The sequence below is a fragment of the Corynebacterium sp. LK33 genome (genome assembly GCF_014334955.1).
Taxonomy (GTDB): domain Bacteria; phylum Actinomycetota; class Actinomycetes; order Mycobacteriales; family Mycobacteriaceae; genus Corynebacterium; species Corynebacterium jeikeium_D.
The window spans coordinates 115343-173013 of the sequence record NZ_PDGU01000026.1 but is presented as its reverse complement, the minus strand read 5'-3'; the positions used below and the strand labels follow the sequence as shown (position 1 = coordinate 173013).

Below are 57671 nucleotides of genomic sequence, written 5' to 3'. Positions count from 1 at the left end.
TGCCCTTTTTGGGTAGGGGTTAGCCTGCCCCTTAAACTGGAGCACAACTGGGTTTAGATTGAGGAGGCGGGTTAGGGCTATGTCCATGGAAAACCACCCCTCTCTGGGCGGCGGAAACGAAGAAGAGAAGCAGGAGAATTCTCACCCGTCGAACGACCCTGCAGCGACTCCGAAGCGTTCGACGCGCTGGGATACGTCCCGCCCGACCACCGCTCCGGACTTTTTGCTCTCCCGGGCACACGGCTCCATCCGCACGCAAGGTATTGAAGAGCAGCTTTCCGACCCCTGGCTCGCGGCCGAGGGACTGCACTCGGGCATTCACAAGATGGTGGTCGGCGCATTGCCCTTCGACTTGGACAAGCCCGCCGCCCTGACCGTTCCCCGGGAAGTCATCCGCTCCTCGCAGCCGCTGGAGCCACCCGCGCACTACCGTTGGAACGCACCGAAGCCCCACGCCAACATCGTCGCTTACGATCCCCCGCTCGACGAGCACGCTGAGCGCATCGCCGCAGCCATCCGCACAATCGAGTACTCGGCGCTGGAAAAGGTCGTGCTCGCGCGCGCTGTGGAACTCGAAATCGATCCCCCGATTGACCCGCTCCTACTCGCATCGCGGCTTATCGACGGATCCCCCAACCGCGATGGCTTTGTCGTGGATCTCTCCCCCGCCGGTTCCGATTATGAGGGCAAGTTGCTCATCGGTTCGTCCCCGGAGATGCTGGTCCGCCGTACGGGCGACATCGTTGAGGCGTTTCCCTTGGCCGGGTCGCTGCCGAGGTCCCGGAATGAAGAGGTGGACCGGGCGTCGGCCCGTCGTTTAGCGGACTCGCGCAAGAACCTAGACGAGCATGCCTTCGTCGTCGACGACATCGCCGACAACTTGGCGCCACTGTGCAGTTCGCTGGATGTTCCGGACAGCCCCGAGCTGATGAGCACCGCCGAGATGTGGCACTTGGCCACGCATATCCGCGGTCGATTGAAGGATCCGTCGCTGTCCGCGCTGGATTTGGCGCTGGTGGTGCACCCGACACCAGCCATTTGTGGCACGCCGACGGAATCCGCCTTCGGCGTTATTCAGGCCGTAGAGACCAACCGCGGCTTCTACTCGGGCGCTGTCGGCTGGTGCGATGAGAATGGTGACGGCGAGTTCGTGGTCTCCATTCGCTGTGCCGAGATCGACACTGAGGGGTCCGTGGCACGACTATGGGCCGGAGGCGGCATTGTGTCGCACTCCGACCCAGAAGAAGAAGTCACGGAGACCAGTGCCAAGATGGGCACTGTGCTCCGCGCTTTTGGAGTTAAGGGCGCTTAAGCCCGCTCCACCGGGTTGGCCAGCTTGCCGATGCCCGGAATCTCAATCTCGATGCGGTCACCCGGGAACATCGCAGCGGTACCGGCCGGGGAGCCGGTGCAGATGACATCACCCGGCAGCAGCGTAATCGAGGCAGTGATGAACTCGATGATCTCCGGGATGGACATAATCATCTGGTTGGAGTTGGAATCCTGCTTGGTCTCGGTAACACCCTCGTGAGTCAGGTGTGCCTTGATTGGCAGCTCGTTGTAGTCCAGCTCCGTCTGGATCCACGGACCAAGCGGGCAGAAAGTATCGATGCCCTTTGCACGCGCCCACTGACCATCGGCAAACTGCAGGTCACGGGAAGAAACATCATTGACGATGGTGTATCCGAAGATCACATCGTGAGCGTTTTCCTTCTTGACGTTCTTGCACGGCTTACCAATAACCAGTGCCAGCTCGCCCTCGAACTCGACGTTGGTGGCGAAATCCGGAATGCGAATCGGCGCTTCCGGGCCAATGACGGCCGTCGGCGGCTTAATGAACATCGTCGGCGGCAGCGATTCTGCCGACTTCTTGAACACCTCGGCGACGTGGTCAGCGTAGTTACGACCAATAGCGATGACCTTCGACGGCAGCATTGGGGCGAGCAGACGTACGTCGGCAAGCGGCCAGGAACGGCCAGTCTTATTCAGCTGACCGAAAGGGTGCCCTTCGATTTCGTGCAAAGTAACTTCATTGCCTTCGCCCTCAACGAGCGCGAAGCACATGCCCTCTGGGTGGGCGATTCGAGCAATACGCATAAAAATAGGGTACACGTCACATTGCGATAATTATGCAACGACCCCCACTCTCTAAACTCTGCGCTCTAAACTCCGCGGGATTCCTGCGCAAGCCACACCAGCGCACAGGCCAACGCATCGTTGAACGCGTGATGGGCCTTAAAACGGGGAATGCCGTACTTGTCGCACAGTGACCACAACCGCAGCTCATCACGGACCGGCTCGCGGTTGGCTCGCAGAATCGCGTCATACTCGCGTGTCATTGTGTCCGCCACCGGAACATCAAAGCGCGCATCGAAGTACTTCCGGCACAACGGATCCAGGAAACCAACTTCCATCCGCGCGTAGTGCGCCAGCAGCTTCCGTCCCCGTAGAGCTTCTAACAGCTTGCCGACGGCCACCTCTGCCTCTACCCCGGTTGCGACCATGTCGTCGGTAAGCCCATGCACCGTCGCCGACTCGCCGACGCTCACCTCCTCGCGCTCTGGGCGAATGAGAAGGTGACCCGACTCTTCCAGCACGATGTCGCGGCCTTCCACCGCAACCCAACCGATGGAAAGCAGCTGATCTTTGGAGGGATCCAGACCGGTGGTTTCCACATCAACCGCGAGCCAAGCTTTGTCTCGGATAGGTGCGTCCAAGAGTTTCTTGCGGGGTTTGAAAAACTTCAACATTGCGCGCTCACGACATCGCCCGGATGGGATACTTCGCCCCGAGACTCTGCTGCAACTTGCGGATAACACCAAACGCATCACGCAGGTGTTCTCGTTCCAAGCTGGAAAGGCGCTTCGGGTAGATGTGGTTATTCGGCTGCTCGCCAGCGTTGAACTGGGCCTGCTGGTGATGAAGCTGCACCGTGCACAGGAACTCGAACGCATCCGCCAGGTCCTGAGCACCCTGGCGGCTCACACTTCCGGCACCCGCACTCGCCGCCAAGCGTTCACGCGTCGACAGCTGTGGCAGGCCAGCTGCCACAGTAAATAGACGCGCCATCTGCACCACAGCAGCAGTGCCACCCTTCTTGATATCCAGGGTTTCCGCGTGCTCGCCGCCCTTTTCCAGCACCAGGCCACGGAAGAAGCCGAGCGGCGGCTCCCGCCAGGCCGAGAGCTTGGCCAAGTGCGCGTGCAGGCGCTGCGACCCCTGAGCCAGCGGCAGGTAGGCCGCACGAAGGCTCTCTACCAGTTGCACTTCGCCCGCTACCCCACGCATGTCGAAGAAGGTCTGTGCATGTAACAGGGCCTCTGCCTCCGGTGCCGTAATCCACCCGTGGAACGTGCGCAGCCACTGCGACTTGGTCATCCTCCACGCAGGATTGCTGGCCATCATGTCCCCTGGACAGAGCGGATAACCGACTCGGTCGAGGTTGGTGCAAATCTCGTCGCTAAGCGCGGCGAAATAGTCAGCATGAGCGTCGGCGTCGTAGTCGTCGGCGAGAACAAGCGCATTGTCCTGATCGGACGCGAGCCCCATCTCCCCGCGCCCATGCGAACCCAGTACCGCAAAGGCGTAGCTGACTGGTGGCGGCCCAAGCTTTTCCTCCGCCAGCGCAACCAGGCGTCGGGTGACAGCATCGGCCACGGCGGTCAGCAGCTTGGCGACCTCCTCCCCCGAATCACCTCGGTCAATGAAGCGGCCGACGATTCGCCGTGCGTTCTGAGCAATCTCCGCAATCTCGGAGATATCGCTCTTTCGCGCTAACGTCGCCGTCGCGTACACGGGATCGGTGTGCAGACTGCGCAGGAGGTCACCAATGACAATCATGCCGACCACCCGCGTCCCATCGTGCACCGGCAGATGATGGTAACCGCGCTCGGCCATCAGCAGCATGGCCTCGAAGACCAGCAGGTCGGGACTGATGGTTTCCGGGTTCCTGGTCATCACTTCGCTTACGAGACTCTCCGCCGGCTTGGCTTCTGCCAGCACTCGACGACGGAGGTCACGGTCAGTGATGATGCCGACGAGCGAGCTCTGGTTGGCGCCTGCAGACTCCATCACGAGCAGACTGGAGACATTCCGCTCCGTCATAATCTGCGCCGCCTCTTGTACTGTCGCATCAGCACTGCAGGTCACCAGCGATGTTTCCATCAGGTCCGCAACCCGTGTGCGCAACGACTCCGATGCCGCAGTACTCCGCAGCTTCGATGCCACTGCGCGAATGCGCGCGTTTTCACCGCCGTAATAGCGCCGGACCTCTACGAACTGGTCATTGAGCTGGTCAAAGACCTCCTTGGAGATCACCAGGAATACGCAGTCCTCCACTGCCGTCATCGTGTACAGCGAGGGGTCACTGCTCAGCAGCGTCGAATAGCCGAAATGATCTCCCACATCTCGCCTGTCCAACAGCGTGCCAGCTGGGTCAAAGAGATCCACCATGCCGGAGCGAATAATGAAACAGCTGTTGTTATCCGCACCCGCCCGGATAATCTCCGTTCCACGACGGGCATAGCGCATGGTCAAAAGCGGTGGGATAGTCGCGCGCTCTTCATCGTTGAGGTCCGAAAAGGGGCGAGTATGGCTGAGGAAGTCTGCGATTTCCGCAAGCTCGACGGTCATGGGGTCAATTATCCCCTATTTTTGCTCCCAATAGGACTGATTTGCGGGAATACTCGACCTTATGACCAATTCCACACACAGCGCTTCAATAAATCCCGAATGGCCGCTCGACGCCCACATCCTCGGCAGGATGGACAAGCTCGCGGCACTCGTCGCCACGCTTGACGACGACACCTTCAATGCAACCCTTCCCATCCCAGCCATTAACTCCCTGGCCGTGCTGCTACGACATGTGACTGGATCCGCGAGGTACTGGCTCGAGCGCGTCTGCCTTGGGCGTGATTATGTCCGTGATCGCGATGGGGAGTTTTCTGCTCATTGCAGCGTTTCGGAAGGGCTGGAGATTTACCACCGTGACCGCGCGGCCATTGAATCCGCGCTAGTGGAGTTGCAAGGCGTAGACCGCGCTGCTGCTCCTGCTGTGATTCCTACCGATAAGGACCGTTGGTGGTGCGGCAGCATCGAAGGCGTGATCGTGCATGTCTTCCACGAGGCGGCTCAGCACCTGGGACATGCGGAGATTACGAGGGATGCGCTGGTAGCAGGGCTGGGAGGGGAAGGTTCCGGTGACGGCGCAGGAAGCTCATCCCCATACCCCCTTGACACCATCATCGATGTACTTCGCCAGGTCGGACATGCGTCGGACTTCATCGAGCACACCGCCGACGGTAAGACTCACATCACTACCGTCGATGGCAAAACTGTGATTGCCTAGCCTTCCCCCCCCCCCTATTTTTACTGCGCTACTTCAAAGCAGCAGCAATGCGGTCGCCAACTTCAGTGGTCATGATTGGGCCACTACCGCGAGTAGCCATGTCAGCTTCCACAGCAGCTTCGATGCGCTGGGCGTCTTCCTCACGACCCAGGTGGCGCAGCATCATGGCACCCGACAGAATGGCTGCCGTCGGGTCCGCGATCCCCTTGCCAGCAATGTCAGGCGCGGAGCCGTGAACGGGCTCGAACATGGACGGGTTGGCATTGGAGGCGTCAATGTTGCCGGACGCCGCCAGGCCGATACCGCCCGACACTGCACCAGCCTCATCAGTAATGATGTCGCCGAAGAGGTTGTCGGTGACGATGACGTCGAAACGCGAAGGATTAGTGACGAGGTAGATTGTCGCAGCGTCGATGTGCGAGTAATCGACATCTACCTCTGGGTATTCCTTAGCGACCTCATCGACCGTGCGCTGCCACATACCGCCGCCGTGCACCAGCACATTGGTCTTGTGGACAAGGGTCAACTTCTTACGACGGGTCATAGCCAGCTCGAAGGCATAGCGGACGACGCGCTCAGCACCGAAGCGGGTATTGACGGAGGTCTCGTTGGCAACCTCGTGTGGCGTGCCGACGCGAATCGCACCGCCGTTACCAGTGTAGGCACCTTCGGTTCCCTCGCGGACGACCACGAAATCAATGTCGCCCGGGTTCTTCAGCGGTGACTCGACACCCGGGAAGAGCTTGGAAGGACGCAGGTTGACATGGTGATCCAGCGCGAAGCGCATCTTCAACAGCAGGCCGCGCTCGAGAACGCCCGGAGGTACGTTCGCCGGGTCACCGATGGCACCGAGCAGAATAGCGTCGTGCTCGCGCAGGGAGTCAAGGTCAGCGTCGGTAAGCAGTTCGCCATTGCGCAAGTACCGACGCGAGCCGAGGTCGTACTCGGTAGTGTCGAACTCGCCGATAGCAGCCTTGAGCACCTTCAGCGCCTCTGCCGTAACTTCCGTGCCGATGCCATCACCCGGGATGACGGCGATCTTCAGCTTTCCTACCTCAGTCATTTTTGAGATACCCTTCTCACTATATGGACACAAATGAGTGTAGCAGAACCTAGCGCTCACTCCCCGTCACTGTCTGCGCGATTTTTACCATCTCCATCGTTTTCACAATCCACCCCGCCTACTGCTCTCTCCTTTTCCATATCCCGCCGCACCTTATCCACTAGGCCGCGGAGACTGTCATGCAATTTGCGACGTTTCTCATTGTGCTCAGCCAGCGCAGCGGTCTTCTTTTCAGTCTGCGAGGCAAAGGTGTAACGACCATGCCCGGTGTGCTCTTTTTCCGACTGCGCAAACGGCCCTTCATCACAAGAGAGGAACGTCCAAGCTTCGATCCCATCATCACCTCGAACAACTCGCCACATACCGGCAGTTTTGAGGTTGTGGTGCCTTCGACAGAGACAATGGAGATTATCTGTGTGCGTGACCCCTTCCTTTGGCCGCTCACCACCGGAAAGGCTGTGATCAAATTCCACAATATGGTCGATATCGCACTTTTCTGCGGGGACATCGCATCCAGGAAAACTACACACACCGTCACGGGCACGCACGAATGCACGCTGAGACTCAGAGGGCCGATACCCCTCAACCGCACTATCCCCCAGCACCCGCAATGCCGATACCCGCTTCAGCCAAGACTCGGCCACCAGCGAAGAAAGCCAACCAGCCCCAGCGAGCCACACTGGAGTGTTTTCCGGTTCGCCATCCTCCCCGGGAGAGAACACTCGGAAGAGTTCCAGATTCACCTCCACCTCACAAGTACCGCGTAACGCATGCATGAAAGCTGCCGCGCGACTCACTTTCATCTTCTTAGCCACTGCGTCGATAATTGCAAGGGCTTCCACTGCATGATGCCGCTCGAGGACAGTAGTCAGTGTCGTAACTCCAGCGTCACCATGTTCATCAACTGCGATAAACTCCCTAGCCGTCATACGATCGCCAAAGTAGTCGAGAGCCGCAGCTTGAACCTCCCGTACCTCCTCCGACTCCACGGGATTATCCGCCGACTCTCCATCCACCTCGACCTGGTATGCCGCCGCATCAATTGCAGCATCTACGGTCGCCTCCACATTCCGGGCCAGGACCCTATCAGCCTGCAACCCAGCGACATCCACATCACGTGGCCGCACTTCCGGAGCACACTCACCAATCACTCGCTGCACCCGCGTTGCCATCGCACGCACGCCACGGAGTGCCTCCCCGTCGCGCCTAGGCTTAACGACGTCCACGAGACCCGACTCCACTGCGTCAACCTTGTCATCGGCTACAGGTCGGGTATGTTTACCAAGCATTGCTAAATGCCTCATCGACAAATGCCCGCGCTCCTGACACATTTCCGCTAGTTGCGGCATACGTCCAAGCATGTAGCCAATTTCCATATATTTGTTCACTTCGGCGCGTGAGATTCCAAGCACCACCGACCAATAAGCCAAATGAGCTTCGACATCGCCATCATCTGGTGGTGCGACCCGCTGAGCGATAACCATCTGCAGACGATTAATCTCGCGCATCACTTCAGCGAGCGAATGAGCCCTCACCTCATGGCTGAACCGAAATTCCCCACACGATTCCAACTCTGACATTGCACTGTCCCCTCCCTAACGAGGTCCCCTAACGAACAGTTCTTTATCAATTCGCCCACACCATATCCCCCACCCCGGATTCAAACCGCTGCGCACCCCAAAAATCTCCACATTATTCGAACACTATTTCGAACTAAAGCCGAAAGAAAATCCCGCCCTACGACGCAAACTTCGTCGTAAAGCGGGAACCGCACTAGAAACCTAGCCGACCGGCTTCATGGAACCGTTTTCGAGGAAACGACGGTGGAAGTCATAAGAAGTACCCAGGTCATGCGGAGTATGCAGGTACGGGGTGGCCCTCTCAGCACGCTCAACGTATTCGAGCAGCGCCTCCTTGTACATCGGGTGCGCACACTTCTCAATGACAACACGGGAACGCTGACGCGGCGCCAGCCCACGGAGGTCAGCCAGACCCTGCTCAGTGATGATGACCATCACGTCATGCTCAGTGTGGTCAACGTGAGAGACCATCGGCACGATTGCGGAAATATCGCCATTCTTCGCCAGCGACGGCGACACGAACGTAGAGATATAGGCGTTACGGGTGAAGTCACCGGAACCACCAATGCCGTTCATCATGCGCGAACCAGCTACGTGGGTGGAGTTGACGTTGCCGTAGATGTCAGCCTCAATCATGCCGTTGGTGGTAATCAGCCCCATGCGGCGGACCAGACCCGGGTTATTGGAGATGTCCTGCGGACGCAGAACGATCTTCTCGCGGTAGTCAGCGGCATTCTCGTTCATACGAGCTGCGTACTCCGGGGACAGCGAGAATGCGGTACCGGAAGCCACGGTCAGCTTGCCAGCATCCATCAGGTCGACCATGCCGTCCTGGATAACCTCAGTGAAGGAGGTCAGGTTCTCATACTTGGAGTCGAGCAGGCCTGCGAGCACAGCGTTCGGAATGTTACCGACACCCGACTGCATCGGCAGCAGGTTCTCCGGCAGACGACCGGCCTTGACCTCCCCATCGAGGAAGTCGAGCAGGTAGCCGGCAATGGCCTTAGAGTCATCGTCCAGCGGCTTGAACGGCGAGTTACGGTCCTCGGCGTTCGTCTCGACGACAGCGACAACCTTATCGACATCGATCTGAACATCCGGAGTACCGATGCGATCCCCCGGGTTCACAATCGGAATCTCCTTACGGTTCGGAGGCAGCCCAACACTGTAGATGTCGTGCATACCCTCGAGATCCTCGGACTGCCAGGAGTTGACCTCAATAATGATCTTCTCTGCAGCATTCAAGTAAGAAATGCTGTTACCAACCGAAGAGGAAAGAATCAGGGAGCCATCGGCCTTAATGCGAACAGCTTCGACCACGGCAACATTGACCGGACCAAAGAAGCCCTGCTCAGTCATCGGGCCAGAGTGCGACAGGTGAATATCACTATAGAAGGCATCGCCTGCATTAATACGGTTACGCATTCCCGGGTCGGACTGGTACGGCATACGCCACTCAACACCATTGGCCTTCGCCAGCGCACCATCAAGTTCCGGAGCGGTAGACGCGCCGGTCAAGACCTTAATCTTAAACTCGTCGCCACGCTCGTGAGCGGCCTCCATGCGCTCAGCGAGAGCCGGCGGGACAACCTTCGGGTAGCCAGCACCGGTAAATCCGGCAAAGCCCACCATGTCTCCGTGGTTGATGAACTGCGCCGCCTCCTGCGCGGTCATCACCTTGGATTTGAGACCAGCATGGGCAATACGATCTGACATGAATTCACCTTTCTATATCCCCCAACACGACTATCGGGGGTAGTGCTTCGAACACCAAAGCACACCCCCAACCCTATCAACGAAGCGGTTAGCGACATTCATTCAGATGCCCGAAAGCGCTCCCATTTTAGGCACACCTCACGCGACACTAAAACCGACTACAACACCGTTTTATGGCCTACGTCACAACTGGTCGACAATCAGCCATGCGACACATTTACAACCCCTTGCCTAGCCCAATTCACACAGCAGTTATTGATAATCATTTTCAGTACGTTAATCTTGTCGGGTGACTTCTACCGAATTTTCTGATAGCACCACCGAGACCACTCCCGTCACCGTCCTGTCCGGATTCCTGGGCGCCGGCAAGACCACCCTCCTGAACAACCTCCTGGCAAACTCACAGGGGCGCAAAATCGCGGTCATCGTCAACGACTTCTCGGAAGTCAACGTCGACGCCGCCCTCATCGAGCAGGGCACATATCTCGAGCGCGGCGAGGACCGTTTCATCGAAATGTCCAACGGCTGCATCTGCTGCACGCTGCGAGATGACCTCGTTGAAAACGTCGGCAAGCTCGCGCGCAGCGGCAAGTTCGAGCACATCGTCATCGAATCCACCGGCATCTCCGAGCCCATGCCAGTCGCCGCTACCTTCGAGTGGGAATTCGACGACGGCCGTCGCCTCGCCGACATCGCCCCCATCGACACGATGGTCACGCTCGTCGACGCCTCTACATTCCTCGACAGTCTCCGCCAGGGACGCGCACTGCCTGACGACGAACGCACGGTCGCCGACCTCCTCGTCGACCAGGTGGAATTCGCCGATCTCATCCTCATCACCAAATCCGACCTCGCCGGCGAAAAGCTCACCGGCGGTACCGAGGAAACGATCCGCGCAATGAACCCCCGCGCACGCATCGTCCGCGTGACTAACGGCGAAATCGCCACCTCTGCCATTCTCGACGCATCGCTTTACGACGAAGGTACCGCGGCCACTTTCCACGGATATGCAGAAGAACTTGCGAATCCCCACACGCCGGAGACTGAAGAATACGGCATTTCTTCGGTTGTTTTCCGAGGCAATCGACCCTTCGACCGCGAACGACTAATCAAGGCTCTCCGCGGCACAAAGGGGCTCGTACGATCCAAGGGGCACTGCTGGATTTCCGACCGCCTCGAAGTCGCCCACGTGTGGAGTCAGGCGGGGCCGAACCTGAAAATCACCCCTGCCGTCATGTGGGCGCAGACCGATGTCCCACCATCCAATGAGGTCGTACTCATCGGTGTGAAATTTAACCCAGAGGCCACACTGCAAGCGTTCGAGGATGCCATGCTGACCGACGAAGAAGTGCGGGAATTGCTGTAACAAAGCCCCTGGAAGAGCGCCGATAAACGACCCGCTGAAGCGATCAGAGTGTCATAAATCACTTCTCAACCTGCGGGTGTGGCAACACACTGTTAGCGCATGCTAGGTTAGGCGACAAAACTAAAGTCGAACAGTCTATCTAGGAGATGACATGTCTGATCGCATCGCACATGCCGGTTTGCGCGGCAAGGTAATGACCGCCGACGAGGCTGCACAGTTTATCAATCATGGTGATGCCCTCGGCATCTCTGGCTTCACCGGTGCTGGCTACCCGAAGGCCCTGCCGACTGCGCTGGCAAACCGCGGCAAGGAACTCCACGCCAAGGGTGAAGAGTTCGCTGTCGACATCTACACTGGCGCTTCCACTGCCCCGGACTGTGACGGCGTGATGGCAGAAGCTGACATCATCCGCTACCGCATGCCGTACCAGGGCGATCCGGCACTGCGTAAGTCCATCAACTCGGGCAAGGCGAAGTACCAGGACATCCATCTCTCCCACTCCGCGCTGTACATCGAGCAGGGCTTCCTGCCGATTGACGCCGCAATTGTTGAGGTCACTCGTATTACGGAAGATGGACACCTCGTTCCGTCGTCAAGCGTTGGCAACAACGTCGAGTGGATGGACAACGCTGACAAGATCATCATTGAGGTCAACTCGTGGCAGTCCGAGGAACTCGAGGGCATGCACGACATCTACCGCATTCAGCACCTGCCTAACCGCACGCCGGTGCCGATCAACGCTCCGGGTGACCGCATTGGCACCCCTTACATCGACATCAACCTGGACAAGGTTGTCGCAGTTGTCGAGACCAACGCGCCGGACCGCAACTCCCCGTTCAAGCCGTTGGATGAGACCTCGAAGGCCATTGCCGGCCACTTCCTCGACTTCCTCGAGGGCGAAGTTCGCGCGGGTCGCCTGGCTTACGACCAGTACATCATGCAGTCGGGCGTCGGTAACGTTCCGAACGCCGTGATGGCGGGTCTGTTGGACTCCAAGTTTGAGAACATCAAGGCCTACACCGAGGTTATTCAGGACGGCATGATTGACCTGATTGACGCAGGTAAGATGACCGTCGCTTCGGCTACCTCCTTCTCCCTGTCTCCGGAAGCTGCCGAGCGTATGAACAACGAGGCTGCTCGCTACCGCGAGAACATCATTCTGCGCCCGCAGCAGATTTCTAACCACCCGGAGGTTGTCCGTCGCGTCGGCCTGATCGCCACCAACGGCATGATTGAGGCCGACATCTACGGCAACGTCAACTCCACCCACATCAACGGCTCCCGAATGATGAACGGCATCGGTGGTTCCGGTGACTTCACCCGTAACGCCTTCGTTTCTTCGTTCATCTCGCCGTCGCTGGCGAAGGACGGTGCGATTTCGACTATCGTTCCGTTCGCTTCGCACATTGACCACACCGAGCACGACGCCATGGTCATCATCACCGAGCGTGGATTCGCTGACCTGCGTGGCCTGGCACCACGTGACCGCGTGGCGAAGTTGATTTCCGTTGCACACCCGGAGTACCAGCCACTGCTGGAGGAGTACTACGAGCGCGCGCTGAAGACCGCTCCGGGCATGTCTACCCCGCACGATCTGCGTACTGCTTTCGACTTCCACGTCAACATGATTGAGAAGGGCTCGATGAAGGGCTAGGCAGTAGGGCTACGGCTGCATAGATCAGCTGGGAAACAAAAATCCCCTCCATGCGGAGGGGATTTTTCATGCAGTAGAAGCTGCGCTAGAGACTAGCTCTAAAACGTCTAGGCGCTCAGAACTAGTCCAGCTCAAGCTGCAGAGCGTGGGTAGCGGAGATCTCCTCGGTAATCTTTTCGACGAGCTCCTCCGGAACCTCCTTGGAAACGCGCAGCACCAGGATGGCAGTCTGATCTGCTTCCTGCGGAGACAGAGCAGCAGCCTCGATGTTGATGCCGGACTCACCCAGGGTGGTAGCAACGCAACCCAGAGCGCCCGGAACGTCCTTGTACAGCAGGAAGAGGTTACGGCCCTGAGCACGCATGTCGATGCCGCGGCCATTGATACGGACAATCTTCTCGACGCGGTTCAGGCCAGTGAGAGCACCAACGACGGTAGCGGTGGAGCCATCAGCACCGATGACCTTGACTTCGAGAACGGAGCGGTGGGAGACGGACTCCGGCTCGGTCTCGACAGTGAAGGTCACACCACGCTCTTCTGCGATACGCGGAGCGTTGACGAAAGTGACCGGCTCTTCCACCATGAGGGAGAACAGTCCACGGATTGCTGCCATACCCAGAACGTTAACGTCCTCAGTGTGCAGCTCACCGCGAGCGGTGACCTCAACAGCGGCCGGAGCGCCCTCGAGCAGACCGCCAGCAACCAGCCCCAGCTCACGAGCCAGCTCGAGCCACAGGGCCACCTCTTCACCGACAGCGCCACCGGAAACGTTGACAGCATCCGGGACGAACTCGCCAGCCAGTGCCAGCAGCACGGACTTAGCGACATCGGTACCCGCACGGTCCTGAGCCTCAACGGTGGAGGCACCCAGGTGCGGAGCACAAACAGTTTCCGGCAGACCAAACAGCGGGGAATCCGTGCACGGCTCGGTCGCGTATACGTCGAAGCCAGCACCGCGGATGTTGCCTGCCTTGATCGCGTCGGCAAGCGCCTGCTCGTCGACGAGACCGCCGCGGGCAGCGTTGATGATGATCTGGCCCTTCTTGGCCTTGCCCAGGAGCTCAGCATCGAACATGCCAGCGGTTTCCTTGGTCTTCGGCAGGTGGATGGTCACGAAATCAGCGCGAGCCATCAGGTCTTCCAGCTCAACCAGCTCAACACCGAGCTGAGCAGCACGAGCCGGGTTCGCGTACGGATCGTACGCAATGATGTTGGTCTCGAAAGCAGCGAGACGCTGCGCAAACAGCTGGCCGATGTGACCGAAACCGACGATACCGACGGTCTTGCCGAAGATTTCGACACCCTTAAAGGAAGAGCGCTTCCACTCCCCCTCACGCAGGGACGCGTCCGCAGCCGGCAGCTGGCGAGCGGTGGCCAGCAGCAGTGCGATTGCGTGCTCACATGCAGAGTGAATATTAGAGGTCGGAGCGTTGACAACCATGACGCCGCGCTTGGTAGCGGTATCGATGTCGACGTTATCCAGGCCAACGCCGGCGCGACCGACAATCTTCAGATTCGGAGCAGCCTCGAGGACTTCCTGATCCACGGTGGTAGCGGAGCGGACGAGAAGTGCGTCAGCATCACCAACCGCAGCCAGGAGCTCAGCGCGGTTCGGGCCATCTACCCAACGGACCTCAACAGAATCCCCCAATGCGTCCACAGTGGACTGTGCCAGCTTGTCGGCGATGAGGACAACGGGGCGAGCGTTCTGGCTCACAAGCATCTCCTGGTTTGTCTCGAAAAGTTTATGCAGTATGTGCGGTGTCACTTAAGAAAACTACTAAAGCGTGCACGCGCATTACGTCTCATCATAAACTCTGGGGGTGAGACACGGGGGGACTTACCTAAGCAAAACGGCGCTTACTACCCTTTGTTTAGGGAGTAAGCGCCGTTGCCCCCGACATTCAAGTCGGCAAATATTTGGCGTTATATTTTTATTTCTGCTGGTCTATAACCTACTGGTACGTAACCAACCACGGACGCGGCTCGATGTTCATGGTCTCCTCAGGAGTAAACATCGGCTGATCCTCGTCGATGAAGTTCTTCCACGCCTCGAAAATCTCCGGCTGCAAATCCTGCAGCATAACGTTCCAGGTCTCAAACTTCTCCTGCGCGGTGCCATGGCCGTCGGCATGCAGAACGAATGCGAGCTCCGGGTGCGACAGATCCAGCGTCTCGCGGTCGCGAATCATCTGTAGCTGGAACTGGTGCAGCATCAGCATCTTCTGCGGAAGGTTGTTCTTACGAGTCAGCTCAGCCAGCCAATCAGCAACGCGGTTGACTTCTTCAGCCTTAACGTGACCAACCTGGGTCGCCGGAACCTGCCCCGGTTCCATCTTCCACTCCGGGTCCAGCGCCAGACCGACGTTTGGCATCTTCAGCAGTTCTTCGTAGAACTTGGCCTGGTCCAGGAAGTCTGCACTACCCGGCTGCAGGTCGATGATGACGTAGCCGCCGGCCTTGGTCATGGCCTCGACGTACGGCTTCAGAGTCTCAACCGGAGCTGGCTCGGAGTAGTCACCGCGTGGACCCGGGTCAGCCTGCGCGACCGAAGCGATAATCTCGAAGGCCGGCAGTACCGGGTCATCAGCGAACTTCTCGTACTGCTTGACGTAGTCCTTCGCACGTGCGACGGCATCCTCCGGATCATCCTCGCCCATCACGCCCAATGGAGCGACACCTGGGTGACCATACGTTGCAATCAGATGACGACCGGGGAACAGCAGTGTGCCTCCACCTGGCAGCTCCTTAACCTTGTCATCTTTGGCAAGCTCGATGGACTGATCAAACTTGTCCTTATCGCCGAAAACCTTACCCAGAGCAATCAGGGACTCGCCGTCGCGAGCAGCGGAAATCGACTCAGAGGTAGCACGCGCGTCGCCCACCGGCAACCAACTGACCTTCAGGCCAGCGGCACGGGCCGTAGCAATGGAGGCCAAACCGGTACCCGGTGCGGCCAGTGCCAATGTGTCCTTGACCTCCTTCGGAGATCCCTTCGGCAGGGTGACGCTCTCCTGTCCCTTGTCGTCCTGCCCATCGCTGGCGCGATCCTGAGCCTCTTGGTTGGCTGCCCCATCCTTCGTTGCATCGCCCTCGACGACAGTTGGCTTCTCCGGATCCATCTCAACGACAGCGCGAGTCGGCTTCGACTCCGTCTCCTTGAGAACCTTAAACTCGGTACCGACGAGCTCCTTAAGGCCATCGGTCGTACCCGGATCCGCAATGATCTGACGGCCCTCTTCGCCAGTCAGGTCAACTGCCCCCACAGTAAGGACTGTCTTTGCGCCCAGGCGGTCAATCTCTTTTTCCACATCGGCGATATCGGCGCCAGTATCACGGCCACGAGCATCCTTCTTCGGGCTCTTGGCAGTAGTGTCATCTTCCGCATCTTCGGCAGAACCAGCCACTAGCATCGGCAGACCAGCAGCAACCGCGATGCCTGCCGCCCTACGCTGCTCAGCAGAGCCAGCCGAGGAAACGACAACCGCTTCCGAACTGTCGATCAGACTTTCCGACGCTGCGATGTCGTCGCTAAGCACCGTCGATTCAGCGTCCACCTTCTTCGTGGAAACAGCGCTGTCGGAATTTCCACACGCGACCAAGGCGCTTGACCCCAACGCCAGGCTGACCGTCAGGGCAACGGTTGCCGTCACGCGCCGCGTCATTGCGGATACTCGCACATTTACCTCCGTGAAATGATTTGATTTCAACGATTAGACTATCGAACGTCTTTGTTGAGGGAGACCTTTCAACCCAGATTAGAACCCCGGATAGGACTGGGGCTACACCCGTTTGGCAGTAGTTGCTTTTAGCTCAGACGTTTATTCCACACGTCTACCCCACACGGTTCAGTGAAAGAAAACTAGTAAGAGAGATACGAAAAGGGCCTCATCACGGCGGTGAAGCTCAGTGATGAAGCCCTACTTCGCGAACAAGCGAGGGATTCGCTTAAGCAACAAACTTAGGCAGTCTCAGCGCGAGCGTCGACCTTAACCCAGCTCATCAGGTCGCGCAGCTTGGAGCCGACCTCTTCAATCTGGTGGTTGTTGTAAGAAGCGCGCAGGTCCTCGAGCTCCTTGTTGCCGCCCTCGACGTTGGCAATCAGGCGCTTGGTGAAGGTGCCGTCCTGAATGTCAGACAAAATCTCGCGCATGTGCTGCTTGGTATCAGCGGTAATAACGCGCGGGCCAGACAGGTAGGCACCGAACTCAGCGGTGTCGGAGACCGAGTAGTTCATGTTGGCAATACCGCCCTCGAACATCAGGTCAACAATCAGCTTCAGCTCGTGCAGGCACTCGAAGTATGCCATCTCCGGCTCGTAGCCAGCTTCAACCAGAACCTCGAAACCGACCTTGACCAGTTCCTCGGTGCCACCACAGAGAACAGCCTGCTCACCGAAGAGGTCGGTCACAGTCTCTGCCTCGAAGGTGGTCGGGATAACGCCAGCGCGGGCGCCACCGATAGCTGCAGCGTAGGACAGAGCCAGGTCGCGGCCCTCGCCCTTCGGGTCCTGGTCAACGGCAATCAGGCACGGAACGCCCTTGCCATCGACGAACTGACGACGAACCAGGTGACCCGGGCCCTTCGGAGCAACCATACCGACGGTGATGTTGTCAGCCGGCTTGATGAGGTCGAAGTGGATGTTCAGACCGTGGCCGAAGAACAGCGCGTCGCCGTCCTTCAGGTTCGGCTCGATGTCCTCGCTGTAAACCTTTGCCTGGGTGGTGTCCGGAACCAGCACCATAATGACGTCTGCCCATGCAGCGGCATCTGCGTTGGACTTAACCTCGAAGCCAGCTTCCTGAGCCTTCACAGCGGACTTGGAGCCTTCACGCAGACCGATAACAACCTCGACACCGGACTCGCGCAGGTTCTGAGCGTGAGCGTGGCCCTGGGAACCGTAGCCCAGGATGGCAACCTTACGTCCCTGGATGATGGACAGATCAGCATCGTCGTCGTACAGCAGTTCAATAGCCATTAAAGTTAGCCTCTTTTCGAATCGGATTCGTTAAAAATCTTAGCGTTTAGTTGTTAGCGGGCCTGGAGCATCGGCTTCGGCCCACGTGCCATTGCGACGGTACCGGACTGAATGAGCTCACGGATACCAAACGGCTCGAGGACCTCCAGCAGGGCTACAAGCTTCGAGCGCTCACCCGTCGCCTCAATGATGACAGACTCTTGAGAAACGTCCACCACACGGGCACGGAAGAGATTGGCGGCATCGACTACCTGCGGACGATTGGTGTTGTCGCAGGAAACCTTCACCATCAGCAGTCCGCGCGACACCATGGTCTCTGGGGGCTGGCGGACCACTTTCAGCACGGGCACCAGCTTGTTCAGCTGCTTAGTGATCTGTTCGATCGGCAGCGTCTCCGTCTCAACCACGACGGTGATGCGGTTGACTCCCTCGGTCTCAGTCTCACCCGAGGTAATCGACTGGATGCTGAAACCTCGACGGGTGAACATGCCCGCAATGCGGACCAGAATACCCGGCTCATCGAGGGTCAACACGGATAGAGTGTGCAGTTCAGCCATTTTGGGGCTCACTTCCTGTTGCTTCGGATCCCGATTAGCGGGTCTTCATGGACGGGTGGTTAGCGTCGGGCTGCTTCGCGGCGTCCTCGGCGTTGTCCACAACAGTGCCGTGGATGTCAGCCGGGGCCTCAGCTGCTGAATTCTCATCGTTGAACAGCGGGCGCAGACCGCGGGCGTATTCGACCTCATCATTGGACTTGCCAGCTGCCACCATCGGCCACACCTGAGCATCCTCACCGACAATGAAGTCAATAACCACCGGTCGGTCATTAATCTCGCGTGCCTTCTTAATCGCCGCCGCGACATCTTCCTTCTTGGTCACGCGGATCGCCACGCAGCCAAGCCCCTCGGAGAGCTGGACGAAGTCCGGCAGGTAGGAGTTATCCTCCGGGCGCAGCTTGGTGTTGGAGTAGCGCTGATCGTAGAACAGCGTCTGCCACTGACGAACCATGCCCAGATTACCGTTGTTAATCAAGGCAACCTTGATGGGAAAACCTTCCATTGCACAGGTGGTCAGCTCTTGATTGGTCATCTGGAAGCAACCATCACCGTCGATGGCCCAGACTTCCTTTTCTGGAGCAGCCGCCTTGGCACCCATCGCAGCCGGGATTGAGTAGCCCATCGTGCCGGCACCACCGGAGTTAAGCCAGGTGCGCGGGTTCTCGTACTGGACGAACTGCGCTGCCCACATCTGGTGCTGGCCGACGCCAGCGGCATAGATGGCATCTGGGCCAACGATGTCGGACAGAGTCTGAATTACAAACTGCGGAGCGATTGCACCATCAGCGGGTTCTTCCCACCCGAGGGGGAACTCGTCGCGGAGACCGTCGAGAAGCTTCAGCCAGTCGGCAATCTGCGGGCGACTAAGACCGAGCTTGGTGTAGGACTCGCTAAGTGCGGCAAGGACCTCGCGGGCATCGCCGACGATGGGAACATCAACTTCACGGAGCTTGCCAATCTCTGCCGGGTCAATGTCGGCGTGGATTACCTTCGCGTTCGGCGCGAAGGAATTCAGATCACCGGTAACACGGTCGTCGAAACGCGCGCCAATCGTGATGAGCAGGTCGGACTTCTGCAGAGCAGCGACGGCCGACACCTTGCCGTGCATGCCCGGCATACCCATGTGCAGCGGATGCGAGTCCGGGAATGCGCCGCGAGCCATCAGCGTGGTCACGACCGGAACTCCGGTCTGCTCGGCGAACTCGACCAGCTCCTTGGAAGCATCAGCCTTAATGACGCCACCACCGATGTAGAGCACCGGACGCTTTGCAGCAGCAATCATCTCAGCGGCTTCGTCAATCTGGCGCTGGTGCGGAGTCGTCACAGGACGGTAGCCCGGCAGATCAATCTCCGGCGGCCAGGTGAAGTCGATCATCGTATTCTGGAGGTCCTTCGGGACATCGACCAGAACCGGACCTGGACGGCCAGAGGATGCCAAATGGAAGGCCTCGGCAAGCGCGCGCGGGATGTCCTCAGCTTCGGTGACCATGAAGTTGTGCTTCGTAATCGGCATGGTCACACCGCGGATGTCAGCCTCCTGGAAAGCGTCAGTACCCAGCAGCGGGCGACCGACCTGACCAGTGATAGCGACAACCGGAACGGAGTCCATCTGAGCATCCGCGAGCGGGGTCACCAGGTTAGTAGCACCCGGGCCGGAAGTCGCGATACAGACACCAACCTTGCCGGAAACCTGCGCGTAACCAGTGGCAGCGTGGCCAGCTCCCTGCTCGTGGCGCACCAGGACGTGGCGAAGCTTCTCCGAGTCATAAATCGGATCGTAGAGCGGAAGCACTGCACCACCGGGAATACCGAAGGCTACCTCGACGCCGAGCTCTTCAAGGGATCGGACAATGGCTTTTGCACCAGAAATTCGCTCGGGGGCGCTGGTACGCGCCTTGGCCGCGAATTGGGCGGGCGATGGGGTGTGCTGCTCGTGCGCGTTCACGATTTCGCTCCTGGATCATGGTGGGCAACTACTCAACTCACATTCCCGCTAAGAAGCTACGAATGTGACGTTGAATACGACCATAACGTCCACATAGTGAGAAGTCAATCCCGCCAATTGGACACGCCACCCGTATCACACCCCGAGCACCCACCCGATTCCAACGAGAACCCCGCCCCAACTTTGGGAATCACTCTACCCAGAAACTCTCCGACCACGACCCCGGGGACACCCAAGCCTGCACACCCGAGCCCTACACGCCCAAGCCCCGCAAGCCCCAAGTCCAAAGCTCGTCTTTATGCATAATTCTTTACCTTTAAACTCAGCGCATATTAAGGCGAACGACCTACGGTGGATGGCATGGAATTCTTGCAATACATGTTGTTACGGACATGGCAATGGGTGGCCAATAACGGCCTTGCCATCGCATGTCTGGCCATTCTGCTAATTCTTGTTCCCCGTATCCGACGTTTCGTTCTGGCAATTGCGGACGGAAACATCTCCTCTTCAGAGGAGCAGTCCAAGGGACGGCGCGCACTGATTGGCGCTGTGGTTTACATCGTCGAAGTCATTGCATACTTCGTCTTAATCATCGCGATTCTGTCGAAATTCGGAATCTCACTGACCGCCGCCGCTATCCCCGCGACGGTTGTTTCCGCCGCTGTTGGTTTTGGCGCACAGGGAGTAATCGCCGACTTCCTTGGCGGACTGTTCATCATCGCCGAGAAGCAGTACGGCATTGGCGACTGGGTTGAGTTCCATGCCCCTTCGGGCACCGTGCAGGGTGACGTGGTCAATATGACATTGCGCGCCACCACCATCCGCACCCTCAACGGCGAGGAAATTATCGTGCCGAACTCCGAGGCACGCATGTGTATCAACTACTCCTCGCAGTGGTCCCGTGCTGTTGTTGAAGTTCCCGTACCGATGACCGCCGGTGGCTCCATTAAGGACCTGGAAGAGCGCACTGTCGCCGCCGCCAAGCGTGCAATCGCACTGGACTCCGTCAAGGACGCAGTTCTCTCTGAGATCAAATTGCAGTCCTCCACAGAACTCAATCCGCCAACGGTTATGGGACTGCCGTGGACCGTCACTATGCGCTTGATTGTCGACTGCAAACCGGGCGACCAATGGCTCATCGAGCGCGCCATCCGCGCCGCAGTCATCGACACTTGGTGGGATGACTACGGCGAGCGCGCCCAACAGACCCCGTTTGCTCCCGCCGAAGAAATCACCGGTCATGTCCGCGATGACACGATGATCGAACAGCTCAGGCAGGCCGATGCTAAGCAAGAGAAAAAACAACAGCTTGACGACGGCGACAGCGCTCCAACCGAAGTTGTCGAAGCGGTAGCGGACACTACTGCCCAGCCGGATACCGCAGAAACCAAACTGATGGAAACTCAGACCGTCGATAAGCAAGACGGGAACGAGCGATCCGACCTGCCGCATGCGGGTGCTGACCTCGATGATGCTCGACGCGAGCAAGAGGACAGCGGAAGCAACAATGCCATCCGCAAGCTGGTTAGCCACCCTGACTGGAAGACGCTCACGACGCGCCAGAAGATCCGGCGATTCCTCTCTGCCGGTGGACGTGCTCGCGTTTCGACAATCATGCTCTTGGCAACCCTAATTGTCCTCGGCGTTTTGAATCTCATGACGGTCGAGACCGAGGGCGGCCCATCCGGATGGCTAGCACCGAGCAGGTGGAGCGATCGGGTAACGACACAGGAAGAGGACTCGGAAGAGTCATCAGCTCCGCAATCATCGAACCAGCCGACTAGTACCACACAGAGTGTGCAGCCCACCGAGACTTCACAGCAGACTCAGACATCACAGAATCAGCCGTCCGAGACTTCACAGCAGCCTCAGAGCACGCAGAACCGCGCACCTTCGACCGCCACCTCCACCGAGCCAGACTCTACCCAGAGCAACACCGACAACGAGAACACTGGCGGATCACAGTCGACAGACTCCACTAACAACGCAGAACCAAACTCGGCCGGGGCGCAATAACGCGCAACTGCCTACCGCGCATTAACCAATCCGAACTACCCGCTACAATCAAAGGCCATGACTGACTCGACTCCACAGCTAAAAATTGCGACGCAGCGATTTCGCCCACAGAAGACGCATCTGTTCATCGTTGCGTTCATGCTCGTGCTGTGTGTAATTGCCACCGGTTTTGCCCCGTGGCTGGCCATTACCTTCCTGGCACCGTTGATTTATACGCTTTGGATTTTCCGAGTACGCACCACCGTAGGGCCACGCGGCATCACTGCGGTGTACCTATTGTCCAAGCGCCGTTCGGTGCCCTGGGGCGATTTTGCGGGCATCTTCTTCAACAAGGGCGGCCGCGCCTTTGCGGTAACCAAGTCAGATGAGCGCATCGCCCTGCCGGCCATCTCTTTTAATTCGCTGCCGGAGTTGAAGGAAGCCACTGGCGGTCTGATTCCAGATCCGATCGCTTCGGCTCGTATGGCGGAAAATGACAAGGTCGAGGTTTTCGACCGCGATGGCTACTCCGTAATGAAGAAGGTCAGTGAGGTTGAGGCTGATGCCAAGGCTAAAGGTGCTAAAGCCAAAGGTGCCAAGGCTAAAGGTGACGCCTCTGCCGAGTAACATATAAGCAGTCCACAAAGCCCCTAAATCTCATTATGCGGACACTAGTGACCATGAAATGAGACATTAGGGGCTTTTTGTGATTAATATGGATAATTAATTACCTTGCACCCTATCTAGGAAGGGCAGCCCCCATGATTCCCCTTCGCTCTAAAGTCACCACTGCCGGCCGTAATGCTGCAGGTGCGCGTTCGCTATGGCGCGCAACTGGCATGACCGATAACGACTTCGGCAAGCCGATTATCGCAATTGCCAACTCTTACACTCAGTTCGTTCCGGGTCACGTGCACCTGAAGGACGTTGGCGACATCGTCGCAGAAGCTGTAACCGCAGCCGGTGGCGTCCCCCGTGAGTTCAACACCATTGCTGTCGACGACGGAATTGCGATGGGTCACGACGGCATGCTCTACTCGCTGCCGTCCCGTGAGATTATTGCTGACTCTGTCGAGTACATGGTCAACGCTCACACCGCTGACGCATTGGTCTGTATTTCCAACTGTGACAAGATCACGCCGGGCATGCTCAATGCGGCTCTGCGTCTGAATATCCCGGTGGTCTTCGTTTCCGGCGGGCCGATGGAATCGGGATCTTCGATTGTTATCGATGGCGTCGTCAAGCCCGGCTCTGACCTCGTCTCGGCTATTTCTGCATCCGCGAACGACAAGGTCGATGACAAGAACCTGCTCGACATCGAGCGCTCGGCATGCCCGACCTGCGGATCGTGCTCGGGCATGTTCACTGCAAACTCGATGAACTGCCTGACCGAGGCCCTCGGCCTGTCCCTGCCGGGTAACGGTTCTACCCTGGCAACTCAGCAGGCGCGTCGCGATTTGTTCACGCGCGCCGGTGAACTGATTGTGGACCTGGCGAAGAGCTACTACCACGATGGTGACGAGTCCGTGCTGCCGCGCAACATCGCCAACCGCGACGCCTTTGTCAACGCAATGACGCTCGACGTTGCCATGGGCGGTTCCACCAACACGGTGCTGCATATTCTCGCTGCCGCCCAGGAGGGCGAGATCGACTTCGACCTCTCTGACATCGACGCGATTTCGCGCCGCGTGCCTTGTCTGTCCAAGGTGGCACCGAACTCGGACTACTACATGGAGGACGTCCACCGCGCCGGTGGTATTCCAGCCATCCTCGGCGAACTGCGCCGCGCGGGCCTGCTGCAAATGAGTGTCCGCTCCGTTCACTCCCCATCTCTGGAGGAGCACCTGGACAATTGGGATATCCGCGGCGGCAAGGCCACTGACGAAGCGATTGAACTGTTCCACGCAGCCCCTGGCGGCGTGCGCACCACCGAGCCGTTCTCCACATCCAACCGTTGGGAGAGCCTGGATACGGACTCCGAAAATGGCTGCATCCGCGACTTCGACCACGCCTACACGAAGGAAGGCGGTCTGTGTGTCCTGCGCGGCAACATCGCCGAGGACGGCGCTATCCTGAAGACCGCCGGTATCGGCGAGGATCAGTTCCACTTCGAGGGCACCGCTCGCGTCGTAGAGAGCCAAGAAGAGGCTGTCTCGGTCATCTTGAACCGCACCTTGCAGCCGGGCGAAGTTCTCTTTGTCATCTACGAGGGTCCTTCCGGCGGCCCTGGCATGCAGGAGATGCTGCACCCGACTGCATTCATCAAGGGCGCTGGCCTGGGTAAGGTCTGTGCGCTGGTCACCGATGGTCGCTTCTCCGGCGGTTCCTCCGGACTGTCTATCGGCCACGTTTCCCCGGAGGCCGCTGCCGGCGGCGCAATCGGTCTCGTCCGCAACGGCGACCCGGTGTACATCGATGTCGCTGAACGACGGCTCGAGATTCAGGTGTCCGACGAGGAGCTGGCCGCTCGCCGCGATGAGGAGCTCAAGCGCGATAAGCCTTTTACTCCGCACAAGCCGCGTCCGCGCAAGGTCTCCAAGGCGCTGCGCGCATACGCCAAGATGGCGTCCAGTGCGGATAAGGGGGCGGTCCGCATTGTCGACTAGCTAGATCAAACCCGCTTAAAGACCTGTGCTTACCGCACGGGCCTTTGGCGTTTCTAGAGTGGCTTTGCGCCCAGTCTTCTGCGTGGGCTTCACCAAATCCCGGTACTCGACGTCGGCAATCCCCTCAGCGACGTCCCCGGTGTGTGCATATTTGCCGCCCTCGGTAATGGCCGCCATTACATATCCGGGGCCAAAAACAACGGAAGAGTGCCACGAACGCCGGTTGGACCAGCCCATTTTCGCGCCTTCAGAGCCGGGCAGCCCGGCAAGACCAAAATTCTGTCGATAGCCATCGGCAGCAATCGGCGACCAGTGTCGCATCGCCTCGAGCACCTCAGAATTAGGATGCTTCAGATGAAGCTGGGAAATAAAAGACACCACATCTTCCGCGGTGGTCCTCGATACTCCCCACTTTTCTCCGCCGGAAGTGTTGAACAGGCCGTACTCGGTCGCAATGGAATCGACCGATTCCGGGTACTTCCGGTAAAAGTCGGCGGCCAAATCGTCGTCGGAACGCGAAATCATCTTTTCGACGCGCTCGGCATCGTCGGCAGTGCCGTGTTCGAGCACATACTGACCGATATACAACTTAATCAGGGATAGCGCCGGCAGCGGGCGTTGCGATGCCTGGCTGCTGTACCCCACGCCCACCGGCTCGTAGCTCACCGCCATTTGCGTGCGCGGGTCAGTCTCGATCAACCCTTCGGCGTTGAGGTTCATGCGCGGCAGACTCACCTCATGAGTCGGCCAGACGCTTGCCGACGAGACGGAGGCTGCAACCTCATTGTGCTCGCCGGCAGCGGCTGTCGAAGGTGAGTGAATCGACGTTGTAGCGCCTATCGAAGACATGAAAAAGACCACCGCGAGGGTGGTCTTTAGTGCGTGTCTCGACTTTGGCATAGGGGGCATTGTACCCCGACCCTAACCGAGAACCTAGTTTAGGTCGCTCGACTGTTTGTGCAGCTGCGAGCCGCCTTAGCCAACAAACGGCAGCGTTCCGGTCGTCAGCCACCACAGGCCAATTGCTGCGGCGATGGACAGAATTCCGAAGATCCACGACGATGCCAGTGGTCGACGAGCCCAGCCGCGTCCGAAATCGATGCCGATACGGCCCGGGCCGGTGAACTGCAAGCCAAGCGCCATGGCGGTCATCAACAGCTGTAGTTGGAGGTTACTGGAGTCCTGGCCAACGATATTCACACCATTGGCAGAGGTAGCCACATCAAACATGCTGAGGTAGGCGGACAATGCCAGCGCCAACGCCGCGGCCAGCGGTGTCGCGAGACCCAAGATAAGCAGGGCACCCGCGATAAGCTGAACCGTTGGGATGGCAGTGGCCATTACAGGGCCGAGGGCAAAGTTGTTCTGGCTAAACTGTGTCTCCAGCGCAGTGGTGCCACCGGAGTTGCCCCAGCCGAGCAGCGTTGTCAGACCATGGACCAGCAGTAGCGCACCCAATCCAAGACGCAGCAGCAGGAGGCCGAAGTCAGTGGTACCGCGACGGAACTCCGGTTCGTTGTCGTCGTAGAAGTCCGTGTCTTCATCGTCGTCAGCAGCGGCGGTAGTCGTAGCAGCAGTTGCCCCGGCGGCTCCTACGCCTGCTCCTGCAACACCAGCGGCGCCAGCTGCACCAGCGGTATCGCGGGACGCAGCCGGTTCAGCGAAATCCGATTCATCGAAATACTGAGTCTCAGCTGCGGAATTGCGTGAAGAGTCATAGGTCGGCTCCGCCTCATCGTCGAATGCTGGCTGTGCTTCCGACTTATTTGCAGTAGCTCCCGCTGCGGACGCTGCTGCCGCTTCAGAAGCCGAGAAGGCTTGCGTCGGCTGGCTGAAATCCTCGTCTGAATCAACGCGCTCACTACGAGCCGGCTGCTCAAAGATTTCGGTTGCCTCCGACTCCGGGGCCACCTCCGACTCTTTATCAGCCGCGGGCGCTGACTCAGTTTCAGCCTGCTCATCCCGCGGCGAAGGCTTACCGGCAGGGCTAATCACCTGAGGTGCCGTGCGGCCTGCAGCGGCGTAGGCATCGTAGCGCTTCTTCGGGGCTTCCTGAACTTCAGGCTCCGGTTCCGAGCTCGGATCGACCTCTGTCTCTGCCACTGTCTCTGATACAGCAGTGGATTCCGGCGGCAGGTTTTCCTGGTCTGCCTCCGACTCCTCCGCTACGCGCTTTTCCGGCACACCCGGAAAAACCTGCGTTGCGGTGTTGTCGCTGTCATCACGGTTGGTTTCTTCGTTCATTGGCTCAGCGAGCTTGCGGTAGGTCGGGACGTCGAGATCGTCATCGAATCCGTCCTCCACATTCTCGAGGGCGCGGTCGTTCGGGTACTTCTCTGAGTCGCTCACATCGTCCACATTAAATCTACTGCCTCACTTTTGGTCGCAGGCGTGGCCGTGAAACGAGGCTGTATTGTGTATGCCTATGGGATTCCACCTCGTCCACACCAGCAGTGCACAGGCTCGCGCTCGCGGGCGGCGTCGTCGTGCTGCGCTCGCCGCTGGTGTCATCGGGATGGTCTCTCTTTCCGGCTGCATGAGTGCCTCGAACGCGCTTGAGTTGCCGTTTACGGAAGACAAGTCAGAGCCGACGGGCATTGCCATGCCAAAGTTTTCCTCCCCTGATTTGCCCTCTACCCCGGTACCGACCACGGAAAGCAAAGCCAAAGACAAAGGCCCCTGTGACCTCGACGATGTCACTCTCGCCGCCTGCCTACCGCTTACCACCGCGCTAGCCTCAACGGCCCCTGGGGAGGCTCTCATCGCCACCGATGACGGTGCGCTCACCGTTGTCGCACCGGGTAAGACACCGCGTGAGGTCGCACGGCTCGGCGCCCCTGCAAAACAGTTGCTGCCCAGTCCCTCGGTTGAAGAGGACCGCCAGGTCTTTGTTTTGCGTGACGACGACACCATCGCGCGCGTCACCCTCGTGGAGGGCGGCACCGCTGATGTGCGCGAACTTCCGGATCTCAGCGAGCCGGGCATTCTCGGTATCTATTTTGACCGAAATTCGGGCGCCCTGTCCCCGCGCAAATTGCTCGTGGGGGATCCCGGCATTGAGTTTCAGCAGTTCTGCCATGGTCCTGACGGAATGCCGCCGTTGGCAACCGCCATTCTCGACGGCACCCCGCAGCTGGTTCAGCTCACCGGCCCTGTGATTAACCCCCTCGGCGGTGTGGACCTGAACGATTCCATCGGTGGATGCGCAGTGATGGGTGACCGCGTGGTCATTGCCATCCCAGACGCGCAGAAGGTCATCTCCATGCCGGTGGGGCCACAGTACAGTGGGCCCGACGCGGCGTGGGAAGTCAAGGGTTCCCCTGAGGTGCTTGTCGACGGCGACTTCGGCCACATCTCGCATGTAGCAGCTGTCGCAGCGAATCAGGGTATTGAAGTTTGGGGTGCCACGACAAACAAAACCGCCGGGGCACAACCGTCGGAGTCTGACGAGCGCGTCGTCAGACTGCCGAGCGATGGTGCCGCCGGCGGTTCCCCGGATTAGCTTTCAGGGAGGCTAGCTCGGTGTTGCTAGCTCAGCTTCTTCGCAATCAGCTGGTTAACCTGAGCCGGGTCTGCCTTGCCGCGGGTGGCCTTCATGACCTGCCCCACGATGGCACCGACAACCTTCTTGTTGCCAGCTCGGTACTTCTCCACGATGTCCGGATTAGCAGCCAGTGCATCGTCGACGGCCTTCTCAATAGCACCGTCGTCGCGAACGACCTCCAGGCCACGGGCAGCAACGACCTCATCAACATCGCCCTCGCCTGCGAGCACGCCGTCGACGGCCTTACGGGCCAGCTTGTTGGTGAGCTTGCCCTCTTCAATCAGAGCAATCACGCGGGCGACCTGTGCCGGAGTAATTGCGAGCTCAGCCAGCTCCACGCCTGCCTCGTTGGCCTTCTGAGCGAGGTAAGCGACCCACCAGGAACGAGCCTCAGCCGGGCCGGCACCAGCCTCAACGGTGTCGACAATCAGGTCGAGTGCGCCGGCGTTAACCAGGTCGCGCATTTCTTCGTCCTTCAGACCCCACTCTTCCTGGATGCGAGCGCGGCGAACCCACGGCAGCTCCGGCAGAGTTGCGCGGATTTCCTCCACCCACTCACGCGGAGCGATAACCGGTGGCAAATCCGGGTCGTTGAAGTAGCGGTAGTCCGACTGCGACTCCTTCGGGCGGCCCTTAGAAGTCGTACCGTCGGTCTCCTGGTAGTGGCGGGTTTCCTGAACGATCTCCTCGCCATTGGTAATCGCAGCAGCCTGGCGCTGCATCTCGTAGCGAACAGCCTGTTCAACCGACTTCAGGGAGTTGATGTTCTTGGTCTCGGTACGAGTACCGAACTCCTCCTGGCCAATTGGGCGCAGGGAAACGTTGGAGTCCACACGCATTGAGCCCTGGTCCATGCGGGCATCGGAGACACCGAGGGACTTCACCAGGTCACGCAGTGCAGAAACGTACGCACGAGCAACCTCTGGGGCTCGCTCTCCTGCACCGAGAATCGGCTTAGTCACAATCTCGATCAGCGGAATACCTGCGCGGTTGCAGTCCACCAGCGAACGCGTGGCGCCGTGAATACGACCATCGGCACCGCCCAGGTGCGTCAGCTTGCCGGTGTCTTCTTCCATGTGAGCGCGCTCGATTTCGACACGGAACTCCGTGCCGTCGTCAAGCTGAACGTCAAGATATCCGTCGTAGGCGATTGGCTCGTCGTACTGCGAAATCTGGTAGTTCTTCGGCTGGTCCGGGTAGAAGTAGTTCTTGCGCGCGAAGCGGGAGGACTCAGCAATCTCGCAGTTCAGCGCAAGGCCAATCTTGATGGCCCACTCAACGCCCTGACGGTTAACCACGGGCAGCGCGCCCGGCAGGCCGAGGCTGCAGGGATCGACGTTGCTATTCGGCTCGGCACCAAAGTGCGCCGAGGAGGAGGAGAACATCTTGGTATTCGTCGAGAGCTCGACGTGAACCTCCATGCCCATTACCGGGTCAAAACGTTCGAGGACCTCATCAAAGTCCATCAAGTCATCAGCGTATGCAGCGGTCATGTTTGTAGAGTCTACTAGCGATGGCCCCGCGTGCGTGCCCTAGGGTATAAGTCGTGCCCGGAGTTAACGAACACCCACCGATTCCACCGACGTCAGCACGCGATACGCCAACGTTCCGCGATGCCGCTGACCGCCACCGCGCAAGCGCTACTTTCGACGACGACCTGCAGGAAAGCGCCGACGGCGCCTCGGGCTACCACCGCGTGCGCCCCGAATATCCTCCAACCGTCATCGAAGCGCTTACCCGCCTTGCACCGCGCCCACAGGTAGTCGCCGATATCGGCGCCGGCACTGGAAAGCTCACCGCCTCGCTTGCCGACGTCTACCGCGATGCCACCCTGCTGGCACTCGATCCCTCCACCGCGATGCGGCAAGCACTGATGCACAATGTGCCAGCGGCGGAATGCCTGGAAGGTACTGCGGAGCGCACGAGACTGGAGTCCGACAGCGTCGATGTAGCAACATGTGCGCAGACGTGGCACTGGGTGGACACGGCAGCTGCAAGTAAAGAATTTGCGCGGGTTTTACGCACCGATGGTGTGGCTATGTTGGTGTGGAACACCTTGGACGTCTCCGTACCGTGGGTGCATCGGCTCAGCCGCATCATGCACGCCGGTGACGTGTTGCGGCCCGGCTTCTACCCCGAGGTTGGTCCAGAGTTGGAGTTAGTCGATGAGGTACGCCTGGCCTGGGAGCAGACACTGACTATCGAAGACATCGTGTTGCTGGCACGGACACGTTCCTACTGGCTTCGTTCCAAGCCCGCCACACGCGCCAAGGTGGAGGCGAACTTGCACTGGTATCTCCACGAACACTTGGGGCACACATATGAAGAAGGCATCGCCCTTCCCTACCGGTGCGATGCCTTCTATTTTCAAGTTGCCTAGTCGCGCTAGTTAGTTTTCTTTCTTCGACTTAGGGTGAGCCACGCGCTTGAATGCATTCTTAGTCTGTCCTGCCAATTTCTTCGGAGCGGTGTCTACGGCCTCGCCTGGGAAGGAGTTCTTCGCAGTCTCGCGAGGATTGTCTGCGTCAGAGGCCTCTTCAATTTCGGAGAGCTTCTCCAGCCGCTCATTGTCCTTTTCTACGATGCGCTCGGCGTCATCCTCAGTGAAGTCCACGTTATCGTCGCTGACCAATTCCTCGACGATGTCATCGCGAACGCTTTCCTGAAGGTCGACGTTGGAAATGTTGGAGTTAGCCAAAGCTCGATCGAGCTTCTTCTGATCCGCGGTGGTGAACTTTTTGTTCGGATGCATCTTCCGGCGAGCGAGCTTGCGGATACGGCCGCGGCGCTTCGACTCCTCCATCAGCTTGTTACGTCCAGTCAAGTACGCACCACACAGAACAACGATGAGAGCGATACCGACGTATCCAAGGGCCGGGTAGATGGAGCCGACCAAAGCCTTGAACCCGAAGAAACTCAGGCCAAAACCAATCAGCACGGTCACGATAAACACCAAGCGGAAGCGGTGCGGAGTATTGCGCGTCAGGCGGCGGCCCAGCGCGTAGAACATGCCAATGGCCGTGTTGAAAATCATGGCGTAGATGATGATCGCCATCACGGTACCCAGGACCGGGTGGATTTCATTGACGATTGCCAGAGTCGGCATATCCTCATGGCCAACGTCCTTGACCTTGAAGAAGAGGGCAAAGGTCACCAGGGTCAGCAGACCTGCGTAGATGCTGCCGCCCATGAGACCACCGATGCCAGCTTCGCGCGGGTTCAGGTAGCTACCGCCGATGACGATGGACATCGACACGGCCACCATCACGCAGAAACCAACATAGTTCAGGGCAGAAATAGACCAGTGCGGCAGCGATGTCGACAGTTCATTGGTGTACTGCGCAGCCTCCGACATCGACGTGTCGGTGGTGAACAGAGTGTAGATACCGGCACCAAGCAAGAACACGATGATGAACGGAGTGATCATGCCAATCACGCGGCTGACCTTGTCGGCATCCAGCATGCCGACACCCAATGTCAGGGCAACCATGATGACGGCACCAATCCACACCTCAAGTCCGAACTGCTGGTTCAAGTTCGCACCGGCACCGGCGAACATGACGAAGCCGGTACAGAACAGCGTGATCATCACGGCGATATCCAAAATCTTCGAGACCCAATTGCGGGTGATTACGTCGAAGACCTCGGAGTGTTCGTCAGCCTGCAAATAGCTGGCAATTGACAGTACCGCCAGACCACTGGCAATCATCACGACGGAGGCAAGTATCACACCCCACAGTCCGTTGGTGCCGAATGCCACGAAGTACTGCATCATTTCCTGGCCGGAGGCGAATCCGGCACCGACAGTTAGGCCGACAAAGGCCATTGCAATTGTTGTGGCTCTTTTCCACATAGCGAGAAAATCCTAAATATTCTTCTATTTTTCAAAAAAAACTGGAACCCTATAAAACATACTGCCCGGGCTGGTGATTGAAACACCAACCCGGGCCGTACGCCTATTTCGTTATGAAGATGTGCCGAAATGTTTAGCAAAGCGTGCTTAACCAACGCATTTAGCCAAACAGCGCAGCAGCTGCGCGGTAACGCCCCTCAGGTACAACCTTCAACTCTGAGACCGCATCATCGATGTCGATACGCTGAATGTCCTCGCCGTGGAGAGCAACAATCTTGCCGAAATCGCCCTCGTGGACCGCACGGGTCGCGTGGATACCGTAGCGGGTAGCCAGTACGCGGTCGTACGCAGTAGGCGTACCGCCACGCTGAATGTGGCCAAGCACCGTGGTGCGCACGTCGTACCCGGTGCGCTTCTTAATCTCCGCACCAATAACCTGACCAATGCCGTTGAAGGTTTGGTGGCCGAACTGGTCGACACCGCCCTCTTCGTAATCCATGGTGCCCGGCTTCGGGGTGGCGCCCTCGGCGACGACGATGATGCCGTACTTCTCGCCCATCTGGAAACGGCGTTCCATCGACTTCACAATCTCATTGATGTCGAATGGCTTTTCCGGAATGACAATGTGGTGAGCACCACCGGCCATACCCGCATGCAATGCAATCCAGCCCACGTGTCGGCCCATGACCTCAACAATCATGACGCGCTGGTGGGATTCCGCGGTGGTGTGCAAACGGTCAACCGCGTCGGTGGCAACGGCCACTGCAGTGTCGAAACCGAAGGTGTAGTCCGTACCGTTGACATCATTATCAATGGTCTTCGGAACACCGACGACCGGCACCCCGTTGTCCGAAAGCCACTTGCCGGCCTTCAGCGTGCCTTCGCCACCGATGGGAATCAGGGCATCGATGCCCGCATCAGCGAGGTTTTCCTTGATGCGGTCGAGGTTGGACATGAGGATGTCCGGGTGCACGCGGCCGGTGCCCAGCATCGTGCCGCCACGCAGCAGCATGCGGTCAATCCGCTCGTCGTCGTAAAGCTGAACCCTACGGTCTTCCATAAGACCAATCCAACCGTCCTCAAAGCCGACGACGGTTGAGCCGTACTCGCTCGAGCTAGTACGGACAATTGCACGGATAACGGCATTCAGACCGGGACAATCTCCACCGGAGGTAAGGGTCGCAATTCGCATGATGCCCACCTTAGTCGCGTTAGTCAGTTCGTGCTTGACAGCCTTGGTCAAAACTACTTCTGCAGGTATTCCTGCCCCGGCAGCTCAGATGGCAGCTCCATTTTCGTTGTCACCTCCGACGTCGGCATTAGACCATATTCTTCGAGTGCCTTGCGCACGTACTCTGCGGCATCGATATTCAGCGGAGACTCCGTCCACAATGCAATCGGCAGGTTAATGAAGCGATTTTCCTTGACCGCCTCTAGATTCTTCGTGGCTGGGTTAGTGCGCAGAACCTTGATTTTCTCTTCAAAGGTCTGACCTGGGTAATCCACAAGCGCGATGAAGTCTGGATTCATCTCCGCGACATGCTCCCAGGAGGTCGTAGTCCAGGTGTCCTTAATAGACTCGGCTGCATTCGTCGCGCCGGCCTTTTCCAGGATGCCCTGAGGTGCGCCAAAGGATCCCGAGGTAAACGGTGCTTCACCGGCAGAGTCAAAGAGGAAGCCCACCGGCTTCTTGTCGCCCTTCGGCGCGGCATCCAAGGCTTGCAGACGGTTATCTATATCTGCAATAACCCTGTCGCCCTCACCGTCGTGTCCGGTCAAGGTAGCGATGTTCTTCAAATCGATCTTGACGGCTTCCCACGGATCCACCAGCCCACGAGTGTGCCCCGGGTCGCCACTGCTACCCTGGTCTGTCTTGCCTTCCGCACTGCTCCGGCAGGACTCCGTCAGGGTGTAGGCACCGATACCGTGCTCGGAAAGCGATTCCGGGGTAATACCCTTATCCTCGCTAAATCCATAGCCCCAGCCCGCCAGCATCAGATCCGGCTCGGCCGCAATAACCTGCTCCAAATTCGGGTATTCCTTCGCAACTTCTGGCTTTTGCGCAATTTCATCGCCGTAAGCTGCGGTCAACACCGGCAAGTGCGAGGCCATAGAGCTCACTGCAGTGATCTCATCCGCGGCCCCCACAGCTAGTGCCAGCGAGGCGACGTTGCCGTCGTTGATGAGCAGCTTTTTAGCTACACCCGGGTAGCTGACTTCTTCACCGCAGTTGGTGAGGGTAAGGCCTGACGACGAAGCCTGCGTTCCCTCATCAGAGCCACAGGCGGCGGCTCCGAATACCAGTGCAGCCACTGCGATACCAGCTGCTGAGGCACGCAGGGGACGTCGGAAAGCATGTGCCTTATTCAAGGGAGTACTCCTAGTTGATGGTGGCAGCATCCAGCTCGCTATCGATTGCGAGATGACGGCGGCCAGAGGGGGAATTGAGCTGACAGGATTCAACCTGAAAGATTTTGGCGACGAAGTCGCGGGTCAGCACGTCTACGGGGATGCCGTCGGCCGCGATACCGCCGTCCGCGACCACGATGACGCGGTCGAAGTGGTTCATCACCAGGTCCAAGTCGTGGATGGCGGCAATGACACACGCTCCGCTGGAGCGGGCCAGCCGGAGGACGGATTGTTGATGGCGCACGTCGAGGTGGTTGGTGGGCTCGTCGAGAAGCATAATCGGCGAGTCCTGGGCGATGGCGCGCGCCAAACATACGCGACGACGTTGCCCGCCCGAGAGCTGCCCACACAGGCGTTGCGCGACTGTTTCCAGACCTATGAGCGCCAGCGCACGGTCGACGTGGGAGTTGTCCTCGGCAGTGTTGCCACCCAAAAGGCGCTGGTAGGGCAACCGACCGAGGGAGACAAAGTCGCGCACTCGCATTTCGGCGGGTGGGACCTCGTTTTGTGCGACGAAAGCGAGATCACGAGCGCGGTGCTTCGAGCTGATTGAACTCATCGATGTGCCGTTAATCTCGACCTCGCCCGCGGCCGGTTTCGTGATTCCGCCGAGCGCACGCAGCAACGTGGATTTGCCCGCGCCGTTAACACCGATGATGGCGGTCATGGGCTCCGCGCCGAAGCTGAGGTTGACTCCGCTGACGATGGTGCGTCCGGCGATGTCACAGCGCACATCTTTCGCGGAGAGGACAGATTTTTGTGGGGCGCTCATTTACTCGGCACCTCCGTAGCTGTAGTGTGAGCGGCTCATGAGGTAGAGGAAGAGCGGTGCGCCAACCAGTCCCGTGACCACGCCCAGCGGCATTTCCTGGCTTCCGCCCACTACGCGCGCGATGATGTCCACCCAGATGAGAAACAGCCCACCCATGAGTGCAGCAACCGGTAGGACAACGCGGTGCGTGGCACCTACCAAGATGCGGGTCAAGTGCGGAATCACCAGGCCGACAAACCCGATACCGCCCGATACCGCCACGAGCGTGCCGACGAGGACAGCCTGGAGCACAAATACCTGCGTGCGTAGCCGAGAAACGTCAATACCTACGGCCGCTGCGGTGCTCTCACCAGTTGCCAGCGCATCGAGATGACGGGCCTTGAACAGGAAAAACAACAGTACTGCGATGAGGACGATGAGCGGGAAGAGTGTCTTCACCCATGTCGCACCGGCAACCGAGCCCAGCATCCAAAACATCACAGACTGCGCGGCCCTCGGGTCTGGCCCAGCGAAGACCATGAAGCTACTCAGCGCGGAAAACGCAGCGGAGAGCACAACGCCAGAGAGCACCAAACGCAGCGGGGTTAGTCCTCCCCCGGCCGTAGCGAAGGCGCCGACTGCGAGGGTGGCCATGACTGCACCGAGGAGTGCGCCGAATGTCAGCGGCGCGATGGGGCTACCGGAGAAAGCACCAAAGATGATCACCGCGGTCGCACCGGCGCCGGCACCCGCGGAAATACCTAGCAGATACGGGTCTGCCAACGGGTTACGGACCAATGTCTGCATAGCCACACCGGAGACAGCTAGCCCCGCCCCTACAATCGCTGCGAGAATTCCCCGGGGAGCGCGGAGATTCCAGATGATGGTGTCCGAACTGGCGGGCACAGACTCATCGAGCTCAGTGCCGAAAAGGTGATGCGAAATGACCTGTGTCGTGGTGGACCAGGTGATATCCGCCGAGCCGAAGACCACCGCAGCGACCAGACTGATGGCAATGGCTATGACAATGACCAGCCCATAAATCCACGGCATAAATTGCGGCGGGTTTTTAATTCTGACTCTCTCCATGTTTGCGTTCCTGCGCATGTATGAACTTTCCCCCGACGCGACAACAACCGCCGCTCTCCCACTTCGGTGAGAAAACGACGGTTGAAGAAAACCGACTAACGCTTATTGAGCGCTTTTATGCAATCGGGCCACGAACCTTTTCGTAGGCCGCGCCGACCTTGTACAGACGATCATCACCGTGGCGCGGAGCCATAATCTGCAGGCCCACCGGCAGGCCGGTGTCTTCAGCCAGGCCCGACGGCACGGACATGCCACACATGCCGGCCAGGTTGAGCGGCAGAGTACACAGGTCGAACATGTACATGCTCAGCGGGTCGTCAACCTTCTCGCCCAGCTTGAACGCAGTGGTCGGAGTGGTCGGCGAGATCAGGACATCCACCTGTTCGAAGGCCCGCTCGAAGTCCTGCTGAATCAAGGTACGGACACGCTGTGCCTGGATGTAGTAGGCGTCGTAGTAGCCGACCGATAGCGCGTAGGTACCGATGATGATGCGTCGCTTAACCTCATCGCCGAAACCAGCGGCACGGGTCATAGCCATGACCTCATCGGCGGAGTGCGTACCGTCATCACCAACACGCTGGCCGTAACGCATGCCGTCGAAACGAGCCAGGTTGGAGCTGACCTCACACGGCAGAATCAGGTAGTACGCGCTCAGAGCGTGGTCAAAGTTCGGGCAATCGACCTCGACGACCTCAGCGCCAGCTTCCTTCAGCTTGTCGACGGCCTCGTGGAAGCTATCCAGTACGCCGGCCTGGTACCCCTCGGTGCGGTCAAACTGCTTGACGATGCCGACCTTAACCCCCGTGAGGTCACCGGTAGCACCTTCCTTGGCAGCAGCAACCACATCGGCAATCGGCTGCTCCGTGGAAGTCGAGTCGTTCTCGTCGTGGCCAGCAATGATTTCGTGCAACAGCGCGGTGTCCAGAACGGTACGCGCGGTCGGGCCACCTTGGTCCAACGAGGAGGCACAAGCGACCAGGCCGTAGCGGGATACCGTGCCATAGGTCGGCTTCACACCGACCGTTGCGGTCAGAGCTGCTGGCTGACGAATCGAGCCACCGGTGTCAGTACCGATAGCCAGCGGAGCCATACCGGAGGCCAGCGCCGCGGAAGAGCCACCACCGGAACCGCCTGCGGTGCGCTCAACATCCCACGGGTTGTGAGTCGGGCCGTAAGCGGAGTTCTCAGTCGACGAGCCCATCGCGAACTCATCCATGTTGGTCTTACCCAGGATTGGGATGCCAGCTGCACGCAACTTGGCAGTAACCGTTGCGTCGTAAGGGCTCATGTAGCCCTCGAGCATCTTGGAAGCGCAGGTGGTCGGCGCATCGGTGGTAGTGAAGACATCCTTCAGTGCCAGCGGAACACCGGCCAGCGCGGAGGCTGGCTCCTCGCCAGCATCCAGCGACTCATCGACCTTGCGAGCTGCAGCCAGGGCCTCTTCGGCACCGACGTGCAGGAATGCGTGAATGTCCTCATCAATTGCCGCGATACGGTCGAGGAACGCCTGGGTGACCTCTACCGAGGTCAGCTCACGAGCGTGAATCTTCTGTGCGAGCTCAAAAGCGCTCAGCCCCAGAATCGGGTCCTCAGCAACAGCGGCATGCAGGTTCGGGTTAGCTGCAGTCATTTCTTCCACGTACTCCTACTCGCCGAGAATCTGGGGAACTTCGAAACGCTGGCGGTCCTGCGACGGCGCCTGGTCCAGCGCCTGCTCCGCAGTCAGCGTCGGCTTGACGACGTCCTCGCGCATCACACCGGACAGCGAAGAGGGGTGACTCATCGGTTCAACATCATCCGCAGCCACCTTTTGAACGGCCTGGACGTGGTTAATAATGCCGTCGATCTGACCGGCGAACTCGTCGAGTTCCGCGTCAGTCAGAGCCAGACGGGACAATCGCGCTAGGTGGGCGACCTCATCGCGTGAGATAGCTGGCACGCTAGTACCCCTTTCATTTCTTCGTACGAAGCTAGTGCACAGAAGTTTAGTTGAAACTGATTTTGAACCGCGCGAGCGGGCTGTACTTGCCAACAGTAGTCGTTGTCGCCAAGCAGTTGTCCGCAGGGTCTTACATTTCAAAGGTTTACCCTGTAGCCTAAATCACTACTTCTATAGTTACACCGCAAGCATCACTATCAATTATTCGAAAGGTTGTGCACACAGCCATGAGTTACCTCCTTCGCATCCAGCTTCCCGACGAACCAGGCGCACTTGGCTACGTCGCGGCTGCCCTGGGCGAAGTAGAAGGTGATATTCGCAGTGTCGATGTCGTAGATTACGGCGCTAATGGCGTTGTTGTTGACGACATCGTGGTTGACCTGCCCATGGGCCTGCTACCAGACACACTGATTACAGCGGCTCAGTCCATTAGCGGAGTGGAAGTCGATTCAATTAGGCCTTTCTCCGGCTCGGTTGACCGCCGCGGACAGATTGCACTGCTGGCCAAGTTCTCACAGCACACGAAGAACTTGGATCGTGCCCTCGGAGATATCGTCGACGGCCTGCCTCAGACTATGACTGCCGGCTGGGCTATCGTCCTCGGCGAACAGAGCGATGGCCGCTGGGTACGTCGCGCTTCCTCTACCGCTGCTCCAGAGGATAACGGCCGGACTCTGCCGGAAGCCCCAATTGACTCGCCGCGAAACCTGGATCCGGACGAGGAAACGTGGCTGCCGGAGGACTGGACAGTTATGGACTCCTCCATTGCCGCCACTCCGATGGGCAAGGGCCTCGTTCTCGTTATTGGCCGGCCCGGCGGGCCGGACTTCCTACCAAGTGAGGTTGAGCACTTGGGCCGGATTGGCACGATTGTCGGCGCAATCATCGACTAGCAGCGGCTAATGGGCTGCCCTCTTCTGAGGGCTGCCCCCTTCCGCTCGAAGCTCTTACCCTAAGGCTCCTCCCCTATGGAGCGCAGTGATTCACGCTTAGCGGTAAAGTCTGGAACTGATACCAGTCAATAAGGAGCTTCTTTGATGTCGAACTTGAGTGACCTCGTCGGATCCCACATTCGTGCCGAGTCCGGCCGTGTCCCCCAGTCGTCCACTGAGATGGAATTCTGGTCCGGTCTGTCACGGGTTGTTGTCGATGACCTAGCGGACAACTGGCAGCGCACCACGGAGGCATACGCTGCTACCCGCCAGCAGCACTACTTCTCCGCCGAGTTCCTCATGGGTCGCGCCCTGCTGAATAACCTGCTCAATGCGGGTCTGGTGGATGAGGCCTCTGCTGCCGTGGAAAAGTACGGCAAGAATCTGACAGACGTGCTCGAGGCCGAACACGACGCCGCTCTCGGTAACGGTGGCCTGGGTCGTCTGGCCGCCTGCTTCCTGGATTCCTGTGCCACGCAGAATCTGCCGGTGACCGGTTATGGCATCCTCTACCGCTACGGTCTGTTCAAGCAGACCTTCGAAGATGGCTTCCAGGATGAGCACCCGGACCCGTGGATGGAAGAGGGCTACCCCTTCGTCATTCGTCGCGAGGAACTGTCCAAGATTGTCACCTTTGATGACTTGGTCGTGCGCGCTGTTCCATATGACATGCCAATTACCGGCTACGGCACCGATAACGTCGGCACGCTGCGCCTGTGGCACTCGGAGCCGATGCGTGAGTTCGACTATGACGCCTTCAACTCGCAGCGCTTCACCGACGCCATTGTCGAGCGTGAACGCGTCCATGACCTGTGCCGCGTGCTCTACCCGAATGACTCGACCTATGACGGCAAGGTCCTGCGTGTCCGCCAGCAGTACTTCTTCGTCTCCGCTTCGCTGCAGACGATGATCGATTCTTACATCGAGAATCACGGCGAGGACCTGCGCGATTTCCACAAGTACAACTCCATTCAGCTGAATGACACCCACCCGGTGCTCGCTATCCCAGAGCTGATGCGTCTGCTCCTGGATGAGCACGATATGAGCTGGGACGACGCCTGGAACGTCGTGTCCAACACCTTCGCCTACACCAACCACACCGTTCTGGCAGAAGCGTTGGAGACCTGGGAATACTCCATTTTTGACCGTCTCTTCGGCCGCGTTCTGGAGATCACCCGCGAGATCGACCGCCGCTTCCGCGAAGACCTCGCGGAGCGCGGCTTCGACCAGGGCAAGATTGACTACATGGCGCCGATTTCTCACGGTCGCATCCACATGGCGTGGATCGCCTGCTACGCCGCGTACTCCATCAACGGTGTTGCTGCCCTGCACACGGAGATCATTAAGCGCGAAACGTTGAAGGACTGGCACGATATCTGGCCGGAGCGCTTCAACAACAAGACCAATGGCGTCACCCCGCGCCGCTGGCTCAACCAGTGCAACCCGCGCCTGTCGGCACTGCTGACTCGCCTGTCGGGTTCGGACGCCTGGGTCACTGACTTGGACAAGCTCGCTGAGCTCGAAAAGTTTGCTGACGACGAGGCCGTGTTGCGTGAGATTCTCGACATCAAGCACGAGAACAAGAAGGACTTCGCCACCTGGCTGGAGCACCGCCAGGGTATTTCGGTGAACCCGGACGCCATCTTCGATACCCAGATTAAGCGTCTGCACGAGTACAAGCGCCAGCTTCTCAACGCGCTCTACATCCTCGATCTCTACTACCGCATCAAGGAAGACCCAGCGCTGGACGTGCCACCGCGCGTGTTCATCTTCGGTGCCAAGGCCGCCCCAGGCTACGTTCGCGCGAAGGCCATCATTAAGTTCATCAACGCTATCGCGGACAAGGTCAATAACGATCCGGACATGGACGGTCGCCTGCAGGTCGCTTTCGTTGAGAATTACAACGTCACCCCGGCAGAGCACATCATCCCGGCCACCGACGTCTCCGAGCAGATTTCCACTGCCGGTAAGGAGGCTTCGGGTACCTCGAACATGAAGTTCATGATGAACGGCGCACTGACGCTGGGCACCATGGACGGCGCAAACGTCGAAATCGTCGACGCCGCCGGCGAAGAGAACGCCTACATCTTCGGTGCGCTGGAAGAGGAGCTGCCGGAGCTGCGTCGCACCTACAGCCCGCGTGGCACTTACGAAACGGTGCCGGGTCTCAAGCGCGCGGTCGATTCGCTTGTCGACGGCACTTTTGCTGACGGTGGCAGCGGAATGTTCCACGACCTGCACTTCTCGCTGCTGGAGTCCAACGGGTACGAGCCAGCCGATGTCTACTACGTCCTCGGCGACTTCGCTGACTACCGCGAGACCCGCGACCGCATGGCCGAGGACTACCGCGACGAGCTGGCGTGGGCCAAGAAGTGCTTCCTGAACATCATCCGTTCGGGCCGCTTCTCCTCCGACCGCACTATCCGCGATTACGCCAATGAGGTCTGGAAGCTGGAAGAGACCAAGATTTAGGCCCGGCTGGGTCAAATCCTGGTCAGGCCAAGCCCCAGCTAGGCCTGACCAGTTTCCAGCAACCGCTTGAACCCATCCTCGTCGAGGATGGGCAAGCCCAGTTCCTCGGCCTTTGTGGCCTTGGAACCGGCGTTTTCGCCAACCACCACGTAGTCGGTCTTCTTCGACACCGACCCTGCGGCCTTACCGCCACGGGAGATAATGGCTTCCTTCGCGCTGTCGCGAGTGAAGTCCTCCAAAGAGCCGGTGACTACCACGGTCAATCCCTCTAGCACCTGATCTGGACGATCGGCGACCTCATCGGCCATACGCACACCGGCAGCTTCCCAGCGCTCGACAACCTCGCGGTGCCAGTCCACCTCGAACCAGTCAGCCACGGAATCGCCGATGATCTCGCCAATGCCATCGATGGCCGAAATCTCCTCGCGGCTCGCAGCGCGCAGCGCCTCCATCGAGCCGAACTTCTGTGCCAAGGTCCGCGCCACTGTTGGACCCACATGACGAATGGACAGGCTGACCAATACGCGCCACAGCTCTTTATCCTTAGCTGCCTCGATGTTGGCCAACAGTTTCTTACCATTGGCGTTCAGGGTTTTCCGCGAAGCCGTAGTGTAGACCTCAGTGCCGAGCAAATCTTCCTCGGTGAGGTCGAAGAGGCGGGACTCGTCGGCAAGCACGCCGCGATGAATCAAATCGGCAGCGCCCCTCTCCCCCAGGTTTTCGATATCGAACCCGGAGCGGGAGGCGAGGAATTCAATTCGACGCCGCAGCTGACCTGGGCAGTAGCGGGTATTGGGGCAACGCCAATCGGCATCGCTGTCCTTTGCCGGAGCCAAACGAGTACCGCACTCGGGGCAGAGAGTCGGGTAAATGTACTTTCGCTCGCTACCATCTCGGAGATCGGCCACGGGGCCGAGTACCTCTGGAATCACGTCACCGGCCTTGCGGATGGTCACACGGTCCCCGATGAGCACACCCTTTCGGTGCACCTCGGAAGGGTTGTGTAGCGTCGCCATCTCGACAGTTGACCCGGCCACGACGACCGGCTTCATCACGGCATATGGCGTCGCACGACCAGTTCGGCCGATGGAGACTCGAATGTCCAGCAGGTCCGTGGTGACCTCTTCTGGCGGATACTTGTAGGCAATCGCCCAGCGCGGCGCCCGCGAGGTCGCGCCCAACGCGCGCTGCTCGGAAAGGGAGTCAACCTTGACCACAAGCCCGTCCATCTCGTGGATGGCGTCGTGGCGGTGCTCGCCCCAGTACTGCATCTGCTTAACGACGTCATCCGCGGAATGAACCTGCTTTGTATACGGCGACACGTGGAAACCCCACTCGTCCAAGGCACGATATGCCTCGTGCTGGGACTGTGGACGCCAGCCCTCGATATGACCAATTCCATGGCAAATCATGGACAACCGGCGCTTGGCCACTTCTGCAACATCCTTCTGTCGCAGGGAACCGGCGGCGGCGTTACGGGGGTTGGCAAACGGCTTCTGACCCGCTTCGACGCGATCGGCGTTGATGCGTTCGAACTCTTCCAACGAGATAAAGACTTCACCACGCACCTCGAGCACGTCGGGGATGTTCTCGCCGCTGATTTCATGCGGAATATCTTCGATAGTGCGCGCATTGGCGGTGACGTTCTCCCCCACGCGGCCGTCTCCGCGGGTGGCCGCCCGGACAAGGCGGCCATTCTCATAGACCAGATCGATAGACAGGCCATCGATTTTCAGCTCGGTCAGATACGTGCTGGCCGGGGTGCGGGCCAGCCAGCCGCGCAACTCCTGCTCATCGAAAACATTGTCCAAGCTGTAAAGGCGTTCGAGGTGCTCAACAGGCTCGAACACTTCCCCGTCGGCAGGCGTGTCGACCTGCGCACCGACCTGCTGCGTGGGGCTGTCCGGCACCACCAGATCGGGCCACTGCTCCTCTAACCGCTGCAGTTGACGGAACATCTCGTCATACTCAGCATCGGAGATAACCGGCTGCGCGGTGTAGTACAGCGCAGCGTTTTCACGAATGCGAGTTGCTAGATCTTGCCACTTCTCCCGGACGTCCGCCGGCGCTGGCTCGGAGGCGGGGGCGCTGGAAAACGAAGACAAATCGGAGGTTGACAGGTCGGAGTTCTCATCGGTCGAGGAAGTCACGTCGTTCATTCTATGTCATTGCCCGGATGCGCCGGAGGACACGGAAATTCTCTTGACCTTGTTCCTGCCCCTCAGCGAATCCGCACTCTCCGCTACAGTTGAGACATGCATAATTTCGATCCGCGACGCATGCTCGCGTTTGATCTGGAGACTACCGGCACGGATCCTCGCACCTGCAAGATTGTCACTTCCGCACTGGTCCGACTGACTGAGCAGGGCAAAGATTCCACCATCATGCTCGCTAATCCCGGTGTCGAAATTCCGCAAGCTGCGTCTGATGTGCATGGCATCACCACTGAAAAAGCTCGCGCGGAGGGACGCCCGCACGATGAAGTGCTAGCGGATACCATTGCCGGCCTTCGAGCTGCCTGGCGCGATGGTCTGACCGTAGTGGCCTATAACGCGGCTTATGATCTGACGGTACTGCGCTCGCAGGATCCCAGTTTTACTGTTGACGGCCTCGTCGTCGACCCCTTTGTGCTGGATAATTACTTCGACCCAGAACGCCGTGAAAAACGCACTTTGACTGATGTCTCCCGCCATTATCAGGTGCGCCTGGACGGGGCACATGATGCCACCGAAGATGCTCTGGCGGCTGCGCGCATCGCATGGGTGATGGCGCGCCACTACCGGGAGCTAACCGAAAAATCAGGGGAAGAGCTGATGGAGCTGCAGGCCGTCGCGTACTACCAGTACAAGAAGAACCTGCAGCAGTACCTAACCGAAAAGGGTAAGGATACGTCGGACTTCACCTTCGGGTGGCCGATGGACTGAGCAGCGGCCTCCTCACCCTCCCCGGCTCTCCCAATATCCAGAGTTTTGTGATTATCCAACGGAAACCGAATATCCAAAATTCGGCGGGATATCCAAGTTATCCAAGTCGATGTGGATTATCCATTGCTATGATTGATGCGTGACCACTCGCAGCGACAAGGCCATCTCCACCCCACGCAATCCTTTCCACCCCACATTCGGCCGATCCCCGGCCATCATCGGTGGGCGCGATGTCGAGCTGGACTCGTTTGAGCTGGCTCTGGCGGAAGGCCCCGGTAATCCCTGGCGAACCGCGCTAATTTCCGGTACCCGCGGAATCGGCAAGACGGTACTTCTCAACGAGTTTGAAGCCGCAGCAAAGCAACTGGGATGGATTGTGCTGCGTGCTCACATCGGCTCTGAAATGATTTCTGAGCTCACCGATGTCACCATTCCGCGCGCTTTCAGTGCCATTGACAGTGCACCGACGGGCAAGGGCCGTCACCTCACCGGCCTGTCCATCGCCGGCATTGGCGGGTTTAAGACGGAAGTCAGCACTTCTCAGCCCGAGCCCGGCAGGAATCTGCTCAGCCAACTTCAGGATCTCTCGGCTCTCCTCATGCCACAGGGATCCGGCATCTTGCTCACTCTCGACGAGGTTCAAAGTGCAGACCCCGCACAGCTCAACGAAATTGCCCATGCAATCCAGGACCTAAATCGCGACGATGCGGAGATTGCCTTTGTCGCAGCCGGGCTGCCCAGCGGTATCGAAGACTTGCTCCAGCTAGAGGGCGCAACATTCTTACGCCGTGCCGAACGCGTGACTCTGGGTCGATTGGACGTGGATACCACCAAGGACATCATTCGCAGAACTGCAGAACTCGGCGAACGCGCGATGACCGAGGATGCCGTCGAGCTGGCCGCTGAACTCAGCCACGGCTACCCGTATCTCATACAGACCATTGGCTCAGTCGCTTGGGCTAAGGCCAGGTTGGCCCACTCGGACACCATTACCGCTCAGCATGCCTCGGATGCCACAGCGGAATCCATCCGCCGCATCGGGCTGCAAGTTCATGCGCCCAGCCTGCGGAAAGTGCCACCTCGCCAGATTGATTTTCTCAAAGCGATGGCGCGCCTCTCCCCCAATGGAAAGCCCGTGGCCACGAGCGTCATCGCAGAGACCATGGGACGCAAACTCTCTGGCATCTCACAGCTTCGCCATGACCTGATTTACCGCGAGTTGATTGTGTCAGCGTCGACGGGATACGTGGAATTCACACTTCCCTACTTCGCCGACTACCTCAATACGCTGGTGGAATAAGGTCGCTACTCGTCGCGAGCCAAGTCACCGGCTGCCCGACGAAGAAGCTCCGTGGCATTGCGGCCTGCGCCGAGTTGCGCCTGTGCTTCTTCATTGGAGCTGGCAGCAAAGCCGCCTATCGGCGCCAGATTCAGGCTCTCAGCAATCTGTAGGCGCGAATAGCCCAGCTCATCCCAGAACAGCGCTGCTTGCTCTGCGAGTGCTCGAGCCGGTGTCGCCACCGGGACGCCCGTGTGCTCTTCTCGCTCCGTGACCGTCACTGGCACAATACCCAGCTCCAGGGACATATCGGCACCGACCACGGCAGCCGCAAAATCCAGTTGCTGCGTGGTGGTCAGTTCTTTGCGAGGTAGCCACACTCCGGCCGCACCGGAATCCGCCAATGCCTGAACAGCCAGGCCATCGGGGCTCGACAGCGCGATGGTCACTTCGATGTCGTCGTCACGCAGCGGCCCCGTGACCTCGAGGAAGATCTCCGCGATCTCGCGGTGCCCCTGGGCGGGGAGATAACCCGCGTTGCCCATCAGCATGGACGGGGCCTTGATTTTTCCCTGTACGACTGCGCCGAGTGCGGGTTCTGCCAGAAGTACCTCGATGTCGCTGTCGAAACGCCGACGGACATCGGCGATGTGGGAAGCCAATCCCGCGGCCAGCGACTGCGCGAAGTACTTCACGGCGCCGCGGTCAACGGCGATGAGATGGCCTGCGGCATTTTCCACCGAAGTCGCCATCGTCCATGGGCCGAGAGCGGTCAGGCGAATTTTCTGCGGGGTGCGTCCCCACGCTTCCTCGCACGCGTCGATGTCTCGGTGGAGATAATCAGTGGCCAAGGCACTCGCGCGACCACGACGGTCGGCGACTTTCCAGGAGCGCGCTCCCCTGTCCACGACGAGGTCAGCCATGAGGGCGGCCGTGCGACCGACGGCATCGGCGCCGAGCCCACGGGCGGGCAACGTCGGTAGCGTGACGTGGCCTTCCAGGCATTCGCCAATGATAATCTCTGCCGCCTCGTGTGGATTGCGGCCCGGCATCGGGCCAAGGCCGACAAAGGAGGTCACGACAAGTCCTCTTCACGGGCGGTCGAGACAATCGTGCCGGAGCCCAGCACGTAGTCGCCCGCGGTGTCAGTGTGGTACAAAACAGCGGCCTGACCAGGAGCGACACCACGAAGCGGACCGCTCAGGTGCAGCCGGAAGGCGCCACCGCGTCCGGTGACGTCATCGTCAGGTCCTGCCAGCACTTCAACGCGGCAGTCGATGGGGCGACCGTGCGCACGCACCTGCACCTGCAGCTTGCCGGCCTCCGAGGCAGCGAGTACCTCATCCGGGTTGGCCAGCCAGATGGCACGGTCGGCCTCGAGCACGTTGACATTCAAGTCCGCAGCCGTGCCGATTGTCACCGTGCCGGTCTCTGCATCAATGCCGGTGACATAGCGCGGCTTGCCATCCGGCATCGGCCCCGCCAGGCCAATCCCCTTGCGCTGACCAATGGTGAAACCGTAGACACCGTCGTGCTCAGCGACGGTGTCGCCAGTTTCCTTATCCACAATGGTGCCCGGGCGACGGCCAATCTTCGCGCCCAGGAACGCCTTGGTATTGCCATCCGGGATGAAGCAGATGTCGTAAGAGTCCGGCTTGTTGGCGGTGCCTAGTCCCATCCCGCGGGCTTCTTCACGAATCTCTGGCTTCTCGGTGTTTCCTACCGGGAACATCGAGCGCTGCAGCTGCTCGCGATCCAGCACGCCCAGGACATAGGACTGGTCCTTCTTCGCATCGCGGCCGCGGCGCAACAGGCCGTCGTCGCCAAGCAAAGCGTAGTGCCCCGTGACCACAGCGTCGAAGCCGAGCGCGATGCCGCGCTCTAGTAGAGCGGCGAACTTGATGCGTTCATTGCAGCGCAGGCATGGGTTCGGCGTCTCGCCGCGCTCGTAGGAGTCGTAGAAGTCATCCATGACCTCTTCCTTGAAGCGCTCGGAGAAATCCCAGACGTAGAAAGGAATGCCCAGCTCATCGCAGACGCGGCGGGCATCGCCGGAGTCCTCTAGCGAACAGCAGCCGCGGGATCCGGCGCGAACGGACTGCGGATCTTTCGACAGCGCCAAGTGCACGCCGACGACCTCGTGACCTGCGGCCAATGCACGCGCCGCAGCCACGGAAGAATCCACACCACCGCTCATTGCTGCAAGAACTCGCATTGCGTTGCAACCTTTCCCCTCTAGATTTTGTGCACGTGTCACCGTACCACCACGGGGCAAAAACTAAGCCATGCCCGCACGCCGCGCCCGCTCGACCGTTTCCGGCAGCGCCGAAATGACGGCGTCGACATCCGCCTGCGTCGAGGTGTACCCCAGCGTAAAACGAATCGACGACCGCGCTTCCGGCTCCGAAACGCCCATCGCCATCAGCACGTGCGAGGGACGGTTAACGCCCGCGCTACATGCCGATCCCGTAGAGCAGTCAATTCCCGCCGCATCGAACAGCATGATCAAACTATCGGCCTCCGCGCCCGGGAAGCTGGCGTAGACGTGCCCCGGCAAAGCGAGCTCGCTGGTGTGGATAATCGCACCGTCGATGTGCACGATTGCCCTGATGAGCTGCTGCGTCAGACCGCGGATTCGCTCATTGTCCGCCCCCATCGCGTCCACCGCCGCGCGCAGTCCCGCCGCCATGCCCGCCGCCGATGCCACGTCCTGCGTGCCCGAACGCAGTCCGCGTTCCTGCCCGCCGCCGTTGTTATGCGGGGTAAGTTTCGCTTCACGACGAACAAGCAGCGCCCCAATCCCACGGGGACCGCCGAACTTGTGCGCGGAGATGGCCATTGTAGAGGCGCCACTTGCGTGGAAATCAATTGGCAGATGTCCGGCTGCCTGCACAGCATCGATATGGAAAGGCACGCGAGCCTCCTTCGCCCGCTTGCCAATCTCCTCCACCGGCTGGATGGTGCCGGTCTCATTGTTCGCCCACATGCACGTCACCAGCGCGGTGTTCTGCCGACTAATCTCCGGGAACTGCACCATGTCAACGCGACCATCAGCACCTACAGGAGCCTCAACAATCTTGGCCCAGTGTTCCTTTTCCAGATGGTGACATGTCTTCAACACTGCATCGTGCTCGATTGGTGGAACCACAATGTCCGAGCCAGAGGCCTTGAAGTACAGGCCTGAAATCGCTAGATTGTCGGCCTCAGTTCCACCGGAAGTAAAAACTACCTCGATAGGATCGGCACCGAGCAGCTCTGCAATTTCTTCTCGGGACTCTTCCAGAACCTTTTTCGCAATGCGTGCGGTGGCGTACTGCCCCGAGGGGTTGGCCAGACCTAGGTTCTCGACCATTGCCGTGCGCGCTTCTGGGCGCAATGGTGTAGTCGCGGCATGATCCACAAAGTGACGGGTCTTCGCAGCAGACTTCATTTCACTCTTCTCGTCCGGAGCGGCAACGATGTGGTCATTAAGCATGCAGGCAGTATAACGCTGCGTGCGCCTTATGCTCACTATCCGCCATAGTTAAACCTCACTGTCTGCACGAACAGATGAGTAGGACCAAAAAATGCTCGGGGCGGGAACAGACAGGAAATCTGTGCCCACCCCGAGCGGGTAGTTGCTAGCCGAGTTGACTCTCGGCCAGCAGCCTTACGCAACTAGCAGCCTTAAGGCGAGTGCGTATTACTTCAGGTTCTCGATAGCCTGCGGGACAACGTCGAACAGGTCACCGACGACACCGAAGTCAGCAATCTCGAACAGCGGAGCCTCTTCGTCCTTGTTGACCACAACGATGGTCTTGGAGGTCTGCATACCTGCCTTGTGCTGGATAGCACCGGAAATACCCAGAGCAACGTAGAGGTCCGGGGAAACGGTCTTACCGGTCTGGCCAACCTGGAACTGACCCGGGTAGTAGCCAGCGTCAACAGCAGCACGGGAAGCACCAACAGCTGCGCCGAGAACGTCTGCCAGCGGCTCAACAACGTTCTTGAAGCCATCCTCGGATGCGACACCGCGGCCACCGGAAACAACCAGCTTAGCCTCGGTCAGCTCCGGACGGTCGCCGCCCTCAGCCGGCGCGAAGGAAACGATCTCGACAGCGTTGTTGCCGATCTCTGGGAATGCAATCTCGGTAACGTCAGCGGAACCGGACTTCTCCTCCGGGTCAACGGAGCCCGGACGCAGAGCGTAGACCGGGGATGCGCCGTAGCCGACACCGTCAACGATGTACTCGCCACCGAAGATGGAGTACTTAACGGAAGCGTCATCGTTGATAGCAACAACGTCGGACAGCAGACCGGAACCGGTCAGCGCAGCGACGCGGCCAGCGATTTCCTTGCCGGTTGCGGAAGCGGAAACCAGCACCGGAACCTCACGCTCGGAGGCCAGGCCGACGAGAACGTCAACCTCAGGGGTGATCAGGTACTTGTCGGCATCGTCGGACTCAGCAGCGAGAATCTCGCCAGCGCCGTAGGAGGCCAGGGTGTCTGCGAAGCTAGCAGCGGTACCCGGGGTACCCACGACAACTGCGGCCGGGGTGCCGAATGCGGAAGCAGCGGTCAGCAGTTCAGCGGTGGTGTTCTTCAGCTCGCCATTTGCGTGCTCGACGAGAACGAGGACGTCGGTCATAGTGATCTTTCTCCTACTTGTATCTCTATTTGTCTTCTATTCGCGTCAAGCGCCTTAGATGAACTTCTGGGCCTTGAGGTACTCGGCCAGCTTGGCGCCGCCGTCTCCCTCATCGTTAATGCGCTCACCAGCGGTCTTAGCCGGCTTCGGAGTGGAGCCAGTGACACCGGTAGCAGCGTTTTCGAGACCAACCTGCTCTGCCTCAGCAGCAACATCGTCCAGAGTCAGCTCGGTGACCGGCTTCTTCTTAGCGGCCATGATGCCCTTGAAGGATGCGAAGCGCGGGCTATTAGCCTTCTCAGTGACGGAGACGACTGCCGGCAGGGATGCCTTGAGCTGGTAGATGCCGTCTTCGACCTCACGTTCACCGGTGATGGAGTCACCTTCGATAGCGACAGAGCGCAGGTGAGTCAGAACCGGCAGGTCGCGGTAGACACCGAGGATAGCCGGGACGGAGCCGGTGCCACCGTCAGTGGAGGCATTGCCGGTGACGATGAGGTCAACATCCTCGAGAGTGTCGATGACGTTGGACAGAGCCCATGCGGTCTGAACAGCGTCGGAACCTTCAAGTGCGTCGTCCGAAAGAATGACGGCGTCGTCTGCACCCATGGACAGAGCCTTGCGCAGTGCCTCGATGGCACGATCCGGGCCAACAGTTGCGACGGTAACGTTTCCGCCGTGCTCTTCCTTCAGCTGCAGGGCAGCCTCAACAGCGTTCTCATTAATTTCGTCGAGAACTGCGTCTGCAGACTCACGATCGAGGACAAACTTGTCATCGGTGAGCTTACGCTCGGACCAGGTGTCCGGAACCTGCTTGACCAGAACCACGATGTTCGGCATTTTTCTGTCGTCCTTACTGGTTGATTACTGGTGAACGTTTATCTGACCTTACTTCGCAAGCCACCTCACAATAAAGTGAACCAGGCCACGCTCTAGGTCGTCTGTGTTGAAGATAACAGAACCTGTCGCCAATGCGAAGGTGATCCAGATAACAATGTCGTTATTTTTTTAAATTTTTTCCTACACCACGAGCACAGCCCGCCCGCCAACATGCCATTTCCGCATGTCAGACGTTAATAGTACGCAATCAACTGCAGCTGTCTCCGCAGTATTCGCCAACAGCAAACACCGATCCCCAACGGGCTACCCCCACCAGTTTTCCGTCGTAAAGCGGTCCTTAACCGATCTCCCGGGGCTGACAGATAAACGCCGTCGCGCTCCTTCCGATGCGCGTGACCACCACCGCCAATGCCCTGGAGCCCTTAAGTTTCCACTGCTTGCGCAACGCGTCGGGGTTGACGTCTACGCCGCGCACGAGAATTTCGACCGATCCGCAATCCAACGCTGCCAGTGCCTTGCGAACCTGCTTCAATCCCACTTGCTCAATAACTTCGAACCCGGCAATCCCCTGCGGCAAAACATCGCCACTGACGTGCGCAATCCGCTCATCGAGCTGCCACAGCCCATGCGCCGCCGCAAAATGCCGCACCAGCCCGGCGCGCACAATCGCCCCATCCGGATCAATGATGTACCGACCGGCAGCGCGCACATCGACGTCGTCAGGCATGGTGTCGTCGTAGGTCTGCACGTCCACCGCCGACAACTCTAACGGCCTGTGCTTATCGACGGTCCGGATAACCATCGCCGATCGCGTTACGGATTGCCCATCGGTAACTCCGGCCAACCCCGGCGTATATAGACATGCCTCCTTGACCGCACCGTCCACCGAAGTGACAGCCACTTCCCCGCTCCACTCGCTGAAGTCGAGGCCCGGCGCACATTTGATAGCTAGTTCTTTGTCGGGCCAGGCAGCTATGAGCGCCGGCAGCGACGGGAGCAAGTCCTCCGGGTTGGTGATCCTGCGACCACCGGAGCGACGTGCAGGGTCAGCGACAATGACGGGTGCGTCAAAGGCCGGTTGCAAAGCATCGGCCTGCGCGAAAATGTTCTTGCCGACGTTATGCCGCGCCATGGCCAGCCGCGCAAGGTCGAGATCAGACCCGACAACGGTCAGGCCCTCGTGGTCAATTGCTGCCACCTCAGTACCAATGGAGCAGGTCACATCGGCCACTGCTTCGACACCGAGATGCGCAAGCCTACGAGCGCGAGCCAGCGCGACGACAAAGGGCGTGGCCTGTTGCGCTGCTTCGGAAGAGAAGATCCAGTCCCCTGGCAGTTTGCTGACCGCAGAACGCCGAGCTGCCGCGACTTCAATGACCGCTCGACCAAACTCGCCACAGTGTTGGCGTAGATGCGCGGAGTCTGCAATCAGAGACTTTTTAGTGAGCGCGAGCTGGTCGGCCTCATCTAGCCACTCCGGATGAGCAGCAACAGCGGCCACCTCTGCAGCGGACAGGGACACTCGTTATCTCCTTCCAACTAGGGATCAGCCGGTTAACGGGGGTTGAGTAGTCGGCTAACGGTTCATACCTTTGCGCAAATGCCCCATGTGGGTGGCAACGGCAAAGTACTCATCCATAAAAGGTTCCCCGAGGAAGTCACTACTGGTGCGTCGCACCGGAGTGTTTCTGGCCGCCTCGAGAGCCTCGGCCACAGTACTGACGCCGTCCAAGCGAGTTAGTTGCGCCCAGGTCGGAGGCATGAGGCCGAGTAGCCCACGGCGCCATCCATCCAAAATCGTAGTCGGGCGGAACCAACCTGAAGATGACGCCTCAGAGGTGTCACCGTCGGCCCTTTGACCGTCAGGAAGCGCGGCGAGGAAGAAATAGGTGTCGTAGCGAATGGGGTTGGCTTCGGGTGTCACCCAGTTAGCCCAAGGACTGACGAGTTCGGCATCGAGCGCCAGATTTTCATCGCTAAGAAAATCCGTCAATGACAAATCGTGGGCTTCCAACTGTCGTCGCTGACGGTGGAAGCGGTGGCCATCTGCGACAATCTCACCGCCAGCATCGCGAACCAACAGAGTGCCTGTTTCCTCAAAGGTCTCACGCACGGCCGCGCAGGTGAGCGCGTGTGCCCGCGCGCGGTCGACGTTAAAAGCCTGCGCAATCCGCGACTCGGGGTCGGCTTCCGACGGCTCGGTCACGGCCATGTCCTCATTCGCGACAGCGGGGAAATCGCGCCGGTCTACTCCACCGCCGGGGAACACGGTCATGTTGGCCGCAAAGCGCATTGAGGATACGCGTTCTTGAACGTAGACCTCGAGCCCGCAGTGGGTGTCACGGAGCAGCAACACGGTCGCTGCCAGTTTCGGCGACGCGGGCGTATTCGGGGTTTCAGGTGTCGGAACCGCCATTAGCGTCTACTTCTTCCGGTGCTTTCCAGCAGGCCGTGCCCGGCGCGCAAAGTAGCGATCATCGATGCGATCGACGACGATTTCCTGGTGGAAAGCCTTGGTCAGGTTCTCACTGGTCAGGACGTCGTCAATAAGCCCCTGTGCGATGACATTGCCTTCGTCGAGGAGCATCGCATGGGTGAAGCCGTACGGAATTTCTTCCGGGTGGTGCGTAATCATCACCATCGCCGGCGCATCCGGGTCGAGTGCGAGTTCGCCTAAGTAACCGACCAGGTCCTCGCGACCGCCGAGGTCGAGCCCGGCTCCCGGCTCGTCGAGAAGCAGCAATTCGGGGTTGACCATCATGGCTCGTGCGATGAGCACGCGCTTGCGCTCTCCCTCGCTGAGAGTGCCCCAGGTGCGGTCTGCAAGATGCTCAGCTCCCATGCGCTCGAGAATCTCGGAGAGCTGTTCGAAATCCATCTCTTCATAAGTCTCACGCCAGCGCCCCAGGACGGAGTAACTAGCGGAAATAACAAGGTCCGCGACCTTTTCGTCATTGGGAATACGGTGAGCAATCGACGATGACGTCAAACCAATCATGGTGCGCAAATCACGCATGTCGGTGCGCCCGATCTGCTCGCCCATCACATGGGCCACCCCTGAAGACGGGAACTCCTCCGCTGCAGCAATGCGCATCAAAGAAGTTTTGCCTGCACCGTTCGGCCCCATGATGACCCAGCGCTCGTCAAGTTCTACTCGCCAATCCACCGGTCCGACCAGCGTACGGCCACCACGGATGAGGTTTACGTCGCGAAAGTCGATTAACAGATCTTCGTTAAAGTCTTCTTCCAAATCAGCCACACATCCATGGTGCCCTAACTTTGCCCAAATGTGCGCTTGGACATTCTCATCTATCCTCGGTAGAGAGCAAATCGAGTTCACTCGAGATGGTTTTTGCTTCGATTTTCACCTAGCTCGCCGACAATTAGGAGAACGTCTTTTATGACTGGTCGAATCGGTATTGATGACATCCGTCCTCAAATCAACGGTGGTGCAACACCATCGAAGGCCGTAGTGGGTGAAGTCGTCCCAACCTTCGCCGTCATTTGGCGAGAAGGCCACGACGCGATGAACGCCACGCTCAACGTCAAGGGGCCAAAGGAATCAGCTTTTGCTTCCCGCTCACAGCGCATTCCAATGCACTTTTCTGACCATGATCCAAATCAGGTCAACGCCACCTTCGTCCCAGACGTTCCCGGGCTGTGGACCATTCGCATTGATGCCTGGTCCGACCCGATGGCAACGTGGCGCAACGCTATCACCAAGAAGTTCGAGGCCGGTCAGAGCGAAGCTGAACTCGCTAATGATCTAGAAATTGGCGCCGCTCTCTTCGACCGCGCCGCCGCTGGTGCCGCTGCTATCCACCGCAACCATCTACGCTCCATCGCCGCAGGTCTGCGCGGCGACGGCGATCTTCGCGCCCGCATTGCAGCCGCGCTTTCCGACGAGACCCGCGCCATTTTGCAGGCGCACCCGGTGCGCGACCTTTTAACCCGCGGAAAGACCCGCAAGATCAAGGTTGACCGCCGCGAAGCCCTGTACTCCTCTTGGTATGAGTTCTTCCCCCGTTCTAACGGTGGCTACGGCGAAAATGGCGAGCTGCTGCACGGCACATTCAAGACTGCGGTTGCACAGCTTGATCGCGCACAGCGCATGGGCTTCGACACGGTGTATCTGCCGCCGATTCATCCAATCGGTGAAATCAACCGCAAGGGTCGCAACAACACCCTTACCCCGGAACCGAGCGATGTCGGATCTCCGTGGGCTATCGGCTCCGCAGAAGGTGGCCACGACGCCATCCACCCGAGCCTCGGTGACGAAAAGGACTTCAAGGAGTTCATCAAGGCTGCTAAGGAGCGCGACCTAGAGGTCGCTATCGACCTAGCGCTCCAGTGTGCACCGGACCACCCGTGGGCTAAGGCTCACCCGGAGTGGTTCACCGTCCTGCCGGACGGCACCATTGCCTACGCCGAGAATCCGCCGAAGAAGTACCAGGACATCTACCCGCTGAACTTCGACAACGATGCCAAGGGCCTGTACGCAGAGGTTCTGCGTGTAGTGAAGTTCTGGGTCAAGCGTGGAGTCAAGGTCTTCCGCGTGGATAACCCCCACACCAAGCCGGGCAACTTCTGGGAATGGCTGATTGAAACCGTCCACGAAACCAACCCGGAGGTCATCTTCCTCGCCGAGGCCTTCACCGCCCCGGCCCGCCTCTACGGCCTGGCCAAGGCTGGCTTCACTCAGTCCTACATCTACTTCCCGTGGAAGACTACGAAGGAAGAGCTGACCGAATTCGGCGAGGAGATTACCCGCCATGCGGACATCGCTCGCCCATCCCTATGGGTCAATACCCCCGATATTCTGCATGACTTCCTGGTCAAGGGCGGCCGTGGCGCCTTCGCCATCCGCGCCGCGCTGGCTTCAACCTTGTCTCCGCTGTGGGGCATGTACTCCGGCTTCGAGCTGTTTGAAAACGTTCCGGTCAAGGAGGGCTCCGAGGAGTACCTCGACAGCGAGAAGTACCAGCTCCGCAGCCGCGATTACGACCAGGCACTGGCCACCGGCAACTCGCTGGAGCCGTTCATTGCCACGCTGAACAAGATTCGCCGCGAGCACCCGGCTCTGCAGCAGCTGCGCCACCTGCACTTCCACGACATCGACAATGACAACCTGCTGGCTTACTCGAAGCTCGATCCGGTCACCGGCGATGCCATCCTCGTTGTTCTCAACCTCGATCCGTGGAATGCCCAGGAAGCTACCGTGCACCTCGACATGGATCGCATCGGGCTCCGCAACCACGACCGCATGGATGTCACTGACCTGATTACCGGCAACCAGTTCAACTGGGGCAAGGACAACTACGTCCGCCTGGCACCGTGGGAAAACGTTGCGCACATCATCAAGCTGCCGGAAATCGACGTCAAGCTCCGCCACAAGTTGGCTTGGCGCGACGTCCCCGACTACGAGGGCTAGAACGCTTGCTGGGAACTTTCGGGGTTAGTGGGCCGCTGACCTGACCACTGTCGCAACGATTCGTCGTTAGGCTGGCGGGTGAGTTAGCAGCCCACTGTCCCCTACCTCCCTCTATTTCTTTAGAACTGAACTCAACAACTTCACATTCACCTACCTAGAAACGCTTCGGAAGGACCTTCCATGGGAGCCCACACAGATCCCCGCCTCGCAATTGATTCCGGCGATATGGATCGCCTGCGCTACTGCACCCATCACGATCCGCACAGCATCTACGGCGCACACGTCGTGGACGGTGACACGGTTATTCGCACGAGGGTCTTCGGCGCTCAGGCAGTTACTGTCGTCAGCACGCGCGGCGAGTTTGAAGCGGAGAACCTGGGCGACGGTTTCTTCACCGCCCTCGTCCCAGGCGGCGATGACTTCGACTACCGCCTGCGCATTACGTGGGACTCCGGCGAAACCGTAGAGCGTGCCGACGGCTACCGTTTCCTCCCCACTATTGGCGCTGGTGATCTGCACCTAATCGGCGAAGGACGTCATGAGGAACTGTGGAAGGTTCTCGGTGCTCACCTTCGCAGTTACGACACAGAGCTGGGTACGGTCGAAGGCACCTCGTTTACGGTCTGGGCTCCGAACGCACGCGGCGTCGCCGTGGTCGGTGACTTCTGTATGTGGAACGGCGCGCAGTACCCAATGCGCTCTATGGGTGGCGCAGGTATCTGGGAGCTGTTCATCCCGGGTGTGGGTGAGGGCGAAGTCTACAAGTTCGCGATC

The 57671-nt window shown here is 59.2% G+C and carries 46 protein-coding genes (2 of these 46 running past the window's edge); 16 read left to right on the top strand and 30 right to left on the bottom strand.

The window, feature by feature from the left end:
- Positions 1–23: the 3' end of an SDR family oxidoreductase gene (locus CRD20_RS09620; protein ID WP_187405315.1), read on the top strand. 700 nt of this gene lie to the left of the window's left edge; only the last 23 of its 723 coding nucleotides appear in the window; its start codon lies beyond the left edge, outside the window; the stop codon is at positions 21–23.
- Positions 24–79: 56 nt separating this feature from the next.
- The gene (locus CRD20_RS09615) at positions 80–1312 is read left to right on the top strand and encodes an isochorismate synthase MenF (RefSeq protein ID WP_016422507.1); all 1233 of its coding nucleotides are present in this window, start codon (positions 80–82) and stop codon (positions 1310–1312) included.
- Here CRD20_RS09615 and CRD20_RS09610 read toward each other — a convergent pair.
- From CRD20_RS09610 to CRD20_RS09600, 3 genes are all read right to left on the bottom strand, one after another.
- On the bottom strand, positions 1309–2097 hold the full coding sequence (locus CRD20_RS09610; RefSeq protein WP_005509430.1) for a fumarylacetoacetate hydrolase family protein: 789 nt from the start codon (positions 2095–2097) through the stop codon (positions 1309–1311). The genes CRD20_RS09615 and CRD20_RS09610 overlap by 4 nt on opposite strands.
- A gap of 65 nt (positions 2098–2162) precedes the next feature.
- Positions 2163–2750 (bottom strand): 3'-5' exonuclease, encoded by a 588-nt coding sequence (locus CRD20_RS09605; RefSeq protein ID WP_187405314.1) that lies wholly within the window; start codon positions 2748–2750, stop codon positions 2163–2165.
- A gap of 7 nt (positions 2751–2757) precedes the next feature.
- On the bottom strand, positions 2758–4632 hold the full coding sequence (locus CRD20_RS09600; protein WP_187405313.1) for a DUF294 nucleotidyltransferase-like domain-containing protein: 1875 nt from the start codon (positions 4630–4632) through the stop codon (positions 2758–2760).
- 61 nt (positions 4633–4693) lie between these two features.
- Here CRD20_RS09600 and CRD20_RS09595 point away from each other — a divergent pair, with 61 nt between their 5' ends.
- The gene (locus tag CRD20_RS09595) at positions 4694–5347 is read left to right on the top strand and encodes a DUF664 domain-containing protein (protein ID WP_187405312.1); all 654 of its coding nucleotides are present in this window, start codon (positions 4694–4696) and stop codon (positions 5345–5347) included.
- Positions 5348–5375: 28 nt separating this feature from the next.
- Here CRD20_RS09595 and CRD20_RS09590 read toward each other — a convergent pair whose 3' ends face one another.
- The 3 genes from CRD20_RS09590 to CRD20_RS09580 all read right to left on the bottom strand — a co-directional run bounded on the left by CRD20_RS09590 (position 5376) and on the right by CRD20_RS09580 (position 9706).
- Entirely contained in the window at positions 5376–6392 is a 1017-nt protein-coding gene (locus CRD20_RS09590; RefSeq protein WP_187405370.1) for a 3-isopropylmalate dehydrogenase, read from the bottom strand.
- 74 nt (positions 6393–6466) lie between these two features.
- A complete protein-coding gene (locus tag CRD20_RS09585; protein ID WP_187405311.1) occupies positions 6467–7990 on the bottom strand; it encodes an HNH endonuclease signature motif containing protein in 1524 nt (507 codons plus the stop codon).
- Positions 7991–8191: 201 nt separating this feature from the next.
- Positions 8192–9706: an acetyl-CoA hydrolase/transferase family protein gene (locus tag CRD20_RS09580; protein WP_187405310.1), complete on the bottom strand. Its 1515-nt coding sequence runs from the start codon at positions 9704–9706 to the stop codon at positions 8192–8194.
- A 289-nt stretch (positions 9707–9995) separates the two neighbouring features.
- Here CRD20_RS09580 and CRD20_RS09575 point away from each other — a divergent pair, with 289 nt between their 5' ends.
- Both CRD20_RS09575 and CRD20_RS09570 read left to right on the top strand, forming a co-directional pair.
- Entirely contained in the window at positions 9996–11072 is a 1077-nt protein-coding gene (locus CRD20_RS09575; RefSeq protein WP_049172106.1) for a GTP-binding protein, read from the top strand.
- A gap of 151 nt (positions 11073–11223) precedes the next feature.
- Positions 11224–12726, top strand: coding sequence for an acetyl-CoA hydrolase/transferase family protein (locus tag CRD20_RS09570; RefSeq protein ID WP_049172105.1), 1503 nt, complete (start codon positions 11224–11226; stop codon positions 12724–12726).
- Between the two features lie 121 nt (positions 12727–12847).
- Here the strand turns inward: CRD20_RS09570 and serA are convergent, their stop codons facing one another.
- The 5 genes from serA to CRD20_RS09545 all read right to left on the bottom strand — a co-directional run bounded on the left by serA (position 12848) and on the right by CRD20_RS09545 (position 20206).
- Positions 12848–14443 (bottom strand): phosphoglycerate dehydrogenase, encoded by a 1596-nt coding sequence (serA, locus tag CRD20_RS09565; RefSeq protein ID WP_049194134.1) that lies wholly within the window; start codon positions 14441–14443, stop codon positions 12848–12850.
- 238 nt (positions 14444–14681) lie between these two features.
- Positions 14682–16406, bottom strand: a complete 1725-nt coding sequence (locus tag CRD20_RS09560; protein ID WP_049172104.1) for a hypothetical protein — start codon at positions 16404–16406, stop codon at positions 14682–14684.
- A gap of 281 nt (positions 16407–16687) precedes the next feature.
- Complete coding sequence (ilvC, locus tag CRD20_RS09555; RefSeq protein ID WP_187405309.1) at positions 16688–17704, bottom strand: ketol-acid reductoisomerase; 1017 nt, start codon at positions 17702–17704, stop codon at positions 16688–16690.
- Between the two features lie 53 nt (positions 17705–17757).
- Entirely contained in the window at positions 17758–18261 is a 504-nt protein-coding gene (ilvN, locus tag CRD20_RS09550) for an acetolactate synthase small subunit (RefSeq protein ID WP_048735338.1), read from the bottom strand.
- Between the two features lie 34 nt (positions 18262–18295).
- Positions 18296–20206 carry an acetolactate synthase large subunit gene (locus tag CRD20_RS09545; protein ID WP_187405308.1) on the bottom strand — a complete coding sequence of 637 codons (1911 nt, stop codon included), beginning with the start codon at positions 20204–20206 and terminating at the stop codon, positions 18296–18298.
- A 360-nt stretch (positions 20207–20566) separates the two neighbouring features.
- On the opposite strand from CRD20_RS09545, the gene CRD20_RS09540 reads away from it, so the two are divergent.
- The 3 genes from CRD20_RS09540 (at position 20567) to ilvD (ending at position 24807) form a co-directional block, all read left to right on the top strand.
- Positions 20567–22222 carry a mechanosensitive ion channel family protein gene (locus tag CRD20_RS09540; RefSeq protein WP_070858491.1) on the top strand — a complete coding sequence of 552 codons (1656 nt, stop codon included), beginning with the start codon at positions 20567–20569 and terminating at the stop codon, positions 22220–22222.
- A gap of 57 nt (positions 22223–22279) precedes the next feature.
- Positions 22280–22828, top strand: a complete 549-nt coding sequence (locus tag CRD20_RS09535) for a PH domain-containing protein (RefSeq protein ID WP_070643907.1) — start codon at positions 22280–22282, stop codon at positions 22826–22828.
- Between the two features lie 134 nt (positions 22829–22962).
- Positions 22963–24807, top strand: coding sequence for a dihydroxy-acid dehydratase (gene ilvD / locus CRD20_RS09530; RefSeq protein ID WP_070858475.1), 1845 nt, complete (start codon positions 22963–22965; stop codon positions 24805–24807).
- 15 nt (positions 24808–24822) lie between these two features.
- Here ilvD and CRD20_RS09525 read toward each other — a convergent pair whose 3' ends face one another.
- Both CRD20_RS09525 and CRD20_RS09520 read right to left on the bottom strand, forming a co-directional pair.
- The gene (locus tag CRD20_RS09525; protein WP_246824190.1) at positions 24823–25707 is read right to left on the bottom strand and encodes a hypothetical protein; all 885 of its coding nucleotides are present in this window, start codon (positions 25705–25707) and stop codon (positions 24823–24825) included.
- Positions 25708–25782: 75 nt separating this feature from the next.
- Positions 25783–27156: a DoxX family membrane protein gene (locus tag CRD20_RS09520; RefSeq protein ID WP_257877142.1), complete on the bottom strand. Its 1374-nt coding sequence runs from the start codon at positions 27154–27156 to the stop codon at positions 25783–25785.
- Between the two features lie 76 nt (positions 27157–27232).
- On the opposite strand from CRD20_RS09520, the gene CRD20_RS09515 reads away from it, so the two are divergent.
- Positions 27233–28309 carry a glucose dehydrogenase gene (locus CRD20_RS09515; RefSeq protein ID WP_255468813.1) on the top strand — a complete coding sequence of 359 codons (1077 nt, stop codon included), beginning with the start codon at positions 27233–27235 and terminating at the stop codon, positions 28307–28309.
- A gap of 26 nt (positions 28310–28335) precedes the next feature.
- On the opposite strand, the gene gatB is transcribed toward CRD20_RS09515, so the two are convergent.
- Positions 28336–29844, bottom strand: a complete 1509-nt coding sequence (gene gatB / locus CRD20_RS09510; RefSeq protein ID WP_016422487.1) for an Asp-tRNA(Asn)/Glu-tRNA(Gln) amidotransferase subunit GatB — start codon at positions 29842–29844, stop codon at positions 28336–28338.
- A 53-nt stretch (positions 29845–29897) separates the two neighbouring features.
- On the opposite strand from gatB, the gene CRD20_RS09505 reads away from it, so the two are divergent.
- Positions 29898–30731 carry a class I SAM-dependent methyltransferase gene (locus CRD20_RS09505; RefSeq protein WP_187405307.1) on the top strand — a complete coding sequence of 278 codons (834 nt, stop codon included), beginning with the start codon at positions 29898–29900 and terminating at the stop codon, positions 30729–30731.
- Between the two features lie 9 nt (positions 30732–30740).
- Here CRD20_RS09505 and CRD20_RS09500 read toward each other — a convergent pair whose 3' ends face one another.
- From CRD20_RS09500 to gatC, 7 genes are all read right to left on the bottom strand, one after another.
- Entirely contained in the window at positions 30741–32204 is a 1464-nt protein-coding gene (locus CRD20_RS09500; protein WP_070643889.1) for a hypothetical protein, read from the bottom strand.
- 160 nt (positions 32205–32364) lie between these two features.
- Positions 32365–33396: an ATP-dependent 6-phosphofructokinase gene (locus CRD20_RS09495; RefSeq protein ID WP_005509630.1), complete on the bottom strand. Its 1032-nt coding sequence runs from the start codon at positions 33394–33396 to the stop codon at positions 32365–32367.
- 53 nt (positions 33397–33449) lie between these two features.
- Complete coding sequence (locus CRD20_RS09490) at positions 33450–34574, bottom strand: ABC transporter substrate-binding protein (protein WP_187405306.1); 1125 nt, start codon at positions 34572–34574, stop codon at positions 33450–33452.
- Positions 34575–34584: 10 nt separating this feature from the next.
- A complete protein-coding gene (locus tag CRD20_RS09485; protein WP_101687617.1) occupies positions 34585–35385 on the bottom strand; it encodes an ABC transporter ATP-binding protein in 801 nt (266 codons plus the stop codon).
- Positions 35386–36453 carry a FecCD family ABC transporter permease gene (locus CRD20_RS09480; RefSeq protein ID WP_370546213.1) on the bottom strand — a complete coding sequence of 356 codons (1068 nt, stop codon included), beginning with the start codon at positions 36451–36453 and terminating at the stop codon, positions 35386–35388. It abuts the gene before it with no gap.
- A 115-nt stretch (positions 36454–36568) separates the two neighbouring features.
- Complete coding sequence (gatA, locus tag CRD20_RS09475; protein ID WP_016422480.1) at positions 36569–38083, bottom strand: Asp-tRNA(Asn)/Glu-tRNA(Gln) amidotransferase subunit GatA; 1515 nt, start codon at positions 38081–38083, stop codon at positions 36569–36571.
- A 15-nt stretch (positions 38084–38098) separates the two neighbouring features.
- On the bottom strand, positions 38099–38392 hold the full coding sequence (gatC, locus tag CRD20_RS09470; RefSeq protein ID WP_005509328.1) for an Asp-tRNA(Asn)/Glu-tRNA(Gln) amidotransferase subunit GatC: 294 nt from the start codon (positions 38390–38392) through the stop codon (positions 38099–38101).
- A 227-nt stretch (positions 38393–38619) separates the two neighbouring features.
- On the opposite strand from gatC, the gene CRD20_RS09465 reads away from it, so the two are divergent.
- Complete coding sequence (locus tag CRD20_RS09465; protein WP_016422479.1) at positions 38620–39285, top strand: hypothetical protein; 666 nt, start codon at positions 38620–38622, stop codon at positions 39283–39285.
- A 144-nt stretch (positions 39286–39429) separates the two neighbouring features.
- A complete protein-coding gene (locus CRD20_RS09460) occupies positions 39430–41796 on the top strand; it encodes a glycogen/starch/alpha-glucan phosphorylase (RefSeq protein ID WP_070595732.1) in 2367 nt (788 codons plus the stop codon).
- A gap of 38 nt (positions 41797–41834) precedes the next feature.
- Here CRD20_RS09460 and ligA read toward each other — a convergent pair whose 3' ends face one another.
- On the bottom strand, positions 41835–43955 hold the full coding sequence (gene ligA / locus CRD20_RS09455) for an NAD-dependent DNA ligase LigA (protein ID WP_255468812.1): 2121 nt from the start codon (positions 43953–43955) through the stop codon (positions 41835–41837).
- 96 nt (positions 43956–44051) lie between these two features.
- On the opposite strand from ligA, the gene CRD20_RS09450 reads away from it, so the two are divergent.
- Complete coding sequence (locus tag CRD20_RS09450) at positions 44052–44720, top strand: 3'-5' exonuclease (RefSeq protein ID WP_048735295.1); 669 nt, start codon at positions 44052–44054, stop codon at positions 44718–44720.
- A gap of 139 nt (positions 44721–44859) precedes the next feature.
- Positions 44860–46020 carry an ATP-binding protein gene (locus CRD20_RS09445; protein WP_187405305.1) on the top strand — a complete coding sequence of 387 codons (1161 nt, stop codon included), beginning with the start codon at positions 44860–44862 and terminating at the stop codon, positions 46018–46020.
- 5 nt (positions 46021–46025) lie between these two features.
- Here CRD20_RS09445 and CRD20_RS09440 read toward each other — a convergent pair whose 3' ends face one another.
- From CRD20_RS09440 to CRD20_RS09405, 8 genes are all read right to left on the bottom strand, one after another.
- A complete protein-coding gene (locus CRD20_RS09440) occupies positions 46026–47078 on the bottom strand; it encodes a methionine synthase (protein ID WP_187405304.1) in 1053 nt (350 codons plus the stop codon).
- Positions 47075–48214, bottom strand: a complete 1140-nt coding sequence (gene mnmA / locus CRD20_RS09435) for a tRNA 2-thiouridine(34) synthase MnmA (RefSeq protein WP_187405303.1) — start codon at positions 48212–48214, stop codon at positions 47075–47077. Before mnmA ends, CRD20_RS09440 begins: the two co-directional genes overlap by 4 nt.
- Positions 48215–48277: 63 nt before the next feature.
- On the bottom strand, positions 48278–49429 hold the full coding sequence (locus CRD20_RS09430) for a cysteine desulfurase family protein (protein WP_187405367.1): 1152 nt from the start codon (positions 49427–49429) through the stop codon (positions 48278–48280).
- 252 nt (positions 49430–49681) lie between these two features.
- A complete protein-coding gene (locus tag CRD20_RS09425) occupies positions 49682–50626 on the bottom strand; it encodes an electron transfer flavoprotein subunit alpha/FixB family protein (protein ID WP_070549672.1) in 945 nt (314 codons plus the stop codon).
- Positions 50627–50680: 54 nt separating this feature from the next.
- The gene (locus CRD20_RS09420) at positions 50681–51466 is read right to left on the bottom strand and encodes an electron transfer flavoprotein subunit beta/FixA family protein (RefSeq protein WP_048735284.1); all 786 of its coding nucleotides are present in this window, start codon (positions 51464–51466) and stop codon (positions 50681–50683) included.
- Between the two features lie 337 nt (positions 51467–51803).
- The gene (locus tag CRD20_RS09415; protein WP_187405302.1) at positions 51804–52988 is read right to left on the bottom strand and encodes an SAM-dependent methyltransferase; all 1185 of its coding nucleotides are present in this window, start codon (positions 52986–52988) and stop codon (positions 51804–51806) included.
- 54 nt (positions 52989–53042) lie between these two features.
- Complete coding sequence (locus CRD20_RS09410) at positions 53043–53882, bottom strand: NUDIX hydrolase (protein WP_187405301.1); 840 nt, start codon at positions 53880–53882, stop codon at positions 53043–53045.
- A gap of 6 nt (positions 53883–53888) precedes the next feature.
- Positions 53889–54725, bottom strand: coding sequence for an ABC transporter ATP-binding protein (locus tag CRD20_RS09405; protein ID WP_070858458.1), 837 nt, complete (start codon positions 54723–54725; stop codon positions 53889–53891).
- Positions 54726–54866: 141 nt separating this feature from the next.
- Here CRD20_RS09405 and CRD20_RS09400 point away from each other — a divergent pair, with 141 nt between their 5' ends.
- Together CRD20_RS09400 and glgB are read left to right on the top strand one after the other, a co-directional pair.
- Positions 54867–56897: an alpha-1,4-glucan--maltose-1-phosphate maltosyltransferase gene (locus CRD20_RS09400; RefSeq protein ID WP_187405300.1), complete on the top strand. Its 2031-nt coding sequence runs from the start codon at positions 54867–54869 to the stop codon at positions 56895–56897.
- A 180-nt stretch (positions 56898–57077) separates the two neighbouring features.
- Positions 57078–57671: the start of a 1,4-alpha-glucan branching protein GlgB gene (gene glgB / locus CRD20_RS09395; protein ID WP_016422465.1), read on the top strand. The gene runs 1602 nt beyond the window's last position; 594 of the gene's 2196 nt are visible here — the first part of the coding sequence; its start codon is at positions 57078–57080; its stop codon lies beyond the right edge, outside the window.

Bases quoted from the DNA above. Each gene is read 5' to 3' on its own strand.
- CRD20_RS09400 (WP_187405300.1), top strand. From the start codon at position 54,867: ATGACTGGTCGAATCGGTATTGATGACATCCGTCCTCAAATCAACGGT.
- CRD20_RS09610 (WP_005509430.1), bottom strand. From the start codon at position 2,097: ATGCGTATTGCTCGAATCGCCCACCCAGAGGGCATGTGCTTCGCGCTC.
- ilvD (WP_070858475.1), top strand. From the start codon at position 22,963: ATGATTCCCCTTCGCTCTAAAGTCACCACTGCCGGCCGTAATGCTGCA.
- CRD20_RS09465 (WP_016422479.1), top strand. From the start codon at position 38,620: ATGAGTTACCTCCTTCGCATCCAGCTTCCCGACGAACCAGGCGCACTT.
- CRD20_RS09485 (WP_101687617.1), bottom strand. From the start codon at position 35,385: ATGAGCGCCCCACAAAAATCTGTCCTCTCCGCGAAAGATGTGCGCTGT.
- CRD20_RS09495 (WP_005509630.1), bottom strand. From the start codon at position 33,396: ATGCGAATTGCGACCCTTACCTCCGGTGGAGATTGTCCCGGTCTGAAT.
- CRD20_RS09500 (WP_070643889.1), bottom strand. From the start codon at position 32,204: ATGTGGAAAAGAGCCACAACAATTGCAATGGCCTTTGTCGGCCTAACT.
- mnmA (WP_187405303.1), bottom strand. From the start codon at position 48,214: ATGCGAGTTCTTGCAGCAATGAGCGGTGGTGTGGATTCTTCCGTGGCT.
- CRD20_RS09430 (WP_187405367.1), bottom strand. From the start codon at position 49,429: ATGAAGTCTGCTGCGAAGACCCGTCACTTTGTGGATCATGCCGCGACT.
- ilvN (WP_048735338.1), bottom strand. From the start codon at position 18,261: ATGGCTGAACTGCACACTCTATCCGTGTTGACCCTCGATGAGCCGGGT.
- CRD20_RS09585 (WP_187405311.1), bottom strand. From the start codon at position 7,990: ATGTCAGAGTTGGAATCGTGTGGGGAATTTCGGTTCAGCCATGAGGTG.
- CRD20_RS09615 (WP_016422507.1), top strand. From the start codon at position 80: ATGTCCATGGAAAACCACCCCTCTCTGGGCGGCGGAAACGAAGAAGAG.
- CRD20_RS09480 (WP_370546213.1), bottom strand. From the start codon at position 36,453: ATGGAGAGAGTCAGAATTAAAAACCCGCCGCAATTTATGCCGTGGATT.
- CRD20_RS09420 (WP_048735284.1), bottom strand. From the start codon at position 51,466: ATGCCGAACATCGTGGTTCTGGTCAAGCAGGTTCCGGACACCTGGTCC.
- gatA (WP_016422480.1), bottom strand. From the start codon at position 38,083: ATGACTGCAGCTAACCCGAACCTGCATGCCGCTGTTGCTGAGGACCCG.
- CRD20_RS09525 (WP_246824190.1), bottom strand. From the start codon at position 25,707: ATGCCAAAGTCGAGACACGCACTAAAGACCACCCTCGCGGTGGTCTTT.
- CRD20_RS09460 (WP_070595732.1), top strand. From the start codon at position 39,430: ATGTCGAACTTGAGTGACCTCGTCGGATCCCACATTCGTGCCGAGTCC.
- CRD20_RS09570 (WP_049172105.1), top strand. From the start codon at position 11,224: ATGTCTGATCGCATCGCACATGCCGGTTTGCGCGGCAAGGTAATGACC.
- ilvC (WP_187405309.1), bottom strand. From the start codon at position 17,704: ATGGCTATTGAACTGCTGTACGACGACGATGCTGATCTGTCCATCATC.
- CRD20_RS09540 (WP_070858491.1), top strand. From the start codon at position 20,567: ATGGAATTCTTGCAATACATGTTGTTACGGACATGGCAATGGGTGGCC.
- CRD20_RS09450 (WP_048735295.1), top strand. From the start codon at position 44,052: ATGCATAATTTCGATCCGCGACGCATGCTCGCGTTTGATCTGGAGACT.
- CRD20_RS09515 (WP_255468813.1), top strand. From the start codon at position 27,233: ATGGGATTCCACCTCGTCCACACCAGCAGTGCACAGGCTCGCGCTCGC.
- gatB (WP_016422487.1), bottom strand. From the start codon at position 29,844: ATGACCGCTGCATACGCTGATGACTTGATGGACTTTGATGAGGTCCTC.
- CRD20_RS09425 (WP_070549672.1), bottom strand. From the start codon at position 50,626: ATGACCGACGTCCTCGTTCTCGTCGAGCACGCAAATGGCGAGCTGAAG.
- CRD20_RS09600 (WP_187405313.1), bottom strand. From the start codon at position 4,632: ATGACCGTCGAGCTTGCGGAAATCGCAGACTTCCTCAGCCATACTCGC.
- CRD20_RS09605 (WP_187405314.1), bottom strand. From the start codon at position 2,750: ATGTTGAAGTTTTTCAAACCCCGCAAGAAACTCTTGGACGCACCTATC.
- ligA (WP_255468812.1), bottom strand. From the start codon at position 43,955: ATGAACGACGTGACTTCCTCGACCGATGAGAACTCCGACCTGTCAACC.
- CRD20_RS09410 (WP_187405301.1), bottom strand. From the start codon at position 53,882: ATGGCGGTTCCGACACCTGAAACCCCGAATACGCCCGCGTCGCCGAAA.
- CRD20_RS09535 (WP_070643907.1), top strand. From the start codon at position 22,280: ATGACTGACTCGACTCCACAGCTAAAAATTGCGACGCAGCGATTTCGC.
- CRD20_RS09595 (WP_187405312.1), top strand. From the start codon at position 4,694: ATGACCAATTCCACACACAGCGCTTCAATAAATCCCGAATGGCCGCTC.
- CRD20_RS09580 (WP_187405310.1), bottom strand. From the start codon at position 9,706: ATGTCAGATCGTATTGCCCATGCTGGTCTCAAATCCAAGGTGATGACC.